We start from the raw sequence: 57,671 nt of genomic DNA on the forward strand, positions 1-57,671 counted from the left end.
CGTCGGGTGGTGCCCGGACGTCGGCTGGTCGGCGTTCATGCGCCCACCTTCTGCAGCCCCTTGGTCAGCACCTCGCCGTAGACCTCGTCGGGGTCGAGGCGGCGCAGCTCCTCGATGAGGGCCTCGCTCAGCGTCCGGATGGGCAGCGCGACGCGGCGGTCGGGCTTGCCCGGCTGGCTGATCGTGATCGTCCGCCCGTCCGGGCGGTCGAGGATGATGGGCCCGCTCTTGCGCTCGAGCGTGACGCGCGTGATCGCCTCGGCACCGCGGCGGCGCACGACCGTGGCCGGGCAGCGCAGGCGCGTACCGAGCCACGCCGCGAGGAGGTCGAGCGACGTGTGCTTCGCCTGTCCCTCGACGACGACGCTCGTCACCGGCTCGTAGGGCGGCTGGTCGAGCGCGGCGGCGATGAGGCCGCGCCACAGCGTGACGCGCGCCCACGCGAGGTCCGAGTCGCCCGGACCGTACGTCGTCGCGAGCTGCGCGAGCGTCGCCTCAGGGTCCTTGGACGTGATCGAGTCGGTGATGCGGCGCTGGGCCATCGCGCCGACCGGGTCGTCGTCCGGGGACGCGGGCGGCTGCCCGGGCCACCACACGACGATCGGCGCGTCGGGCAGCAGGAGCGGCATGACGAGCGTGTCGGCGTGCTCGAGCAGCGGGCCCGCGGTCCGCAGCACGACGACCTCGGACGCGCCGGCGTCGCCGCCCACGCGGATCTGCGCGTCGAGGTGCGGCGTCGTGCGGCGCCCGGACGGCGCGACGACGATGACGCGGCACGGGTGCTCGCGGCTCGCGTCGTTCGCCGCCTCGATGGACGTCTCGACGTCGGACTCGCGCGCGATGACGACGAGCGTGAGCACGCGACCGAGCGCGATGGCGCCGCCCTCGTCGCGCAGGCGCACGAGGCGCTTGTTCACCGCGTTCGTCGTCGTGTCGGGCAGGTCGATGATCATCGCGGGGTCCTCGCCGGTCGGAGGGTCGTGCCGCCCTGCGGCGCACGACGGGGTCGGGGGGTCACTCTCAGGGGCGCCGCGCTCCGCTGGGCAGACGCCGGGACGGTGGCCGTCACGGGCGCCGCCACGAGCGGCCGTCGCGCGCGAGCATCGCGTCGGCCGACTCCGGGCCCCACGTGCCGGACCGGTACTGGTCGGGCGTGCCCTTGGCGGCCCAGTGGGCGGTGATCGGGTCGAGGATCTTCCACGAGAGCTCGACCTCCTCGCGGGTCGGGAACAGCGGCGGGTCGCCGAGCAGCACGTCGAGGATGAGCCGCTCGTAGGCCTCGGGGGAGGACTCGGTGAACGCGTGCCCGTAGCCGAAGTCCATCGTGACGTCGCGGACCTCCATGGCGGTGCCCGGGACCTTCGCGCCGAACCGCATGGTCACGCCCTCGTCGGGCTGGACGCGGATGACGAGCGCGTTGTTGCCGAGGTCGGAGGCCTGGGACGTCTCGAACGGCAGGTGCGGGGCCTTCTTGAAGACGACCGCGACCTCGGTCACGCGGCGCCCGAGCCGCTTGCCGGTGCGCAGGTAGAACGGGACGCCCGCCCAGCGCCGGTTGTCGATGTCCACGCGGATCGCGGCGTACGTCTCGGTCGTCGAGTCGGCGGGGATCCCGTCCTCGTCGAGGAAGCCGATGACCTCCTCGCCGCCCTGCCACCCTGCCGCGTACTGGCCGCGTGCCGTGTGCTTGGACAGCTCGCGCGGCAGGCGCACGGCCGACAGCGCCTTGATCTTCTCGGCGCGCAGCGACGGGGCGTCGAACGACACCGGCTCCTCCATCGCGACGAGCGCGAGGAGCTGGAGCAGGTGGTTCTGGATGACGTCGCGCGCGGCGCCGATGCCGTCGTAGTAGCCCGCGCGGCCGCCGATGCCGATGTCCTCGGCCATCGTGATCTGCACGTGGTCGACGTAGTTCGCGTTCCAGATCGGCTCGAACATCTGGTTGGCGAACCGCAGGGCGAGGAGGTTCTGGACCGTCTCCTTGCCGAGGTAGTGGTCGATGCGGAACACCGAGTCGGGCGGGAAGACCTCCGACACGACGGCGTCGAGCTCGCGAGCGCTCTCGAGGTCGTGCCCGAACGGCTTCTCGATGACGACGCGCCGCCACGCGTCCTCCTGCGAGCGCGAGAGCCCCGACTCGGCGAGCTGGCGGCACACGACCGGGAACGCGCTCGGCGGCACCGAGAGGTAGAAGGCGTGGTTGCCGCCCGTGCCGCGCTCGGCGTCGAGCGTCTCGACCGTCTCGCGCAGGCGCTCGAACGCCTGGTCGTCGTCGAACGAGCCCTGGACGAACCGGATGCCCTCGGAGAGCTGGCGCCAGGTCGCCTCGCGGAACGGGGTGCGCGCGTGCTCCTTCACCGCGTCGTGCACGACCTGCGCGAAGTCCTGGTCCTCCCAGTCACGGCGTGCGAAGCCCGTGAGCGCGAAGCCCGGGGGGAGCAGGCCGCGGTTGGCCAGGTCGTACACCGCGGGCATGAGCTTCTTGCGGGCGAGGTCGCCCGTGACGCCGAAGATGACGAGCCCGCAGGGGCCCGCGATCCGCGGCAGGCGCAGGTCGAGCGGGTCGCGCAGCGGGTTGTGCTCTGGCGTGATCTTGGCCGGTCTCACCTGGTGGCACCGTTCCGTTTCGAGGAGGGGTCGGGAGGACTGCAGAGGGACTGAGGCGTCTGCGGATGATACGGGCGGCGCGCGTCGTCGCGTCGTCGTTCCCGCAGGTCGGACGCGCGCCCGCGCACGCGGGCGCGCGCCGGTGGGTCAGGAGCCGGCGGCGTCGCGCAGGCCGTCGCGCGTGGTGGCGAGGAGGTCGGTCCAGCTGTCCGCGAACTTGCGCACGCCCTCGGACTCGAGGCGGTCGGTGACCTCGACGAGCGAGATTCCGAAGGACTCGACGGTCTCGAGCGTGCGGCGGGACGCGGCGGCCGTGCCGGTGATCGCGTCGCCCGTCACGACACCGTGGTCGGCGAACGCCTGGAGCGTCGCCTCGGGCATGGTGTTGACGATCCCGTCGGTGACGAGCTCGTCGACGTACATCGTGTCGCGGTACTCGGGGTTCTTCACGCCGGTCGAGGCCCAGAGCGGGCGCTGGGCCTGCGCCCCGGACGCGACGAGCGAGCGCCACCGGTCGGTCTGGCGGAACTCCTCGTACGCCTCGAACGCGAGGCGCGCGTTCGCGATCGCGGCCTGGCCGCGCAGGTCGAGCGCCTCCGGGGTGCCGACCTTCTCGAGGGCGGCGTCCACGGCGGTGTCGACGCGCGAGACGAAGAACGACGCGACCGAGCCGACCGGCGCGAGGTCGATGCCGTCCGCGCGCGCCTGCTCGAGGCCGATCGCGAACGCCTCCATGACCGCGCGGTAGCGCGCGATCGAGAAGATGAGAGTCACGTTGACGCTGATGCCCTGCGCGAGCGTGCGGGAGATGGCGTCGAGGCCCGCGACGGTCGCGGGGATCTTGATGTAGACGTTGGGCCGGTCGATCGTGGTCCACAGGCGTTCGGCCGTGACGACGGTCTTGTCGGCGTCGTGCGCGAGGCGCGGGTCCACCTCGATCGACACGCGCCCGTCGACGCCGTCCGTCGCGTCGTACACGGGGCGCAGCAGGTCGGCGGCGGCGCGCACGTCGTCCGTCGTGATGCGCTCGACGGCGGCCTCGACCGCCGCGTCGTCGACGCCCGCGGGCGCGAGCTCGGCGAGCTGAGCGTCGTAGGCGTCGCCCTTCGAGAGTGCCGCGGCGAAGATCGTGGGGTTCGTCGTGACCCCGACGACGCCGCGCGTCGCCACGAGCTCGGCGAGGTTGCCCGTGCGCAGCCGTTCTCGCGAGAGGTCGTCGAGCCAGATCGACACGCCCGCTCCCGTGAGCTGCTCGATGGGGCCGGGGACGGTGGGGGACTGCGTCATCGGACTTCCTCTCGGTGGTGCTCTCGCTGCGGGCGTGCGGCCCGGGTCGTGCGCGACGCCCGGGGCAGTTCCGAGGTGGGGCCGCGCACGGCCCCACCTCGGAATCTACGAAGGGTCAGCGCTGGTCGCCAGTGCCACCCTCCGAGGGCGTCGGCGCGGCGCCCGGGGCGTCGCCACCGCGCGCTGCCGCGATCGACTCGCGCGCCGCCGAGGCGACGGCCTCCGACGTGATGCCGAACTCGCGGTACAGCACCTGGTAGTCGGCCGAGGCGCCGTAGTGCTCGAGGCTCACGGTGCGGCCGGCGTCGCCGACGAGCTCGCGCCAGCCCTGCGCCACGCCCGCCTCGACGGACACACGCGCCTTCACCGCGGCCGGGAGGACCGACTCGCGGTACGCGGCGTCCTGGCCGTCGAACCACTCGCGGCTCGGGAGCGAGACGACGCGCGCCTGCACGCCGTCGGCCGCGAGGATCTCGCGCGCCTCGACGGCGAGCTGCACCTCGGAGCCGGTGCCGATGAGGATGACGTCGGGCGTGCCGTCGGTGTCGAGCAGCACGTAGCCGCCGCGCGCGGTGCCCGCGGCGTCGGCGTAGCCCTCGGTGCCGCGCGGGAACGTCGGGACGTTCTGGCGCGTGAGGACGATGCCCGCGGGGCGCTCGGTGTTCTCGAGGATCGTGCGCCACGCCCACGCCGTCTCGTTGGCGTCCGCCGGACGCACGACGTCGAGGCCGGGGATGGCGCGCAGCGCAGCGAGGTGCTCGACGGGCTGGTGCGTCGGGCCGTCCTCGCCGAGGCCGATCGAGTCGTGCGTCCAGACGAACGTCGTTGGGATCTCCATGAGTGCGGCGAGGCGCACCGCGGGGCGCATGTAGTCGCTGAACTGGAGGAACGTGCCGCCGTAGGCGCGCGTGCCGCCGTGCAGGACGATGCCGTTGAGGATCGCGCCCATGGCGTGCTCGCGGATGCCGAAGTGCAGCGTGCGCCCGTACTCGTGGCCGGGGAACTTCTTGGTCGCGTGCTCGACCGGCACGAACGACGGCTCGCCGTCCATGGTCGTGTTGTTCGAGCCGGCGAGGTCGGCGGACCCGCCCCACAGCTCGGGCAGCACGTCCTTGAGCGCGGTGAGGACCTTGCCCGACGCGGAGCGCGTCGCGACGGCCTTGCCCGCCTCGAACGTCGGCAGCGCGTCCTCCCAGCCGCCCGGGAGCTCGCGGTTCTCGAGGCGGCCGAGGAGCTCGGCACCCGAGGGGTTCGCGGTCTTCCACGCCGAGAAGGCCGTCTCCCACGCGCCACGCCGGTCGCTCTGGCGCTCGCCGACGGCGCGCGTGTACGCGAGCACCTCGTCGTCGATCGCGAAGCTCGCCTCGGGGTCGAGGCCGAGCTCGATCTTCAGTCCCTTGATCTCGTCCGCGCCCATGGCCGACCCGTGGATGCCGCCGGTGTTCTGCTTGGTCGGCGACGGGTAGCCGATGATCGTGCGCAGCGCGATGATCGACGGCTTGCCGGTCTCGGCCTTGGCGGCCTCGATCGCGGCGTGCAGCGCGTCGACGTCCTCGCCGTAACCCGTGCCGCCGTTGGTCCAGTCGACGCGCTGGGTGTGCCAGCCGTACGCCGCGTAGCGCGCGAGGACGTCCTCGGTGAACGCGATGTCCGTGTCGTCCTCGATGGAGATCTTGTTGTCGTCCCAGATGACGACGAGGTTGCCGAGCTGCTGGTGGCCGGCGAGCGAGGACGCCTCGCTCGTCACGCCCTCCTGCAGGTCGCCGTCGGAGGCGATGACGTAGACGTGGTGGTCGAACGGCGACTCGCCCGGTGCGGTCGACGGGTCGAGCAGGCCGCGCTCGCGGCGCGCCGCGAAGGCCATGCCGACGGAGGACGCGAGGCCCTGGCCGAGCGGGCCGGTCGTGATCTCGACGCCCTTGGTGTGCTTGTACTCGGGGTGGCCGGGGGTCTTCGAGCCCCACGTGCGCAGGGCCTCGATGTCCGCCATCTCCAGGCCGTACCCGGCGAGGAAGAGCTGGAGGTAGATCGTGAGCGACGAGTGGCCCGCCGAGAGCACGAACCGGTCGCGACCGACCCAGTGGTCGTCCGACGGGTCGTGGCGCATGACCTTCTGGAACAGGAGGTAGGCGGCCGGGGCCAGCGAGATCGCGGTGCCGGGGTGGCCGTTGCCCACCTTCTCCACCGCGTCGGCGGCGAGCGCCTTGATCGTCTTGACGGCCCGGTCGTCCAGGTCCGTCCAGTCCAGGGGCGTGTGAGCAGGGGACAACGCGTTCACCGAACCTCATTCCCGTCCGGAGCGCGCGCCCCGGATCCTCGCGACAACTCGAAGCAACCGTTGAACATTTCCGCGCCGCGCGCCTCAGGCGGGGCGGCCCGGTGCCGGTCGCGTCGCCCGGACGCCACGGACGTGACGGGCGGTCCGACGCGGGACGGTCGCAGACCCAGCCTATACGCGCACGCCGCTCGCGCCCGGGCGGTGCCCACGGGCTGGATTTCGGTCGGATGTCACACAATCGCCCGCGCCGTCCGGTCGGCCCCGGCGAAGGCGGGGACGTACGATGGCCCGAGGACGACCGGCGGTCCGTCCCAGCTCGCCCCCCACCTCAGAACGGAACACCGAAGCGCGTGCACACCACGAGCCAGGCACCGATCGACGGGACCGGAAGCCCGTCTGGTGCCGCGTCGACCCAGCAGCCGTCCTCGCCGACGAGCCCCGCGACCTCCGCCGCGCCGACGGCCGAGGCAGTCCGTGCGACCCGCGCCCTGCGCGAGCGCGTCGGCGCCTACGTCGCGCTGACCAAGCCGCGCATCATCGAGCTCCTCCTCGTGACCACGGTGCCGACGATGATCCTCGCCCAGGGTGGGCTGCCGGGCATCGGGCTGATCCTCGCGACGCTCGTGGGCGGCACGCTCGCCGCCGCGTCGGCCAACGTCTACAACTGCTACCTCGACCGCGACATCGACGAGGTCATGAACCGCACCAAGCGGCGCCCGCTCGTCACGGGCGAGGTGACCCCGCGGGCCGCGCTCGTGTTCGCGACCGTCCTCGGCGTCGTGTCGCTCGTGTGGTTCGCGCTGCTGGTCAACGTCGTCTCCGCGTGGCTCACGTTCGCCGCGATCGCGATCTACGTCGTCGGCTACACGATGATCCTCAAGCGCCGCACGCCGCAGAACATCGTGTGGGGCGGCATCGCGGGCTGCATGCCGGTGCTCATCGGCTGGTCCGCGGTCACGGGCTCGCTGAGCTGGGCCGCGCTCGCGCTGTTCCTCGTCATCTTCTTCTGGACGCCGCCGCACTACTGGCCGCTGTCGATGAAGTTCAAGCGCGACTACGCCAACGCCGGCGTGCCGATGCTCCCGGTCGTCGCGGACGACCGAAAGGTCGCGCGCGAGATGATCGTCTACAGCGTCGCGATGATCGCGTCGTCGCTCGCGCTGTGGCCCCTCGCCGGCATGACGTGGGTCTACGGCGTCGTCGCCACCGTGCTCGGGATCTGGTTCCTGTCCTCGTGCGTGACCATGCTCCGCCGTGCCCGCGACAAGGCCGACGGCAAGGGCGGCAAGGTCGGGGAGATGAAGGTCTTCCACGCGTCCATCACCTACCTCACCCTGCTGTTCGTCGCGGTGGCGGTCGACGTCTTCCTCCCGCTGTGAGTCCGACCGTGCCGGGGGGACGGTAGGACCATGGGCTCCGGCGAGGCGCACGTGCCCGAGGCGCTGGACCGCGCCGCTCGCGAGTACCTCGCGCACCTCGCCGTCGAGCGCGGCCTGTCCGCGAACACCGTCGCGGCCTACCGGCGCGACCTCGCGCGCTACGTCGCCTTCCTCGCCGCGCGCGGCAACCACGCCGTGCGCGAGGTCGAGGCCGACGACGTCGCGGCGTACGTCACCGCGCTGCGCACCGGGGCCGACGGCGGGGCGAGCCTCTCGCCGTCGTCCACCGCGCGGTCCGTGGCCGCCGTGCGCGGCTGGCACCGCTTCTGCGCCGCGGAGGGCCTCGCCGACGGCGACGCGTCCGCCGACGTGCGGCCCCCCGCCCAGGGCAAGCGGCTGCCCAAGGCGATCTCGACCGACGAGGTCGCGCGCATCCTCGACGCGGCGGGCGTCGGGGACGGCCCCGGGCCGCTGCGCGACCGTGCGCTCCTCGAGCTCGTCTACTCGACCGGCGCCCGCATCACGGAGGCGGTGAGCCTCGACGTCGACGACCTCGACCTGGGGTCCGGAGCCGTCCGCCTGCTCGGCAAGGGCGGCAAGGAGCGCGTGGTGCCGGTCGGCTCGTTCGCGCGGCGTGCGCTCGACGCCTACCTCGTCCGCGGGCGCGCGGGTCTCGCCGCGCACGGGCGGGGGACCCCCGCCGTCTTCCTCAACACGCGCGGGGCACGCCTGTCGCGGCAGAGCGCGTGGGCCGTGCTGCGCACCGCCGCGGAGCGCGCGGGGATCGACCGCCCGGAGCGGATCTCGCCGCACACGCTGCGGCACTCGTTCGCGACCCACCTGCTCGCGGGCGGCGCGGACGTGCGCGTCGTGCAGGAGCTGCTGGGGCACGCGTCCGTCACGACGACGCAGATCTACACGCTCGTCACCCCGGACACGCTGCGCGAGGTGTACGCCGCCGCCCATCCCCGCGCGCTGGGCTGACGGGGCCGCTCCCGGTCGCCGGGCGGTCGGGCGGCGGGAACGCGGCGCGCGGGCGCGTGCGCACGAGCGGCGGCGGGGTCCTGCGATACCGTGGCGAGCGTGAGCAGCCAGGCCGAGACCCAGCCCGAGACGCGCGGCGCGCAGAGCTCGCACGGTGACGCCGTCCGTCCGGCCGCCCCCGCGCAGCCCCACGGGGCCGCCGTCGCGTCGGGTGGCGTCCCCTCGTCGAACGGGGAGAGCCACGAGACCCCGGAGGTGCGCGTCGACGTCGTCGGCCGCCCCCTGCCGGAGTTCCCGGTCCCTGCGCCGCTCGCGTCGCACGGGCCCGGGCGCATCATCGCGATGTGCAACCAGAAGGGCGGCGTCGGCAAGACCACGACCACGATCAACCTGGGCGCGACGCTCGCCGAGTACGGCCGCAAGGTCCTGCTCGTCGACTTCGACCCGCAGGGCGCCGCGTCGGTCGGGCTCGGGGTCAACCCGCACGAGCTCGACCGCACCGTCTACAACCTCCTCATGGAGCGGGGCGCGGACATCCACGACGTGCTCGTCCCGACGGACGTCGAGAACCTCGACCTCCTGCCCGCCAACATCGACCTGTCGGCGGCCGAGGTCCAGCTCGTCGGCGAGGTGGCGCGCGAGTCCGTGCTGTCGCGCGTGCTGCGCCCCGTCGTCGACGACTACGACGTGATCCTCGTGGACTGCCAGCCGTCGCTCGGCCTGCTCACCGTCAACGCGCTCACCGCCGCGCACGGCGTGCTCATCCCGCTGGAGTGCGAGTTCTTCGCGCTGCGCGGCGTGGCGCTGCTCGTCGAGACCATCGAGAAGGTGCGCGACCGGCTCAACCCGCGCCTCGACGTCGACGGGATCCTCGCGACGATGTTCGACTCGCGCACGCTGCACTCGCGCGAGGTCGTGGCGCGCGTGCACGAGGCGTTCGGGGACAAGCTGCTGCAGACCGTCATCGGGCGCACCGTGAAGTTCCCCGACGCGTCCGTCGCCGCCGAGCCCATCACCGTCTACGCGCCGACGCACCCCGGCGCCGTCGCCTACCGGCAGCTCGCCCGGGAGCTGGTCGCCCGTGGCGACGCCGCCTGAGCCGACGCCCGAGCCGTCGCCCGCCGCCGCGCCCGAGCCGGCGGCGCGGACCGGCTTCGAGGTCCGCCTCGACAACTTCAGCGGCCCGTTCGACCTGCTGCTCTCCCTCATCACCAAGCACAAGCTCGACATCACCGAGGTCGCGCTCGCGCGCGTGACCGACGACTTCATCGCGTACATCCGCGCCGCCGAGCGCGCGGCGACCGCGGCACACGCCGCGGGGGAGGACCACCCCGGCTGGGACCTCGGGACCGCGAGCGAGTTCCTCGTGGTCGCCGCGACCCTCCTCGACCTCAAGGCCGCGCGCCTGCTGCCTACGGGCAGCGTCGAGGACGACGAGGACCTCGCCCTGCTCGAGGCCCGTGACCTGCTGTTCGCCCGGCTGCTCCAGTACCGCGCGTACAAGGACGTCTCGGGCGTGCTCGCCGAGCGGTTCGAGAGCGCCGGGCGGCGTTTCCCGCGCGTCGTGCAGCTCGAGCCGCACCTCGCCGCGCTCCTGCCCGAGCTCGTGTGGACCATGGGTCCGGACCAGCTCGCCGCGTTCGCCGCCCGCGCGCTCGCCCCCAAGGCGCCGCCGCCCGGCGTCTCGCTCGACCACCTGCACGCGCCCGCGGTGAGCGTGCGCGAGCAGGCGGGGATCGTCGTGGACCGCGTGCGCGACCACGGCACGACGACGTTCCGCGCGCTCGTCGCGGACGCGGGGGAGACCGCGGTGGTCGTCGCCCGTTTCCTCGCCCTGCTCGAGCTCTTCCGCCAGGCGCTCGTCGCGTTCGACCAGGTGACCCCGCTCGGCGAGCTCACCGTCCGCTGGTCGGGCGACGACGCGCCGGCGCCTGCGCTCGCCGACGTCGGCAGCGAGTTCGACGAGGGCGACGGCGAGCCGGTCGACGCTCTCGAACCCACCGCCCAGGAGGTCCCCGCGTGACGCAGCCCGACGGCGCCCCCGCCCTCGACGAGGCGGTCGCGCCCGCCGTGCACGACCTCCCCGGGGGGTTGCCGGCGGCGCTCGAGGCCGTGCTCATGGTCGCGGACGAACCGATCCCGGTCGTCGAGCTCGCGACGGCGCTCGAGGTCCCCGTCGACGACGTGCTCAGCGCGCTGCACGACCTGGCTGCCGAGTACCGCGGCGACGACGGGGGACGGCCCCGCGGTTTCGAGCTGCGCGAGGCGGGCGGCGGGTGGCGCGTCTACTCGGCGCCCGCTCACGCCGAGGTCGTCGGGAGGTTCGTGCAGGGTGGCCAGACGGCCCGGCTCACGCAGGCGGCGTTGGAGACTCTGGCCGTGATCGCGTACCGTCAACCGGTCAGCCGCGGCCAGGTGTCGGCGGTGCGAGGGGTCAACGTGGACGGCGTGGTGCGCACTCTCGTGGCGCGCGGGCTCGTGGCCGAGGTCGGCCAGGACCCGCACACCGGCGCCGGTCTGTTCGGCACCACGGGCTACTTCCTCGAGCGCATGGGCTTCACGTCGCTCGACGAGCTGCCCCCGCTCGCGCCGCACCTGCCGGACATGGACGACCTCGAGGGCTTGGACGGTCTCGCCGACCTGCGCGGACCCGCACGGTCGGCCACCGTCGCGCCGTCGACGGACTCCGGTGGGGCTGACGAGGAGGGCGACGCACCGGCGGCGCCCGCAGCGACGGACGAAGGACACGCATGAGCTCGAAGGACGGCCGCCAGCCCGGCGGCGCTGGACGCGGACGCACGCCGAGGGGCGGGGCGGGCGGCGACCACCGGCGCGGGGCCTCCGGCGGGCAGGGTGCCGGGCAGCGTGGCGCCGGGCAGCAGCGTGGTGCCGGGCAGCGCGGGGCCGCGCCGCGCCCGCCACGGCCGCGCCGGGACGCCAGCCCCGCGCAGCCGCAGCGTGACGTGCACGTCGAGGACGGCGTGCGCCTGCAGAAGGTGCTCGCCTCGGCGGGCCTCGGCTCGCGCCGCGCGTGCGAGGACCTCATCAGCCAGGGGCGGGTCGAGGTCGACGGCGTCCGGGTCACCGAGCTGGGCGTGCGGGTCGACCCGGAGCGCGCTGTCGTGCACGTGGACGGGATGCGGCTCCAGCTCGACTCGTCGCGCGTGACGCTCGCGCTGAACAAGCCGCGCGGCGTCGTGTCCACGATGCACGACCCCGACGGCCGTCCGTCGATCGCGGAGCTCGTCGCGGACCGCCCCGAGCGGCTCTTCCACGTGGGACGCCTGGACGCGGACAGCGAAGGTCTGCTCCTGCTGACCAACGACGGCGAGCTCGCGAACCACCTCGCGCACCCGTCGCACGAGGTCCCCAAGACGTACCTCGTCACGGTGCGCGGCAAGGTGCCGGGCAACGTCGCCAACAAGTTCCTGCACGGCATCGAGCTGGAGGACGGCGTCGTGCGTGCGGACGCGTACCGCGTGGTCGACCAGGTCGCGGACCAGACGATGATCGAGGTCGTGCTGCACTCGGGGCGCAACCGGGTCGTGCGGCGCATGTTCGAGGAGGTCGGCTTCCCCGTGACGCGCCTCGTGCGCACGCGCATCGGCCCTATCGCGCTCGGCAACCTGCGACCCGGGACGACGCGCGTGCTCGGTCGCACGGAGCTCGGCACGCTCATGGCGGGCGTCGGCCTCTAGGGTCTCGTGTCCGCACCACCACCCCGACGGACCGCCGTGAGGCGGGCCGTCCCGCACGAAGGAGCACCATCCATGCCGGTCCGGGCGATCCGGGGCGCGACCCAGCTCGACGTCGACGAGCGCGAGCACCTGTTCGAGCGCACGCGCGAGCTGGTCCGGGAGGTGCTCGACGCGAACGCCGTCGACACCGACGCGCTCATCTCGATCCTCTTCACGTGCACGTCCGACCTCGTCGCCGACTTCCCGGCGGCCGCGGCGCGCGAGATGGGGCTCGGCGACGTCCCGCTCATGTGCGCGACGGAGATCGCGGTGCCGCACGCGCTGCCGCGCGTCGTACGCCTCATGGCGCACGCCGACCTCGACGTCGAGCGCTCCGCGGTCCAGCACGTGTACCTGCACGGGGCCACGTCGCTGCGCAAGGACCTGGCCCAGTGAGCGCGGGGGCGGCCGGCGCCGCGGGTCCGCTGGTGGTCGCCGTCGACGGTCCGTCGGGGTCGGGCAAGTCGAGCGTGTCCAAGGGCGTCGCGCGCCGGCTCGGGCTCGCCTACCTCGACACCGGTGCGATGTACCGTGCGGCCACGTGGTGGTGCCTGCACCGCGGCGAGGACCTCGCCGACCAGGCCGCGGTCGCGCACGCCGTACGCGTCATGCCGCTGGTCATGGGTCTGGACCCGACCGGGCCGACGGTCCACGTCGACGGGACGGACGTCGGCGAGGCGATCCGTTCCACGGAGATCTCGACGGCCGTGAGCGCGGTCGCGACCAACCTCGACGTCCGTGCCGAGCTGCGCCGCCTGCAGCGCGCGGTGATCGAGGCAGAGCGCACGCCGGAGGGCTTCGCGGGCGGGCGAGGAGTCGTGGCGGAAGGCCGGGACATCACGACCGTCGTCGCGCCGGACGCCGACGCGCGCGTGCTGCTCACGGCGAGCGAGGAGGCGCGCCTGGCGCGACGCTCGCTCGACGTGCACGGGACGGCCGACGCGGCCGCGGTCGAGGCGACCAAGGACCAGGTGCTGCGCCGGGACCGCGACGACGCGACGGTCTCGCAGTTCCTGGTCGCGGCCGACGGCGTCGTGACGGTCGACTCGTCCGAGCTCGACCTCGAGCAGACGATCGACGCCGTGCTCGCCGTCGTCGAGCAGGTCACCGGGCGGGTGGTCGGCCCGCGCCAGGGCCCGTGAGCCCGACGACGGGGCCGGTGCGCGACCGGGTGCCGTCGTCCACGGGACCGGCCTGGTCCCGCTGGGTCGGCCGCTTCCTCGCGCGCGTCGTCTGGTCGACCCAGGTCCTCGGTGCGCAGCACGTGCCGGCCGACGGCCCGGTCGTCCTGGCGGCGAACCACACGGGCTTCGTCGACGGGCCGATCGTGCTCGGCGTCGCGCCCCGCCCGCTGCACGTCCTCGTCAAGGAGGAGATGTTCGTCGGACCGGTCGGGTGGGTCCTGCGCGCGGCGGGCCAGATCCCGGTGGACCGCAGCGGCGGTCGTCGTGCGCTCGCGACCGGGCTGGGCGTGCTGCGCCGGGGCGGCGCGGTCGGCGTGTTCCCGGAGGGCAACCGCGGGCGCGGCGACGCGACCTCCGCCCGAGCCGGGGTCGCGTGGCTCGCCCTCAACGGCGGGGCCCGTGTCGTGCCGGTGGCCGTGCTCGGCACGCGCCGCACGGGCGAGGGCGTCAACCGTCTCCCGGGCCTGCGGCGCCGGCTCGTCGTCCGGTTCGGTGAGCCGTTCGCGGTCGAGCGGGCGCCCGGCGTGAGCGGCAAGCAGGCGCTCGAGGACGCGAACGAGCGCATCCGCACCGCCCTCGCGGAGCTCGTCGCGGACACCGTGGCCACCACGGGTCTGGCGCTGCCCACGGACGACCCGAACCGGGAGCGGCGGACGGCGCCGTGACGACGTCGCCGCAGGGGAGCCTCGACGGGCCGACGGGACCGACGACGGCCCACGTCGTGGGCGACCGCCCGGGCACGGGCATCCTCGTCGGCCTCGCGTCCGCGCTCGCGTTCGGCGCGAGCGGACCGTTCGTCAAGCCTCTGCTCGAGGCCGGGTGGAGCCCCGGCGCCGCCGTCTTCGCCCGGGCGCTGTGCTCGGCGCTCGTCCTCGCCCCGGTCGCGGCGGTCGCGCTGCGGGGCAGCCACCGGCTGCTGCGCGAGGAGTGGCGGCTCGTCCTCGGGTTCGGGCTCGTCGCGGTCGCCGGGACGCAGCTCTGCTACTTCGCGGCCGTCGCGCGCATGCCGGTGGGCATCGCGCTGCTCGTGGAGTACCTCGCCCCGGTCCTGCTCGTGGGCCTGGCGTGGCTGCGCACGCGGCACGTCCCGCCGCGGCTCACGCTCGCGGGGTGCGTCGTCGCGGTCGCCGGGCTCGTGCTCGTCGTGGACCCCGCAGGTGCGCGGCCCGACCTCGTCGGGGTCCTGTTCGCCCTCGGCGCGGCCGTCGGTCTCGGCGCCTACTTCGTCCTCTCGGCGCGGCCGACCCGCCTGCCGGCCGTCGCGCTCGCCGCGTCGGGGCTGGGCGTCGGGGCGCTCGCGCTCGGCGCGGCCGGCCTCGTGGGCGTGCTGCCGTTCGCCGCACCGTTCGTGGACGTCACCCTGCTCGGGTCGCCCGCGCCCTGGTGGGTTCCGCTGGCGGTCGTCGTGCTCGTCGCGACAGCGTTCGCCTACGTCTCCGGCGTGGCCGCGACCGTGCGCATGGGGGAGCGCCTCGCGTCGTTCGTCGGGCTGTCCGAGGTGCTGTTCGCCGTCGTCATCGCGTGGCTGCTCCTCGGGGAGGTGCCGAGCCTCGTGCAGGCCGCGGGCGGCGTCCTCGTCGTCGCCGGCGTGGTGCTCGTGCGCCTCGCGGGGTCGCCCGCCGCGCGGTAGGTTCGCGCGTAGCCGACCGCGCCGTCGCGAGGTCGTGGACGCGAGCCGGCACGCGGAGGGGGAGGACGGATGACCGACGCTCCGGGCAGGCCCACGACCGTGGACGAGTACCTGGCGACCCTGGCGCCCCCGGCGCGGGACGTCGTCGCGCACCTGCGCGCCGTCGTGCACGACACCGTGCCCGGCCTGGGCGAGCGCATCAGCTACGGCATCCCGACGTTCACGCTCGACGACCGCTACGTCGTGTACCTCGCGGGCTGGGCCCACCACGTCTCGCTGTACCCCGTCCCGGAGACGGACGACGCGCTGGCGCGCCGGATCGCGCGCTACCAGGACGGCAAGGGCACGCTGCGGTTCTCCCTGGCCGAGCCCGTGCCCGACGACGTCGTGCGCGCCGTGGTCCGCCGGCTCGCCGCGCGTGCCGGGGAGGTTCGCGACGGCAGGACGGGCTGACTTCCCCCGGGCGACCACCCGCGGGGACCCGCCAGGACGCGCCGACGGGGCCGGTTCGGAGCCTGGCCCGCGGCCTGGGAGAATGGATGCCATGACCACACCCGACCCCGCCCAGCCCGGCACGCCCGGACAGATCGACGCCGCCGGGCAGGCCGAGGAGCCCCAGGCGCTCGCGGACCCCGCGGACCCCGCGGACTCGGCGGACGACGCCGCGCGTGAGCGCGCGCTGCGCGTCGGCCTCGAGGACTACGAGCTGGAGGACACCGACCTCGTCCTCCTCGACGCCGACGGCGAGGTGATCGAGGGCTACGAGCCCGAGGCGCCGCTGCCCGTGCTCGCCGTGGTCGGTCGCCCGAACGTCGGCAAGTCGACGCTCGTCAACCGCATCATCGGTCGTCGCGAGGCGGTCGTCGAGGACAAGCCGGGCGTCACGCGCGACCGCGTGAGCTACCCCGCCGAGTGGGCCGGGCGCCGGTTCACGCTCGTGGACACGGGCGGCTGGGAGGTCGACGTCGCGGGCATCGAGTCGAAGGTCGCCGAGCAGGCGGAGGTCGCGATCTCGCTCGCGGACGCCGTGCTGTTCGTCGTCGACGCGACCGTCGGCGCCACCGCGACGGACGAGCGCGTCGTGCGGCTGCTGCGCGAGTCCGGCAAGCCGGTCGTGCTGTGCGCCAACAAGGTCGACGGGCAGTCGGGCGAGGCCGACGCGGCGTACCTGTGGAGCCTCGGCCTCGGCGAGCCGTACCCGGTGTCCGCGCTGCACGGGCGCGGCACGGGCGACCTGCTCGACGCGGCGATGGCCGCGCTGCCGACCGAGTCCGCCCACGGCGAGGTGCGCCCGACGGGCCCCCGCCGCGTCGCGCTCATCGGTCGCCCGAACGTCGGCAAGTCCTCGCTGCTCAACAAGATCGCCGGCGCGGACCGCGTCGTCGTCGACGAGACCGCGGGCACGACCCGCGACCCGGTCGACGAGCTCGTGACGATCAAGGACGTCCCCTACGTCCTCGTCGACACGGCCGGCATCCGCCGCCGCGTCCACCAGACCAAGGGCGCCGACTTCTACGCCTCGCTGCGCACGCAGGCCGCGATCGAGAAGGCCGAGCTCGCGGTCGTGCTCGTCGACGCGTCCGTCCCGCTCACCGAGCAGGACACGCGCGTCATCTCCCAGGTCGTCGACGCCGGTCGCGCGCTCGTCATCGCGTACAACAAGTGGGACCTCATGGACGAGGACCGCCGTCCGTTCCTCGAGCGCGAGATCGAGAAGGACCTGGTCCAGGTGCAGTGGGCGCCGCGCGTCAACGTCTCCGCGCGCACCGGCTGGCACACCGACCGCCTCGTGCCCGCGATCCAGCGCTCGCTCGAGTCGTGGGACACGCGCATCCCGACCGGTCGCCTCAACGCGTTCCTCGGCGAGCTCGTCGCCGCCCACCCGCACCCGCTGCGCGGCGGCAAGCAGCCCCGCATCCTCTTCGCGACCCAGGCGTCCACGCGGCCGCCGCGGTTCGTCATCTTCGCGACCGGCTTCCTCGAGGCCGGATACCGCCGGTTCATCGAACGCCGCCTGCGCGAGACGTTCGGGTTCGAGGGCACGCCCATCGAGATCAGCGTGCGCGTGCGGGAGAAGCGCAAGCGGTGAGCGACGGCGCGGCACGCGTCCCCGCGGGGGTGACCCGGCGGGGACGCGCGCTGCGCCTCGGCGTCGCGCGCGACACCGCCGCGACACGCCACCTCGTGACGTTCCTCGTCGTGACCGTCGCGACCGTGCTCGTCACGCGCTTCCTGCTCGCCGCGTCGGGGTACCCGCAGGTCGGCGGGGGAGACCTGCACGTGGCGCACGTGCTCTGGGGCGGGCTCGGGATGGCGCTCGCGGTCGTCGTGCTGCTGTCGTTCGTCGGTCCCGCGCTGCGCTCGCTCGGGGCGGTGCTCGGCGGCGTGGGGTTCGGGCTGTTCGTCGACGAGATCGGCAAGTTCGTCACGGCGGACAACGACTACTTCTACCAGCCGACCGCGGCGCTCATCTACGCGACCGTCGTGGTCCTCGTGCTCGTGGTCGAGGCGCTGCACGGGCGGCGCCGCCACCACCCGGCCGAGTACCTGGCGGTCGCGACGGACCGGGCCGTCGCGGGCGTCGCGGGCGGGTTCACCGACGACGCGCGCGGGGAGGCCAGGGCGCTCGTCGCGCTCGGCCGGGGCGAGCCCGGGGCGGACGAGGTCGCGGCGCTCGTCGAGGCCGTGCCGCGGGACGACGTCGACCTCCCCGACCCGGTCCGCGGTCTGGTGCGCCGCGCGTCGTCCTGGTTCGCCGCGGCGCTGGAGCGGCGCTGGGCGGCCGTCGTGGCCGTGGTCCTCGTGCTCGGGACCGCGCTGGGGTCGTTGCTGGCGGGGATACGCGTGCTGTCGGGCGGGATCGACGTGCCCGCGTGGGTCGGTGCGGGGATCGTCGTCGGCGTCGCAGGGACGGTCGTGTGCGTCGTCGTCGGTGTGCTGACCGCGCGGGGTGGTCGCCCCGCGGACCGGCGCGCGGCCGCCGTCTGGGTCCGGCGCGGCGTGCTCGTGTCCCTGCTCCTCACGCAGCTCCTCGTGTTCCGTGCGCTCCAGTGGGTCGGCGTCGCCGGGCTGGCGGTCGACCTGCTCGTGCTGGCCGCGCTCGGCGCCGCCCTCGGCGGGGACGACGAGCGTCGCCGGGTGTCGTCACGCGCCTCCGACGCGAGCATCCCGCCGCGAGATGGCGACGTACGGCCCAGATAGCGACGTACGGACGCTCAGGAGTGGCTTGGCGTGCGGTACGTCGCCATCTGGGGATCCTCGGACTCGGGATGCTCAGACGCCGACGGTCGCCGGCCTCAGCGCAGCGGCGAGACGGCGCACCTCCGCGAGCATGCGTGTGGCGGCCTGGGCGAGGCTGCCGTCGTCCTGGATCCGGCCGTCGTCGTCGAGCCAGCGACGCAGGTGCACGGTGACGGCGCTCGCGATGGGAACCATGCCGAGGGCGACGACGACGGGCGTGATCGCCTCGACCGCGCGCATCCCGCCCGAGGACATCCCGTAGGACACGAAGCCGACAGGCTTGTCGCGCCACTCGTCAGCCAGGTAGTCGAGCGCGTTCTTCAGCGGGGCGGTGTACCCACGGTTGTACTCCGGCATGACGAGGACGACGGCGTCCGCCGCGTCCACGCGCGCGCTCCACGCGAGCGTGTGGGCGTGCACGTACCCGCCGGAGTGCGCGTCGACGGGCTCGTCGAGGAACGGCAGGGCGATCTCGGCGAGGTCCGCGACGTCGACCTCGAGGTCCGGGTCGGCGGGCACCTGGGAGAGGAACCAGCCGGCGACGGCGGGGCCGACACGGGTGGGGCGGGTGCTGGCGACGACGACGAGCAGCTTCACGAGCGGTCTCCTGGGGTGGTGGGGAGGGACTCCGCGGACGCGTGGTCCGTGGAGCGCCGGGTCGGGACGGTGAACAGGGTGAGGAACGGCTGGACGAGAGGTCCGACGGCGAACGCGTAGACGACGGTGCCGACGCCGACCGTCCCCCCGAGCGCGAAGCCGGCCGCGAGGACGACGAGCTCGATCCCGAGGCGCGACCAGCGCAGTGACAAGCCGCGGGCGGCGAGCCCGGTCATGAGCCCGTCGCGCGGACCGGGCCCGTACCCCGCGCCGATGTAGAGACCGGTCGCCGCGGCGTTGACGACGACGCCCGCGACGAGCAGGGCGACGCGCCCGGGGAGCGCCTCGACGGTCGGGAGGACCGCGAGGGTCAGGTCGACGAACACACCGACGAGCACGACGTTCGCGACGGTGCCGAGTCCGGGGCGCTGGCGCAGCGGGATCCAGAGCACGAGCACGACGACGCTCGCCAGGATCACGACGACGCCCAGCGGTAGTCCGGTCGCGCGGGCGACGCCCTGGTGCAGGACGTCCCACGGGAAAAGCCCGAGATCGGCGCGCACGAGCAGCGCGATGCTCGCACCGAAGAGCGCGAGCCCGACCACGAGCTGGGCGAGGCGCCGTGTCGTTGACATGTCATCGATGCAACCACGGACTCGATGACATGTCAACGAGTGTGCGATGCTGGACCCATGACCGACGTTGCCGAGCCTCGATGGCTCTCGCCCGACGAGGAACGTGCGTGGCGCGCCTACCGCCGCATGCAGACCGTCCTGCCCGTCGCGCTCGCGCGCGACCTCGCGCGGGACTCCGGACTGTCCGACCCCGACTACGACGTGCTCTCGACCCTGTCCGAGCAGGCAGGGCACCGGTGGCAGCTCCGCGACCTCGCCGCCCGCATGCTCTGGTCCCGCAGCCGGCTCTCGCACCACCTCGCGCGCATGGAGACGCGCGGGCTCGTCCGGCGCGAGGCGGACGCGGACGACGGCCGCAACGCCGTCGTCGTCCTCACCGACCACGGGTTCGCGACGCTCGAGGCCGCCGCGCCCGCGCACGTCGCGTCCGTACGCCGCCACCTCGTCGACCTCGCCACGCCCGACGAGCTCGCGGCGCTCGCGGCCCTCGCCGAACGCGTCGTCGCCGAGGTGGGCGACCTCTCGTAGCGCGGCGAGCGACCACCCACGACGCGGTGCTCGCGCGCTCGCCCGCCGACGGCGCGACCCGAGGCGCGACGAGGTCGCGACGGGCGACGGGTGCCACGGCCCCGCGACAGGGCGGCCCTGACCGCACGGCGATGCGTGCGGCCAGGGCCGGGTGGGACGGTGACCGTCAGCGCATGGTGGTGACGGGGAACCCGTCCATGTCGTCGAACGACTGGTTCTCGCCCGCCATGGCCCACACGAACGAGTACGCGGCCGTCCCGACGCCCGAGTGCACGGACCAGCTCGGGGAGATGACGGCCTCGCGGTCGGCCACCACGAGGTGGCGGGTCTCGGTCGGCCGGCCGCACAGGTGCACGACCCGCGCGTCGGCGGGCACGTCGAAGTAGAGGTAGCACTCGGTGCGGCGGTCGTGGGTGTGAGCCGGCATGGTGTTCCACATGCTGCCGGGGTGCAGCGACGTCACGCCCATCACGATCTGGCATGACTTCACGCCGTTCTCGTGGATGTACTGGTTGAGCGAGCGGCGGTTCGACGTGACCTGGTCGCCGAGCTCGCGCACCGTGCCCTGGCCGGGCAGCGTGAGCACCGTCGGGTAGGCGGTGTGCGCGGGCGCGGAGAACAGGTAGAACGCGGCCGGGCCCTCGTCGCCCGAGCCGGCGTTCGCGAACACGACCTCGCGCACGCCGCGGCCCACGTACAGGCACGCGCCCTTGGGCAGCTCGTGCACCTCGCCGTCGGTCGTCACCGTGCCGGCGCCCCCGACGTTGACGATGCCGACCTCGCGGTGCTCGAGGAAGTACTCGCTGCGGATCTCGTCGTAGGTGGGGAGGGCGAGTGGCGCGTCGCCGGGCACGGCGCCGCCGAGGACGACGCGGTCGTGGTGGGTGTAGGTGACGTTCACCTCGCCCGGGACGAACAGGTCCTGGACGAGGAAGCGGTCGCGCAGCTCCTGCGTCGTCGCTCCGGTGATCTGCTCGGGGCTGGTGGCGTAGCGCTGTTCCACGGTTCTGCTCTCCTGGTAGTGCGGGTGGTGCTCAGGTCGGTCTGCGGTGCGGCGCCGTGCTCAGCGCACGAGCCAGCCGCCGTCCACGGGGACGACGGCACCGTTGACGTAGTCGGACGCCGAGGACGCGAGGAACACGAACGTCCCGGCGAGGTCGTCGGGCGTGCCCCAGCGTGCGGCGGGGATGCGGTCCGCGATGGAGCGCTCGCGCGCCTCGTCGGCACGGATCGGCGCCGTGTTGTCCGTCGCCATGTACCCGGGGGCGATCGCGTTGGCGTTGACGCCCTTCGCGGCGAGCTCGTTCGCGAACGCCTTGGTGATGCCCGCGACGGCGTGCTTCGAGGCGGTGTAGCCCGGCACGAGGATGCCGCCCTGGAACGACAGCATCGACGCGATGTTGATGATCTTCCCGGAGCCCTGCTCGGCGAAGCGGCGGCCCGCGGCCTGGGACAGGTGGAACACCGCGTCGAGGTTGATCGCCAGCACGTCGTCCCAGTCCTGCGCGGGGTGCTCGAGCAGCGGCGCGCGGCGGATGATGCCGGCGTTGTTGACGAGCACGTCGATCCGCCCGAGGACGTCCACGACCTCGGCGACCACGTCGTGCAGGTCCTGGGCGGACGTCTCCAGCAGGTCGCGCTCGAGCACGTGCACGCGGCGGCCGAGCGCCTCGACCGCCGCGACCGTCTCGCTCGGCGTGCTGCGGTCGAGCAGCGCGACGTCCGCGCCGGCCTCGGCGAGCGCGACGGCCGCGCCCTGCCCGAGACCACGGCTCGAGCCGGTCACGAGCGCGACCTTCCCGTCGAGGCGGAACCGGTCGAGGATCATGCGTTCTCTCCTTCGTTCTGTGCTGCGTCGGCAGCGGCGGCGAACCGCGTCGTCAGCGCGCCGAGCCCGGCGACGCGGATCGTCACGGCGTCGCCGTGCGCGAGCGGGCGGTGCGCGGCGAGCGCGTCGGGCAGCTTCTGGGGGGTCCCGGTCGAGATCACGTCGCCGGGCTCGAGGGTCATGACCTGGCTGACGTACGCGACCAGGTCCGGCAGACGGAACACCATCGTCGAGGTGCTCTGCGACACCGTGACGGCGCCCTCGCGCTCCACCTCGACCACGAGGTCGTGGAAGTCGGGCACCTCGTCGGCGGTCACCACGGCGGGGCCGAGCTGGCCGAACCCGTCGAAGCACTTGCCGAGCGTCCACTGGCTCGACCGGCGCTGCCACGCGCGGTCCGAGACGTCGTCGAACAGCGTGTACCCCGCGACGTGCGACATCGCGTCCTCGGGGCGCACGCGGTGCGCCCGCGCCCCGATCAAGACCGCGATCTCGCCCTCGTAGTCGACGTCGTCCGCGACCGGCGGCAGCGTCACGACGTCGTCGGGACCGCTCAGCGTGTTCGGCGTCTTGACGAACACGTCGGGGAACGCCGGGTCGGCCGCCGTCGGGTCCTCGCCGTCGGGCACGTGCCCGCGGTAGTTGTACCCGAGGCACAGGATCGTGCGCGGGCGCACGGGGGGTGCGAGCCGGGCGTCGTCGGCGAGCGGCAGCGCGGCGGCGACCGCGCCCTCGACGGCGGCGCGGGCGCGCGCGCCGAGCGCGGCGTCCGCGAGGACGTCGGTGACCGTGACGCCCGGGCCGAGGACCGGGGTCAGGTCGAGCAGGCGCTCACGGGCGCCGTCGGGCACGAGGGCGCCGGGGCGCTCCTCGCCGTCGGGGACGTGCGTGACGAGCCTCACCAGTACCGCACCCAGCCCGGGCGCGTGTGGCGCACGAGCGCCTCGAGGTAGAAGTAGTCGCCCCACAGGCAGCCCTCGTCGACGCCGATGCTCTTCGGCGCGTCGTAGACGGAGTGGAGCAGCAGGGCGTCGGAGTCCGCGCCCTCGGCGGCGGGCGTGTACCCGGTGACCAGTGCGCGCAGCATGTCGTAACCGGCACGCGCGTACCGGTCGCGCCGCTCGGGGTCGGTCTCGACCGACGCGAGCTCGTGCAGCCCGCAGGCCGCGATCGCGGCGGCCGAGCTGTCGCGCGGGGCGTCGCTGCCATCGGTGTAGACGAGGTCCCAGAAGGGCACGCCGTCCGAGGGCAGGTGCGCGAGGAAGTAGTCGGCGCAGCGCCGCGACGCCTCCAGCAGCGCGGGGTTCCCCGTGACCTGGTGGTTCATCGCGAAGCCGTAGATGCCCCACGCCTGGCCGCGGGCCCAGCACGAGTCGTCGCCCGCACCCTGCTCCGTGCCGCCGCGCAGCGCCTCGCCCGTCACGGCATCCCAGTAGAACGTGTGGAACGTCGTGTCGTCGTCGCGCAGGATGTGCGCCTCGAGCTGCTCGGTGTGGCGGCGGACCGCGTCGGGGAAGCGGGCCTCGCCCGTCTGCTCGCCCGCCCACGTCAGGAGCGGCATGTTCATGAGGCTGTCGATGATCGTGCGCCCGCGCTGGGCCGGGTCGGACAGGTCGCCCCAGGCCTGGAGGATGCCCGCGGGCTCGAGGAACCGGATCATGAGGTGGTCCGCGGCCGAGAGCGCGGCGGTGCGCGCCGTCTCGTCGCCTAGCAGTCGCCAGGGCGCGACGCACGACAGCGTGTAGAGGAACCCGAGGTCGTGGGTCTGCAGGTCCTCGCCCTGGGCGACGCGCCGGGCGAAGTCGGCGACGTGGCGCTCGCCCGCGACGCGGAACGCGTCGTCGCCCGTCACCTCGTACGCGAGCCACTGCATCCCCGGCCAGAAGCTCGTGGTCCAGCCCCGGTTCGCGCCCTCCGCGAACTCGGGGGTCGCCGGGCGCGGCGGGTAGAGGCCGTCGCGGGTGGTGTCGTCGGGGTAGGTGTCGCCGAACGCGGCGATGTTGCGACGGACCGTCGCGATCGCTGCGTCGACGGCGGGTGCGAGCTCGGTGGCGAGCTCGGTGGCGAGCGTCATCAGGACTTCCTTCTGGTCGGCGCACGACGGTGCGGCGACGGTCGGTGTGCGGGGTCTGAGGGCCAGGGAGGGCTACGGGTTCCGCTCCAGCACGGAGCGCAGCGCGTGCCGTGCCGCGCCCCACGCGACGAAGAGGAGCGGAGCGAGCGCGAGACCCAGGCCCACGGCGGGACGGGTGGCGACGAGCGAGACGAGCATGCCGAGCACGAGCAGCGAGGGCGCCGTGAGGTACCAGCGGCGCACGCCCGCGAACAGGCTGACGCGCAGCAGCTCGCGCAGCCGCAGCGTCGGGTGGTCGGGGAGGGCGACCGTCGCGACGAGCGCGGTCACGAGCCCCAGGGCGCCGAGCGTCACGAAGAACGGGATGGCGACGGCGCCGACGGGAAGCCCCCAGACCGCGCGCACGTCGACGGCGACCACGACGAGGAGACCGGTCGTCAGCGCGCCGAGCGCGACGGCCCGGCGCCAGTGGGTGCGGTAGCCGCGCCAGAACGTGCGCACGGGCTGGACCGAGCCGTCCGCGGAGAACGCGCGGAACACCGCGAACGCCGCGACGACCGCCGGCGCGCAGAACGGCGCGAGGAGCACGAGCGCCGGCCAGGACGCGGCCGGGTCGGTCGTCAGCAGGAGCACGACGAGGGGCAGGGCGGCGAGCACGACGAGCACGTTCGTGACGAGGCCCGTGTAGACGGTGCCGAACGCCAGCTCGTACATCTCGTGGTTGAAGATGCGCCGCCGGGGAGCCTGCGAGGACGCCCTCGAGGGTCGCGTGCCGGTCCTGGGCGGGACGGTCGTGGTGGCCATCGCGTCAGCCCTTCACGCCGGTGGTCGCGATGCCCTCGACGAAGTAGCGCTGGCCGAGGAGGAAGATCACCGCGATGGGCAGCACCGAGAGGACGGAGCCCGTCATGATGAGCGCGTACTCGGCGTTGTACTGGCTGATGAACGTCTTGAGACCCAGCTGGACGGTCCACAGCTCGGGGCTGCGCAGGTAGATCAGGGGCCCGAGGTAGTCGTTCCAGGTGTTGACGAACGTCAGGAGCGTGAGGCTCGCGATCGCCGGCACGGACAGCGGCAGCATGATCCGCCGCCAGATGCCCCACTCCGAGAGCCCGTCGATGCGCGCGGCCTCGTTGAGCGACTCGGGGATCGACTCGAAGTACTGCTTCATGAGGAAGACGCCGAACGCGCCGAACGCCTGGAGCAGCAGGATCGACCACAGCGTGTTCGCGAGCCCGAAGTCGGACAGCATGACGAACTGCGGGATCATGTACGACTGCCAGGGCACCGCGATGGTCCCGATGTAGACCAGGAAGAGCAGGTCGCGCCCGGGGAAGCGCATCCGGGCGAACCCGTAGGCGGCGAAGCTCCCGGTGAAGACCTGGAGGAACGTGACGCCGACGGACAGCAGCAGGGTGTTCCCGAGCCACGTCGTCATGTCCGAGCGTGTCCAGATGTCCAGGTAGTTCTGCCAGACCACGGGGTCCGGGATCCACTGGACGGGCACGGTGAAGACCTGGTTGTTGGTCTTCAGCGACGAGATGATCATCCAGACGAAGGGGAGCAGCAGCCCCAGGGCGGCGACCGTCATGACGACGTAGCCGACGGCCTTACCGACGACGGGGCCGACCCGGCGGTCCTCCGTCCGGAGCACCTGAACCGGCGTGGCGGGGGCGTCGGTGGGAGGGGTCTCGAGGGCGGTCATCACGCCTCCTTCTTCTTGTTCCAGAAGAACTGGAACAGCGTCACGGCGATGCAGATGAGGAAGAGGGAGACCGAGACCGCGGACGCGTAGCCGAACTGGTTCTCCACGAAGCCCTTCTGCCAGATGTACTGGCTCAGGACGAGGGTCGACTGCCCGGGCCCGCCGTTGGTCATGACGAGGATGAGGTCGAAGACCTTGAACGAACCGATGGTGAGCATCACGGTGACGAAGAACATCGTGGGGCGCAGGCAGGGCAGGGTCACGTTGAGGAACCGCTGCCAGGCGCTCGCACCGTCCATGCGCGCCGCCTCGTGCAGCTCGGCGGGCACGGTCTGCAGGCCCGCGAGGAGCAGCAGCATGTAGTAGCCCATCTCGCGCCACGTGCCGACGATGATGACGGCGGGCATCGCCCAGGTGGCGGACGTGGTCCAGCCCGGCGGGTCGTCGACGCCGAGGGCGGTCAGGAACTGGTTGATCGGCCCGAACTCGGGGCTGAAGAGCATGTTCCACACCACCGCGATCGCGACGATCGACGTGATGTAGGGGAAGAACGCGACCGTGCGGAAGAAGGCGACCCCCCGCATCTTGCGGTTGAGCAGCAGGGCGAGGCCGAGGGCCGCGGCCAGGGTGAGCGGGATGTGCACGACCGCGTAGTAGAGCGTGTTGAGCAACGCCTTGTGGTAGCTGCCGTCCTGGACGAGCCGCGCGTAGTTGTCGACCCCGGTCCACTGCGCCACGCCGAACACGTTCCAGTTCGTGAACGACATGTAGAAGAGGATCAGCACGGGGACGAGGGTGAGGATCGTGAACCCGACGAAGTTCGGCAGGATGAAGCTCCAGCCGATGAGGGTGTTGCGCCACTTCAGCCGGCTGCCCGGCCGACGGCGCGGGGTGGGTGCGCCGGCCGCGGCGACGAGCTCGCGCTCTTCGACGGCGTTGGTCGCCATGGGGGACTCCTGTGGTCGATTCCGAGTGGTCCGCGGTGGTGGCCCGGCCGGACGGCCGGGCCACCACGGGGTCGGGGTCAGCCGAGGCCGGCCTCGCTCTGGACGCGCTGCCCGGCCTCCTCGACCGCCGCGTCGACGGCCGTCGAGCCGGACATCACGGCCGAGTGGAGGTCGTTGAGGATGTTCTGGACGATGGCGGTCTGGGTCGCGACCGGGTTCTCAGGACGGGTGTCGTGCGTCGAGAACGCGAACTTCGACAGGTCGTCGCCGGGCACGCCGTCGAGCGCGAAGAAGGTCTCCGTGACCGCGTCGTTGGTGAGCGCGGGGGTGATCCCGATCTCGGCGAGCGCCTGCGCGCCCTCCTCGCCGGCCGCGAACGCGAGGAAGTCCTTCGCGGCGGCGACCTTCGCCTCGTCGACCTTGGGGTTGATGCCGAGGCCGGTCGGGTCGCCGAAGGTCACCGGCGTGGCGTCGGTGCCCGTGGTCGAGGCGTCGGCCTGCGGGATCGGCGCGATGCCCCACTCGAACTCGTTGGCCTCGCCCGACGCCTGCTGCGCGATGAGGGTCGCGGTGTACCACGTGCCCATGGGCAGCATCGCGGCCTTCTGCAGCCCGAACTCACCCTGGTAGGTCAGGGTGTTCGTCGTGATCGTGCCGAAGTCCACCTGCGCGCCGGCGTCCTGCAGGGCCAGGGCGCGCTCGTAGTACGGCGCGAGGTAGGAGTAGTCGCCCGAGAGCAGGTCGGCGTCCTCGCCCTGGGCGAGCGCGAAGCCCTGGACCGTCGACTGCCAGTTGTGGAGGTAGGTGCCCTTCACCCCGTCGCCGGAGAGCGCCGCGGAGATGTCCTGCGCGGCCTGGTCGTAGTCGTCCCACGTCCACGACCCGTCGGGCTCGGCGACGCCCGCCTGCGCGAAGAGGTCCTTGTCGTAGTACAGGACCCACGAGTCCTGGCGATACGGCACCGCGTACGACTTGCCGTCCTCGGCCTCGTACTGGTCCAGGCCGCCCGTCGCCGGGTCCAGCTCGCCCACGACGTCGGACACGTCGAGGAGCTGCGCGCCGTTCGAGTAGGTCACGAAGTCCTTGAGGTTCTTCAGGACGTACACGTCGGGCGCGGTGCCCGCGGCGAGGTCGGCGGTCATTGCCGTGGCGTAGTCGTTGCCCGCGGGGTACTCGACGACGTCGACCGTCACGTCGGGGTTCGCCTCGTGGTAGGCGTCGGCGAGGGTCTGGAACTCCGGCGTGGAGTCGAGGCTCCAGCCCGCCAGGGTGAGGGTGACGGGGCCGTCGGCCGTCGTCTCCGCACCACCGTCGGCGCCACCGCCGCAGGCCGTCAGGGTCAGGGCGACGGCGGCGGTGGCACCGATCGCGATCGGGGTCGTGCGCTTCATTCCTTGCTCTCCTTCGAGTTCGGCGGCCCGACGTCGGGCCTGGTCCCGGCCCGGCTCCAGTCGCCGGTCGGGGTCGTCCGTGGGTGTGTCAGGGCAGGTCGGTGAGGGTCCGCTCGCCGTCCGGCCAGTGCACGACGGCAGCTCGGCCTGCCGCCGTGAGCTCGGGTGCCGGCACCGTGCGGCGCGGGACCGAGGGGAACGTGTCGCGGGGCGGGCCCGCGAGGGTGAGGAGCACGGCGCGCCAGCGTCCGGGCTCGACGGGCAGGTCGACCACGTCCACCGTGGACCGCGGGCCCAGCGGTGAGGCGTCGCCGCGGTGCTCGCGCCGTACGGCCGGGGCACCCGGCCCCAGCGCCACGACGTCGGTGACGAGCCCGTCGCCCGCGACGACGGGCCAGCCGCCCACGCGCAGACGCAGGTCGTGAGGGTCGAGGCCTGCGGCGAGCTCGTCGACGCGCACGAGGCGCACCTCCCACGGCCCGCGCACGAACGAGACCACCGTGAGCGTGGCCGCGTCGGTCGCGACGCCCGGCAGCCCGGAGCCGTGGTCGCGCCCGTCCGTGTCGGCGTCGAGCCAGTGCGCGCGCGCCACGGAGCCCGAGACGCCGACGGGCACCCGGCCCGCGCTGTCGTCGACGCGCGTGTCGAGCGAGCGCCAGCCCGTGCGGTGCGTCGCGCGGCCGGCCGCGTCGACGAGCGTGACGCTCTGGTCGACGGGCGAGACGCGGCTCGCGAGGTCGGACCACGGCGCGGTCGCGGTCGAGTAGCCGAGGCGGGCGTAGAGCGGGGAGTCGCCGACGCGGTCGCCCTCGCGGGCGTGGTCGGTGCCGTGGTTGACGACGCGCACGACGCCGTCGGCGCGCGTCCCGCTGACGACCCAGCCGGGGGCGGCGACGGCGCGCAGCACGTCGCCGCGCTCGACGGGCAGCGGTTCCTCGGGCGTCGTCCACGCCGGGTGGTCGGCGGGCAGGGCGAGCCCGAGCAGACCCTTGCTCGCCCAGTACGGCGAGCCCGGACCGCTGTACGACTGCGAGATCGGCAGCCACTCGTGGTGCCAGCCCTGCGTGAGCAGGCCCCGCGCGTCGGGCGCGCCGTGGCGTGCGAAGTGGTCGACGACGCCGGACGCCGCACGGCGCAGCAGCCCGGGCGAGTGCGACGGGACGTCGGCGATCGCGCCGACCCAGAACGGGGCGGCCGCGGCGAAGCGGTAGGTGAGCGAGCGCCCCTGCAGGAGCGGCGAGCCGTCGGCGCCGACGAGCGCGAGCGCGTCGTCGAGGAAGCGGTCGAGGAGCTGCACGTCGCGCTCGCGGCGCGGCGCGGCGAGGTCCTCGGCGCCCCGCATGCGGGCCCACAGCGTGGGGTACAGGTGCAGCGCCCAGCCGGCGTAGTGGTCGTAGGACCGCTCGTCGCCGTCGGCGAGCCAGCCGTCGGCGCGCACGAACGTGTCGTGCGTGGCGAGGTCCTCGGCCATCTCGTCGAGCGAGTGCGGGCCGCCGACGGAGCGCAGGAAGGTCTGCACGACGAGGCGGAACCAGACCCAGTTGATGCGCGGGTAGGTGTCGTCGCCGACGGCCTCCGCGAGGTAGTCGACGAGCTGCTCCTGCACGAGCGGCGACAGCCCGTCCCAGATCCACTCGCGCGTGAGGTCGAGCACGAGCGCGAGCGACGCGGCCTCGACCTTGGCCTGCGCGTGCTCCGAGAGGCGCAGCCACCGGTCGGGCGCGTGCGGGTCGGAGCCGGCGGCGAGGCCCTCGGCGTACCACTGGGCGTACCCGTGCGGGTCGGCGCCACGCTCGCCGGCGAGGCGGAACCCGGCGAGCAGGAACGTTCGCGCGAACCCCTCGAGGCCGTCGACCGCGCGGCCGTACCCGCCCTCGGGGCCGGGCAGCGTGATGCGGGCGTGCCCGGGGGAGGCGTAGGGGAGCGCGGACGCGAGCAGGTGGTCGCCGAACGCCGCCCACCGCGCACGGTCCCACCCGGTGAGGGGGTTCGTGGGGAGCGAGGCGGTCGGCTGCGACCGCGTGCTCTCGAACGTCATCGTGTCCTCCGTCGTGCGCCGTGCCTCCGTGCGCGGCGGTCTGTCGTGCTCGTGATGCGGGTCACGGTGTGTGACCGCTCACCGAACACGTTCGGAGTCAATCGCTCAGAAACGGACGCTGTCAAGTGCGTGCCTATTCTGTTATGATCGTTTCTGATCGTGCTACCGCCTCGACGGAGAGAGATGTTCACGCCCTTCACCGGCCCGCTCGCCGCGGCCTTCGACGGCCGGACCGGCGACGCCCCCGCGCGCCGCGACGCCCTCGCGTCCCTGCTCGTCGACCCCGCGCACGCCCTGCCCGTCCCGCCCGCGACCGACCGATCGGCCTGGTCGCGGGGCGAGGGGCGCGCCGACCGCGAGACCGTGGCGGCGGTGCTGGCCCGGGCGCGCGACGACCTCGGCACGCCGTGGCCGCTGCCGCTCGCGAGCACCGCCGCGCGGCTGCACCGCGACGGCAACCGGACGGCGCACGAGGAGCTGGTCTTCACCCGTCAGCAGCGTCTGTCGCGCGCGGTCGTTGCGGCCGCCGTCACGGGCGAGGACGTCTGGCTCGACGAGGTCGCCGACGGCGTGTTGGCACTGTGCGAGCAGTCGTCGTGGTGCTGGCCGGCGCACGACGACGCGTTCGCGACCCGCGGCTGGGTCGTCCCGGACACGGACCGCCCCTACCTCGACCTCGGCGCCGGGGAGGTGGTCGGCCAGCTCGCCTGGACCGACCACGTGCTCGGCGACCTCCTCCAGGTGCGCTACCCGGGCCTGCGCGAGCGCGTGCGGGCCGAGGCACGACGCCGCGTGGTCGATCCCTTCGTCGAGCGGCGCGACTGGCACTGGATCGGCCTCGACGGCGACGTGCACAACTGGAACCCCTGGATCCACGGCAACGTCCTCGTGGCTGCCCTGCGCCTGCTCGACGACCCCGCCGACGCCGCGCTGCGCGCGCACGTCGTGGAGCTCGCGGTCGAGGGCCTGGACCGGTACGTCGCCGTCCTGCCCGTCGACGGCGCGATCGACGAGGGCTACGAGTACTGGTGGAACGGTGCGTGCCGGGCGCTGGAGGCCCTCGACGTGCTCGCGCACGCCACCGGCGGCGCGCTCGACGCGCTCGACCCGGCGGCCCCCGTGCGCGCGCTGCGGGCGACCGTCGCGTTCCCGCACCGCATGCACCTGGGCGGCGACTGGTACCTCGACCTCGCCGACGGGCGCGCGCGCCCGCCGGTCGAGCAGCCCTGGCACGCGCTGCACCGTGCCGCGCGCCGGGCCGGCGACGAGGACGCGCGCCGCCACGCGGCGTCGTACCGGGTGCCGGGCGCACCCGTCGCGGACGAGACCGCGGGCCTGGCGCGGCTCCTGCGCGCCCTGACTGACGACGCGTGGCTCGCCGCGGCGCCGGCCGCGGCGCCCCTGCCGCGCGACGTGTGGCTCGGCTCCACGCAGGTGCTCCTCGCGCGCGAGCGCGCCGGCAGCCCACGCGGGCTGACGCTGGCGGTCAAGGGCGGGCACAACGGCGAGCACCACAACCACAACGACGTCGGCTCGTTCGTCGTCGCGACCGACGGGGTGCCCGTCCTCGTCGACGCGGGCCGCCCCACGTACACGGCGCAGACGTTCGGGCCCGACCGGTACGCGATCTGGACCATGCAGAGCTCGTGGCACAACGTGCCCGAGGTCGCGGGCACCCCGCAGGAGGCAGGTGAGCGGTTCGCCGCGCGCGACGTGGCCGTGGGGGACGGCGAGCTGTCGCTCGACCTCGCGGGCGCGTACCCGGTCCTCGGGCCGGCGTCGTGGCGCCGGGCCGCGCGGCTCGAGCGCGACGCCACGCCCGTCCGGGTCGTGGTCGACGACGAGTGGGACCTCGGCCCGGCCGCGTCGGCCGTCGTGCACCTCGTGCTCGCGGGCGACGTGAGGACCGCGCCCGGCGAGGCGCGCGTCGTCCCGCTCGACGGCGCGACCCCCGTCGTCGTGCGCTGGCCCGCGGACGTCCCGGTCGACGTGACCGTGCGCGAGCTCGACGACCCCATGCTCACCGGTGTCTGGGGCGAGCGCCTGACGCGCCTCGCGCTCGACGCGACCGGCCGCGGACGCCTGCGGGTCGTCGTCGAGCAGGACGACACGCCGGGGCCTGCGACGCCCAGGACGCCCGCCGGGGGGCTGACCACCGGCATCATCGACCCGACCGGTGGCACCGATGCCGCCGGGACCACCCAGGAGGGGGCACCGTGACCACGGAGGAGATGCAGCGGGCACCGCTCGCCGCGGAGCGCCGGGCGCACCTGCTCGCGTCGCTCGAGCGCGACGGCGTCGTGCGCGTCGCGGACCTGACGGAGGAGCTCGGCGTGACGGCCGTGACCGTCCGCCGCGACATCGCCCAGCTCGAGCGCGAGGGCCTCCTGGCCCGCGTGCACGGCGGCGCGGTGCCGGTGGACGGCAAGGAAGGGACGCCCGACCGCGCCCCGACCGCGACGATCGGCGTGCTCGTGCCGTCGCTCGACTACTACTGGCCGGGCGTCGTGCGCGGCATGGAGGAGGAGGCGCGCCGGCACGGGCTGCGGGTCGTGCTGCGGGGGTCGTCGTACGAGGCGGCGGACGAGCGTCCGGCGCTCGAACGCCTCGTCGCGGCGGAGAACCTGCGCGGCCTCGTGCTTGCGCCCCGCACCGACAGCCCGCACGCGCAGGAGCTCGTGCAGTGGCTCGCGCGCACCGAGGTGCCGTCCGTGCTCGTCGAGCGCGAGGCCGCGCTCGCGCCGCACCGCGAGGCGCTCGAGTCCGTGGTCTCCGACCACGCGCTCGGGGCGCTCATGGCCGTCCACCACCTCGCGGACCTCGGCCACCGGCGGGTCGGCCTCGTCATCTCCCGGCAGTCCCCGACGTCGCGCAAGATCGCGGCCGGCTGGCGCGCGGCGTGCGCCGACCTCGGCCTGTCGTCCGAGGAGCACTTCGAACGGCTCGCCCCGGACCGTCACCGGCCCGAGTTCGCGAAGGCGATCGAGGAGGTCGTCGACACGGCCGTCGCCTCCGGCACCACGGCGCTGCTGGCGCACTCCGACCCGGAGGCGTTCGCGATCGTGCAGAACGCGCAGGACCGCGGGCTCTCCGTCCCGGGCGACCTCTCGGTCGTCTCCTACGACGACGAGGTCGCCGGTCTCTTCAGCCCCGCGCTCACCGCGGTGCGCCCACCGCGGGCCGCCGTCGGGCACGCCGCCGTCGACCTGCTGGCGCGGCGGCTCGCCGACCCGTCGCGACCGGTGCACCGCGTCGCGATCAGCCCGAGGCTCGTGGTGCGGGAGTCGACCGGTCCCGTCGCACCCTCGGCACGCCGGACCTGACCCGACCCGTCCCGGGTACGGCTCACCCCTCGCACCCAGGTCGGGGCGAGGGGTGAGCCGCATCGGACGGTCTGTGCCGGTCCCGTGGCCGGGCCCGGCGCGGGACTCAGCAGGTGGGCGCCGGGTGGGCGACCTCCTCGACGCTCTCGCGGTCGTCGTCGCCCGTCGTGCGGGCGGTCACGGTCGCGGTGCCCTCGGTGGGCGTCGACCGCACGGCGAACGACTGGTACGCGCTCGTACCGGGCGCGACGGCCGTGAACGACCTGGACCCGTACGCGGTCTCGACGTCGACGTCGAGCGCGACGTCGTCGTCGTTGGTCACGCGCACCGCGAGGTACGGCTTGCCCGCGAGGCAGCGCGTCTCGACGACGGCGGTCGTGGCGACCCCGAGGTCGGCCACCTCGCCCGCGACGGCGACCCACGACAGGACCGGTGCCTCGGTGCCGCCGTCGTTCGCCACGGAGTACGTGACGACCGTCTGCTCGGTGAGCGTGAACTCGCCCGAGAGCACCTGCGAGCGCCCGAGGCTGCCGTTGGGGAACGCGACCTTGCCGACGGGCATCGTGACGGCCTGGCCGTCGGCCCCGGTCCACGAGACCGAGGTCTGCATGTTCCGTGCCTTGCCGCTGCCCACGTTCCACCACTCGGTGTGGCCCGAGGACACGGTGTACGTGCCCGCGGGGAGCGTGAACCGGTACTGCAGCGGCGTGGCCGCGCCGGAGGTGTACCAGCCCGTCTCGCGCGTCTTGTCGTACGGGGACTGGTTCAGCAGGCCCTTCGCGGAGTAGCTCGCGACCCGGCCCCAGCCGCGGTCGGCCGACCACGCGGCGTCGGCCTCGGCGTTGCGCAGCGCGCCGCCCGCGGCCTCGACGTGGCTCTTCACGGCGCCGAACGCCGAGGACGCCGGGACGGCGGGGGCGTTCGCGTCGACGAAGTACCGGACGCCGTCCGGCACGACCTCGACCTGGGCGGAGACGGCGAGCGACTCGTTGTCGACGAATGTCCCCGTGACGGTCGCCATCGCGTACGGGGTGTCGAACGCGCCCGCGGGCACGAACCACTCGACGGGGGCGTCGATCGTCGTGCCGGCCTGCGACGTCGCGCGGACCGTGGCGGGCAGCTCGGGCGCCTCGCCGACCGTGGTCGCGAGGCGCGCGACGGGCGTCGCGACCGTGACCGGCGTCGTCTCCGGGTCGGTGACGACCGGGTCCGCGCCGCCGACGAGCACGTCGACGCCGTCGAGCGTGAACGTGCCGCTGCGCACCGTGACGGTCACGGTGTGCGGCGTCGACCCGTCGAGGCCGCGCTGCCAGTACGACGTCTGGCGGTCGCCGGTCGCGCCGACGTCCACCGTGCGCACCGGCTGGTCGTCGACCGCGACGTCGATCGTCGCGGCGGCCGTCGCGCCGAACAGGTTGAACCCGGTGCCCTCGACCTCGAAGACGGCCGAGCGCCCCGCGGACAGCACGTGCTGCGTGCGGTTGAGGTGCGCGTAGCCGGCCTGCGTGTACGAGAAGCCGCCGGGGTAGGCGATGCGCGAGTCGGCGTCGTCGATCTTCGTCGACTCCCACGCCTGGCCCTCGATCGGGGTGATCGCCAGGTCGTCGTACTCGGTGTTGTAGTAGCCGCTCACGAGCGAGACGCGGCCCGTGAGGACCGGGTTCGCGCTCGCGTCGACGTAGCGGGCGAGCGGCTCGCCGTCGAGCGTGACGGTGATGACGGTGTCGCGCGCCTCGACGGACAGCGCGTGCCACGCGTCGGCGTCGAACCCCGCGACCGTGCCCGACGCGACCGCGGTGCCGAGCTTGCGCAGCTGCCACGACCCGTCGGCGTGGACGCGCACCGCGTACGTCGCGAGGTCCTCGCCCGTGGGCAGGAGCTGGCGCACGCCGAGGCCCGCGAAGTTCGCGAGCGACGCGTCGCGCACCTGCGTGTCGAGCCGGAAGTCGACGGACGCCGTGTAGTTCGCCCACGAGTGGTCGCCCAGCTGGGTGGCCGGGGGAGCGGTGGACGGGCGGTCCTGCGCGTGGCTGCCCCACACGTCCCACGTGAAGCCGCGGTTCTCGGCGTGGATCTTCTGCACGAGCACGTTGCCGCGCTCGCCGTCGCGCTCCTCGACCTCGAACGCACCGTTCTGGTCGGCCGTGTACCGCGGCGAGCCGCCGCGGCGCTCGACGTAGCCCATCGACGTGCCGTGGACGTCGGTCTCCGGGTAGCCGGCGTACTCGAAGTCGTCGGTGTACGGCAGCTCGAGCACGGTGTCCTGCACCGGGGAGGCGTAGTCGGCGCGGTCGTAGGCCTGCGTGGTGCCCTCGACGCCGAGGGGCAGGGTCGAGAGCGTCTGGATCGAGTAGGGCGCGATCTCGACCTGGTAGACCGCGTACTCCGTGCCGTCGACGGTCTCCGTGCGCACCGGCTCGACGTGGCCCGTGGGCCGCAGCCAGTTCGCGTCGTACTTCTCGTCGGCGTCCGGGCCGCGCGTCTCCCACACCGTCAGGGGCCGCGGCTCGCCGAGGTTGGCGACCTTGACCTCGAAGTGGCGCGCGGTCTTCGTGTTGTTCGCGTGCACCTGCGTGAAGTCCGGCTCGCCGCCGTCCGCGGCGGGCGTGCGCAGCGTCATGTACGTGCGGGTCGAGGTGTCGACGTTCGTGCCGCCGTCGCCCTTGGTCCCGTCGCCGTACGTGGCGCCCTCGACGTACTCCCAGCCGGTCTCGGCGAACTGGTGGAAGTGCCGCACGAGCGCGACGCCGACGCCGCCCTCGTAGTAGCCCGACCACGGGTCGGACGCGCGGACGAGGTGCTTGGGCGAGTACTGCGTGCCCTCGTACATCGCGCTCACCGCGGGCTGGAACAGGAACGACGTCATGTGCGCCGGGTGCTCGCCCGCGCCGCTCCAGCGGTAGGCGTTGATGAACCGGTCCGCGATGTCGACGGCGCCCACGGTGCCGCCGAGGCCGCCGCGCGCGGGGTCGGCGTTGACGCGGTACTCGGGGTCGATCATCGGGGCGACGCCCTCGGAGTACAGCACCTCCATGCCGTACTCCTTGTTGAGGCGCGTGAGGTTCGGCCCGCCGGCGATGTCGTAGTGGTAGCCGATCGCGTCGACCTGCTCGAGCGCGGCCGGGCTCGCGAGGATCGCCGCGGCGACGGGCTCGACGTTGCGGTACGTGTCGAGCGCGACGATCTTGATGTCGCCGTAGTCGTAGCGCGCGTCCTCGGCCTCGGCGTCCTCCTCGAGGCGCTCGGCGAAGTCGACCACCCACGCGAGCTCGGGCGCGATCGAGGCCTGGCGGAAGCTGCCGCCGACCTCGTTCTGCGACGGGGACATGTAGTCGAACTCGACGCCGTACGTGTCGTACGCGGCGTCGATCGTCTCCTTGTACCACTGGTAGCGCAGGTCGGGGTCGGTCTTCGTCCACGACGGCTCGCCCCAGCGCAGGGCCTCGGTCTCGATGTCGGGGTTGATCGACAGCGCGTCCGCGATGAAGTGGAACCCGGAGCCGCGCAGGACGTTGGCGGGCTCGTCGGCGCTGCGCTTCGTCGCGGGCTCGGTGCCCGAGGACGTGTTGTTGTCCGCGCCGAGCTCGACCTTGATGTGCTTGAGGCCTGCGCCCGTCTCGGGGTCGAAGATGAGGCGCATGATGCGCCAGTACGCCTCGGGGTTCTCCTCCTTGTAGTCGAGCAGGAGGTTGCCCGTGTTGTTGCACGACACGGAGCCGAAGCCGCCGAACACGTTGTACGGCGTGCCGTCCGTGCGGCGCTCGACGTCCTCGCCGTCGACGAGGATCTGCGCCCAGTCGATCGAGGGGTCGTCGAAGCGCAGCTCGGGCAGGTCCGCGGGGACGGCGGAGGCGGCGGGCGCCGGGGCGTCCGGCGTCGACGCCGCGGGGGCGGCCGCGGCGAGCCCGGTGACGGCCAGCGCGAGCGCGGTCGTCACGGCCGTCGCCGCGCGCGCGGATCGGCGCCCGGGCGGTGCGTGGAGTCTCATGGTCTTGCCTTCCTGCCGCCGTCGTCGGCGGCGCGTGGGGACGGGTGCGGACCCGGGCCGGCGCGGTGCGCGCCGGCCCGGGCCTGCGGTCGGGCTCAGCCGCAGTGCGCGGCGGAGGTCGTGAGGTCGTGCCGGACGTCCACGCGCTCGCCGTCGACGACGGCGCTCGCGGTGACGGTCACGGCGTGCGCGCCGGTGCCGACGGCGCGCGTCGCGAACGACTGGTACGCGTTCTTCCCGGGGGCGACGGCCGCGACCGTGCGGGAGCCGAACGGCGTCGTGAGGGTCACGTCGACCGGCACCGTGTCGTCGTTCGTCGCGCGCACCGCGACGTACGCCGAGCCGGCGAGGCACCGCACCTCGGCGTGGGCGACGACGGCGAGCCCCGGCTCGGGGGCGGGGACCGTGCCCGGGATCGTCAGCTCGCCGATCTTCAGGTACGACCCGGGCGTGTCGAACGTCAGGCGCAGCGAGTCGGTCGTGACCGCGTCGAACGCGACCGAGGTGCGCGAGCCGTTCGGCCCGGGCGTGACGGCGCTCGCGGTCGTGGGCAGCCAGCGGCCGTCCGCGTCGCGGTGCTCGACGGTGACGCCCGTGATCGTGCCCTCGGTGTTGGTGAGGTGCACGGCGTCGACGCTCCAGGCCTGGGCGGCGGTCGCGGTGAAGGTCACGCGGTCCTTCTTGCCCGTGCCGCCGGCCCACGTGGACCACGCGGTCGCGGGGTCCCCGTCGCACGCGAGCGCGGCGGGCATCGTGCCCCACTCGGTCTGGTGGAACGACGCGCTCACGGTGGTCCCGGGCTCGCGGCACACGTCCACAGGGCCGTCGACCTGGACGGTCGCCGTGACGTACCGGCCCGCGAGGGGGCCGTCGCCGGCGACGTGCCCGACGAGCGCGTGGGTGCCCCTCGCGGCGAACGCGGCGTCGAGGCTCGTGGTGCTCCAGTCGGCGGCGAGGCCGTCGTACCGGTTGCCGTCGACCGTGACGTCGAACGTCGGGTCGAACGTGTCGCGCTCGTCGACGTGGGCGGTGAAACTCAGCGGCTCGACGGGCTCGAGCGGGTGGAACAGGGTCGTGTTCGCGGGGTCCCAGTCCCCGACGTTCTCGACCGTGACCCGGCCGTCGTCGCTCACCTGGATCGGCGCCCACACGTACCGTGAGCCCTCGCCCGCCGAGCCGGTCCCCGCGTCGACCGCCCAGCGGTCGCCCATGTACGCGAAGCGGCCCTCCTCCTGGTCGATCGTCAGGACGAACGTCGGCTGGGAGTCGAAGCAGCGCGTCGGGTCGGCCGTGCCGACGCCGGTGCGCGCGGCGTCGCCGACGCACGGGTTGCGCGGCTCGAGCCGCTCCCACTGCCCGGTGGACGGGTGCCGGTCGTTGTTCCCGACGACGGCCTCGGTCGGCGTGATCATCGAGCGCGACCGGTAGCCGACGACGGGCGTCGAGGCCCAGCCGTCGGTGCCCGACGTGAGCATGTAGTACCAGCCGTCGTGCTTGAACACGCTGGAGGCCTCACGCGAGAAGTCCGGCAGCACGCGGTGAGAGAAGTCCTCGCCGAGCACGGCGTGGTCGCCCTCGGCGAGCGGGCCCGTGTACTCGGCGTTGAGCCGGGACACGTACATCCACTTGTTCATCTCGGAGGAGTAGACGGCGTACGCGTCGTCGGCGACCGGGTCGACGGCGTGCTCGCCCGCGTCCTGGAACACCGTCATGTCACGCGAGTCGCCCTCGCGGCCGGTGTTCGGGACGCCCTGCGCCCAGTTCATCTTCGTCGTGCTGACGAGCTTGAACGGGCCCCACGGCGTGTCGGACGTCGCGAACCCGATCTCGGCGCGCGAGTAGCGCGAGCCGATGTTGCGGTCCGCCGGGTCGCCGCCCGCGCGCACCCAGCGCACGAGGTCCGCGTTGTCGGGCAGCGGTCCGTCGGCGTGGTAGATGATGACGAACTTGCGGGTCTTGGCGTTCCAGAGCATCTTCGGACGCTCCATGATGTTGATGTTGCCGTTGAGGCGGTAGGTCGCGTTCGACAGCGCCGTCTCGTCGTACGTGGCGGCGACGCCCGCGGCCTCGTCGGCCCACGTCGCGACGTACGGCGCGACGACGTCCTTCGCGGCGTCGATCTGCGCCTGCGTGGACGTCGCGTCGGGCGCGGTCTTGTTCGCGACCGCCTTGAGCGCCTCGACCTTCGCCGGGTCGACCTCGACCGCCGTGCCAGCGGCGTTCACGCGCAGCGTGAGCTGCTGGTGGCTCGGCAGCACGAGGCCCATGTCGTGCCACGTCGTGAGGTCCGTGGACCAGTAGCCGCGCACGCCGTCGACGGGCCGTGTCGCGTGCGTCTTGTCCTCGCCGTACCAGAGGTGGACCTCCTGGTCGGTGTTCCCGTCACCGGTGATGTCGAGGCCGACCTCGGCCTCGCGCACCGTGACGACGGAGCCGCCGTGGGCCCTGATCGCGTCACCGTCGGTGTCGGTCCAGACCGTGCCGTCGGGGGCGGGGACGGTCCCCGCCGCCGCGCCTGGGCTCGCGGTGGTCGCGACCGGAGTGGTCGTCGGTGCCGTGGCTGCCGTGGCGGGAGCGACGGCGAGCGTCGCGCCGACCGCGAGGGCGGTCGCGGCGGCATGGATCGGGCCGGGGCGTCGGCGGTGACGTGGTGGTCGACGGTCGGGTGCGGCAGCGGGCACGAGGATCTCCTTCGATCATCCGTTGCGGCACGTCGCGATCATCGATGATCGAATGTGTTTGATTACGTGCTGCAACGTTCGTTCGTGTCCGAAAGTAGAGGGAGGGAGAGAGGGGGTCAACCGGGTTCGACAACGTGAAGCGAAACGAACACGCCGACTCCGCGGGTGCCCCCAGGTCAGCCGCGGGCAGCTCTCCCGTACGGTCGGTGCGTGATCACCCACGACGAGGTCCGGGCGCGTTCCGCCGCGGCCGACGACACGTACCCGCTGCTCACGCTCGACGAGTTCTTCGACGGCAACGCGCAGGAGGACTCGATCGCGCCGAACCAGTGGGGCTTCGGCCGCCCGCCGCTGGCCGAGATCGCGCGCAGGCTGCGTGAGCTGGAGCGGGACGACGCCGTGGCCTGGGTGCGGGTGCAGCTCCACGAGGAGACGTTCGAGGACTCCGTCGAGGACGTGCTCGCGGAGGGCGTCGCGGTGTGCACCACGCTGGACGAGAGGGTCGTGGACGAGCGGCTCGACGCCGAGGAGCTGCAGTACGACGGAGCGTTCGAGGGGTTCGTGTACGACGAGCAGGCCTTCACGCAGGTCCCGGCCGTGCCCGAGGGGTACCGGGTGCTGTCGCTCGTCTGGGACTGACGGGCTGCTGGCACGGCCGCGCGTCCTCGCGGTCGGCCCGCCGGCGTCGCCGTAGGGTCGGTGGCCATGACCGACCTCCCGCTCGCCCCCAGCCAGGACGCCTTCCCGACCCACGTCTTCGACGCCTTCGGTGTCCCTCCGGCCGTGCTGGACGAACGCATCGGCGGCTCGGTCATGGTCGTGGCCAAGCAGCCGGTCGACGGTCCTCTCACCCTCCTCACGGCGGGTGTCTCCCGGCTGCCGGTCGACGCCGGTCCGCCGGTCGAGCTGGCGGTCGAGGTCGTCGAGGGCCAGGAGGGCGCCGCGCTCGTCGCCCTGCGGATCGTGTGCGACGACATCGCCGTCAACCGTCGCACCCCACCTTTCGAGACACCGTGGCGCAACCGGGAGCCGTTCCTGTCCGGGACGCGGATCTCGGCGATCATGGCGACGGGCTCGCGGTGGGGCGCCGCGCTGGACGACGTGCTCGACCCGGCGGGGGACGTGGTCGGCCACGTCCGTACCTTGCGGCTGCTCACCGACGCGGAGGCGCAGACCGCCTCGAGCGTCGGGTGGTCGGGTCTCGTCGAGCAGGTCGGGTCGGTCGACGCCCTCCTCGACGTCACCCGCGCGTGAGGACGCCCGGCCCGACGGCGGCCGGACCCGGGAGGGGGCCGGCCGCCGTCGGGCAGCACGTCACCTGACCGTCGCGGCCTGGCTCAGCCGAGCGGGCCGTAGAGCGCCGGGGAGGTCCGGGCGTGCGTCGCCTGCTCGAGCGCGAACGCGAGGCCGAGGAGCGGGCCCTCGTCGAAGTCACGCCCGAGCAGCTCGAGGTTGACGCCGCCGCCCGTGACGGTGGCGTCGGCCGCCGTCGCCTGGCCGATCGGCACCGTCACGGCGGGGAGGCCAGTGTTGGGGCTGAGCCGCAGGTTGGTGCCGATGGTCCCGTACGGGTTCGCGCTGGGGTAGACGAGCGCGTCGAGGTCGGCGTCGTCGAGCATCGCGGTGACGAGCTGCTTGCCCTCGGCGAGCACCTTCGTGTGCGAGCCCTCGGGCCCGGCCCACGCCTGGTACGTCTCCTCGGTGATCGCGGCGCGCGACACGTAGGTGCTGCGCCGCGACGGGACGAAGCGACCCGACTCGACGATGCCCTCCAGCGACCGTGCCTCGACCTCGGGGGCGAGGTGGCCCGCGACGTACGCGTCGAGGTCGTGCCGGAACTCGTTGGTCGAGCCCGAGCCCTCGCTCAGCACGCTCGCGAACCCGTTCGGGAGCACGGGCGACCAGGTCGTGGGGGGCGTGACCTCGACCACGGTGGCGCCCAGCGACTCGAGCGTGGCCCGGGTCTGCGTCCACAGGCGCAGGGTCGTGGCGTTGCTCCCCAGCATGGACGGCACGTAGCCGATGCGGGCGCCGTCGAGCGCGTCCGCGTCCAGGTACTGCGTGTACGAGGCGGGGACCGCGCCCTCCTGGCGCGACGTCACAGGGTCCGCCGGGTCGACGCCCACGACCGCGTCGAGCGCGACGGCCGCGTCGAGGATGCTACGGGCCATCGGCCCGCCCGTGTCCTGGCTCAGCGCGAGCGGGATGATCCCGTCCCGGCTCGCGAGGCCCACGGTCGGGCGCACGCCCACGAGCTGGTTGTACGACGACGGCACGCGGATCGAGCCGCCCGTGTCCGTGCCGAACCCGAGCCCTGCGAGGTTCGCGGCGATCGCCGCGCCCGTGCCGCCGCTCGACCCGCCGGCCGTGCGGCTCGTGACGTACGGGCTCGCGACGAGCGTGCTCGTCCCCGCGTCCTGGTACGACGAGAACTCGGACACGAAGCCGAACGCGAACTCGTCGAGGCTCGCCTTGGCCAGGACCACAGCCCCGTCGGCGCGCAGCCCCTCGACCATCGTCGCGTCCGTGGCGGTCTGGTTGCCGTCCCAGCACCCGCAGCCGCCGGTCGTGGGCATGTCCTTCGTGTCGTAGTTGTCCTTGACGGCGACGGGCACGCCGAGGAGCAGGCTCGTCATGCCGTCCGCGGCCCGTGCCGCGTCCGCGCGCGCAGCGGCCTCGAGCGCGACGTCGCTCGTCGTGATGATCGAGTGCAGGGGTCGCCCGCCCGCGCCCGTGTCGACGAGCGTCGTGTCGTAGGCAGCGATGCGGTCCAGGTACTCCTGGGTGATCGCGACCGACGAGGTGACCCCGGCGTTCATCGCCTCCTGCATGTCGAGCACCGAGGCCTCGACGAGCTCGAATGGCCCGTCGTCGTAGATCATCCGCTGGGAGACGGCCGCGAGGTCCGCGACGGTGATCGTGCCGTCGCGGTCCGTGTCGGCCGCCGCGGCGTCGTCCCACGCGGCGTCGTCGGCCGTCGCGCCGAGCGCCGCCGCGACGACGTCGAGGTCGTCGGCGGTCACCTGCTCGTCGCCCGTGAGGTCGAGCTCGGTCCAGTACGGCGCGAGGAACGGCGCGGCGGCGGGTGCCGCCGTCGCGGCGGGAGCCGCGGCGACGGTCAGCACGAGGGCGGTGACGGTGAGCGCGGCGAGACCGCCCGCCGCGGCTCGTCGGTGGGTGGTGGGCACGGGCTGCTCCTTCGTGGTGAGGGGCCGTCGGTGAGCGCGGACGGCGGGTGCGCCGGTCGTCGGGTCAGGGCTCATCGGGAGGCCACCGCCCGGCGACGTGCCCAGAGGATCCCGGCGCCCACCACGACGGCGAGGAGCGCGGCGCCCGCGAACCAGGCGACGCTCGCGCCCGTCGAGGCGAGCGAGCCCGAGCCGGCCGAGGTCGACGGCGAGTCGGACGCGTCGTCGGTCCCGGGGGCGGTCGTGCCGTCACCGGTCGGGGGCGCGGAGGTCGCGCCGTCCGTCGGGTCGTCGGTGGGTGGCGCCGTCGTGACGGCCGTGACGGTCGTCGTGGCGGACGCGGCATCGGTGAGCGACGCGGTCGCGGCGTCGGCGCCGACGAGGGTGGCAGCCGGGACGGCGAACGGGGCGTCGCCGTCGGCCACGGCGGTGAACGTGAGCGTCGCGAGCGTGACGTCGCCCTCGAGACCGGGGGACGTGCCGAGCCGCGTGTGCGCGACGGCGACGGTCCCGGCCCCGTCGTCGGCGACGTCGGAGAACCCGCCGTCGGGCATGACCGCGGAGTCCGCGACGAGCTCGACGAGGTCGGGGTCGTAGGAGACCGCCAGGTCGTAGGCGTAGAGGTCGACGGCGCCGGTCGCAGCGACGGTCACCGTGACCGGGGCGCCCACTTCGACGCTCGACGGCCCGTCGAGGGTCACGTCGGAGACGGACGGTGCGGCGTGCGCGGGGGCGGTGAGGGCGGTCGCGGCGACCGCCAGGCCGCCGACGAGCGCGGCGCGCCGGCCGAGCCGTCGGCGCGAGGAGGAGTGGGTCATGGAGGAGCTGGTCCTTCCTCGGGCGCGCGCCGACTGCGCGCACGACCGTGGTGGTGGTGGAGCCCCCTGCCGGGACCGATGCTCACAAGAGCCTGTTTCCCGGGCGTTTCACGACGGTTAGCGCGAGCAACGAAGCGCGTCTCGGTCCGGTCACGGCCGCCGCGCGGGCCCCGGGGAGGTCGTCGTCGCGCGTCGTCCCGGCCGGCTCAGCCGAGGACCGGTGGCGCGTCCGCGCGCACCTCGGGATCGGGGATCCGTCGCATGCGCAGCGCGGCGACCACGCCGAGCAGTCCCGCGACGAGCGGGACGAGGAGCGCGACCTGGAGCGCGCGGGCCCGGACGTCGTCGTTGATGCGGAGGATCTCGGCCTGCACCTCGGGCGGCTCGTCGGCGAGGAGCTCGACGAGCTGGGCGTCGCTCATGATCTCGGCGTCGTCCTCGAGCACGGCCGCGACCTGCGCCTTGTCGTCCGGGGGCAGGACGGTGCTCGACCCGGCCTGCGCGCTGAAGCCCGTGGCGAGCGACGCGAGCATCACGGCGCCCGCGACGGCGAGGCCGAGCGAGAGCCCGAACGACCCCGCGGCGGAGCTGACACCGGCTGCCTCGCTCGCTCGTTCCTCCGGGACGGGGGAGAGCGTGTACGCGTTGAGCTGCGAGACGAGCAGACCGAGCCCCGCGCCCGCGACGACGAGCGGTAGCGCGAGCCACCAGCCCGACGTCGCGCGCGGCACCACCAGGACGGCTGCCGCGATCCCGAGGACGAGCAGCGCGAACCCGGCGAGCACGCGCGTGGCCGGGCGGCGTCGACCGGGGCGCTTGCCCGCGACGAGCGCGGCGGCGAACATCGTCAGCGACAACGGCGCGAGCGAGAGGCCCGCCAGGAGGGCGTCGTAGCCGAGCGCCATCTGGAGGAAGATCGGCAGGGCGATCATGGCGCCGCCGAGCGCGACCTGCTGCAGGAGCTGCTGCGAGACGCCGATGCGGAACGCGGGGGAGCGGAACAGACCGGGGTCCACGAGCGTCGTCCGACCGGCCCGCTCGCGGCGCACGAGCCAGACGGCGAGGCCGACCAGTCCCGCCGCCCCGACGAGGACGAGCGCGCCGACCGCCTCCCCGCCCTCCTGCCACACGAGGACGCCGAGCACGATCCCGCCCATCCCCACGACCGACAGGATCGTCCCCACCACGTCCACGGTGCGGTCGCCGGTGTACGGGACGTCGCGCACGAGCCGCACGCCCAGGAGCACCACGACGATCACCACGGCCTCGAGCCCGAAGGCCACGCGCCACGACAGCGTCGTCGTGATGACGCCGCCGAGCAGCGGCCCGACGGCCGCCGCGATCGACGCCGCAGCGCCCACGAGCGCGTAGGCGGACTTGCGCGCGGCGCCGTCGAAGTTGCCGTGCACGAGCGACTGCATGGCCGGGAGCAGCAGCGCGGCCCCCAGGCCGCCGATGACCGACCAGAAGACCACGACCACGACGAGGTTCTGCGCGAGCATCATCGCGACCGCACCCGCCCCGTACGCGAGGAGCCCGACGACGTACGCCCGGCGGCGCCCGACGAGGTCGCCCACCTTGCTGCCCACGAGGATGAACGACGCGGACACGAGCGCCTCGAGCGCGATCGCGGTCTGCACCCCGCTCACGGTCGTGCCCAGGTCGCGCACGACGGCCGAGATCGACACGTTCATGAACGACGTGTCGACGACGAGGACGAACATCGCGGCCGCGAGGAGCAGCGCGAGACGCCGGGCGGCCGCGGTCGGCCGACCGGCGGTGTTCTCGGTGCTCTGCTCCACGTCGACCCCCGTCCGCCGTCCATGCTCACGGGCCGCGCGGCACCCGCGCCTCACCCGTCGAGGGTGCTCCCGCTGCCCGGGCGCCGCGACGCGCGCGGTGCCACCATCGGCCTATGGCTGCTGACGGGTGGCGTTCTCGCCACGTCGACGTGGACGGGCACGACGTCTTCGTGCGGATCGGGCCGGACGTGCCGGGCGCCGTCCCGATCGTCCACGTGCACGGCTTCGCCGTCTCCGGCACGTACCTCCTCCCGACCGCGGAACGCCTCGCGCACCGCGCGACCGCCGTCGTGCCGGACCTGCCCGGCTACGGGCGCAGCGAGCGGTGGGGGCACACCCTCGGGATCCCCTCGCTCGCCTGGGCGCTGCTCTCGCTGCTCGACGCGCTCGAGCTCGACCGGGTGATCCTCGTCGGCAACTCGATGGGCGGCCCGATCGGCCTCGAGGTCGCGCACGCCGCACCCGAGCGCGTCGCGGGCATCGTGCTCGCGTCCCCGGCCGGAGGCGTGCACAACCAGCCGTTCGCGCGCGCGCTCACCCAGCTCGCGCGCGACGCCGGCCGGGAGAGCCCGCGCATGGCGCGCATCGCCGTGCCCGACTACGCCCGCTTCGGTGCCGTCAACGCGCTGCACCTGTTCGCCGAGCTCGTCCGGTTCCCGTCGCTCGAGCGCATCGTCCGCGTGCCCGTCCCGACGCTCGGGGTCGTCGGCACACGGGACCCGCTCATGCCACCGCCCCGGCGCGTGCGTGAGGTCGGCACGCTCGCGCCCCCGCACGTGACGATCGTCGCGATCGACGGCGCCGCCCACGCCATGAACTTCAGCCACCCCGGCGAGCTGGCCCACGTCATCGAGTGCTGGCTCGACGGGCGCGAGATCACCGACGACCCCGACCAGCCGGGCGTCTCCCGCGTGCTCCAGATCGCCCAGGGCTCCGGCCCGGTCGTCTGACAGTCACGTCTGTTGGCGCCCCGGGCTAGCCTGCGGACGTGGCGATCACGTGGGCGCAGGCCCTCGCTTGGCGCGCGCGGCGGCACCTGCTCGACCCGGTCGGCGACGAACCGGCCGAGGGGGTCGTCGGGCGGCTGGGCGCCGTCCCGGCGGCCTCCGACGACGTGGCCGAGCTCGCGGTCCGCGTCCGGCAGCGCGCGTCCGAGGCGGGCGAGGTCGGGCGGGCGCTCGCGGACGGGAGCCTCGTGCGCACCTACGCGTTCCGCGGGGCGACGCACCTCGTCACGCCCGAGGACGGCGGCGCGTACCTGGCGCTGCGCTGGGCGGGCCGCATGTGGGAGCGCGCGAGCTGGCGGGAGTACTACCGGCTCGAGCCCGAGGACTGGCCCGGCCTGCGCGCCGTCGTGCGCGACGCCCTGGCGGACGGCCCGCTCACGCGGTCCGCGCTGGGCGACGCCGTTGCGGCGCACGCGCGGTTCGCCCACCTGCGACCGTCGTTCGGCGACGGGACGGACACGCTGCTCAAGCCGCTCACGTGGTTCGGCGACATGAGCTTCGCGCCCGCGCGCGACGGGCGCACGACGTTCCAGCGCCTCGACACCAACCCGCGCTGGGTCGACTGGCCCGACCTCGACGCCGCGGGCCGGCACGCGATCCTCGCGTACCTTGGCACGTACGGACCCGCGACGCCCGAGCACGTGCACTACTGGCTCGGGCAGGGACTAGGCGCCGGCCGTGCCCGCCTGAACCGGTGGCTGGCGGAGCTGCGCGACGACGCGCTCGTCGAGGTCGACGTCGAGGGCGACCGCGCCCTCGTGCTTCGCGAGCACGTCGACGAGCTCGCGGGCACGCGCGCGTCGGAGGCGGTGCTGTTCCTTCCCGCGCTCGACCAGTGGGTGCTCGGCCCCGGCACCGCGGACCCGAACGTCGTGCCACCGGCGCACCGCGGCGTGGTGAGCCGCGGGGCGGCCGTCGTCACCGTTGGCGGGGTCGTCGCGGGGACGTGGGCGCTCGCGGGCGAGGAGGTGCGCGTCACGTGGTTCGACGGCGTTCGCGCGCCCGACGACGCCCTCGCCGGGGCGGTCGCACGGCTGGGTAGTGTGCTCGGGCGGGACCTGCGCGCCGCGTGACGGAGCGTGCAGGGCGGCGGAGGGAGTGGCAGGTGGCGACGACTGGCGGGATCGAGCTGAGCACGGACGACCTGCGGGAGGTCACCGGGTACGCGGCCCGGTGCGCGGAGCAGGTGCTGGAGATCGTCGAGGCGGTGCGGCCGGACGACGTCCGTCCCCGCGAGGCGGTCGACGCGGCGTGGGCCTTCGCCCGTGGCGGCCCGCGGGGCAAGGCTTTGCGGGACACCGCGTGGGCGGCGCTCCGGGCCGCCAAGGAGGCGGAGCAGCCGGACGCCGCCGAGGCCGCGCGAGCCGCGATGGCGGCGGCGGGTGCCGCGTACCTGCACCCGATCGCCGACGCCCACCAGGTGAAGCACATCCTCGGTTCGGCAGCCCACGCGGCGCACGCCGCGCAGCTCGCCGCGGGCGGGGACGAGTCTGCTGCCGTCGCCCGACTCGTCGCGGCGCGGTCGTTCACGACGTCCGCGCTCGTGGACGTGCTGCGCCGCTACCCGCCGGCGCCCGGCGGCGGTGGCCGGGTGGGCGAGCTGGTCCGCCTGCTGGACGCGTCACTCCGGGACGGCGAGCGCCGATGAGTTCCTCCCACGCGGCGGGTCGTTGCGGATGACCCTCGTCGGGCGGCGTGCGCCGGTCGGCACCGACAACGCGGAGGACACCATGACGACCACGCCCAGCAGCCCGGCCGCCTCCCTGCCCGGACGACCGCCCGTCGTCGACCTCGCGACCTGGCAGGCCGCCCGGGACGAGCTCCTCGTGCGAGAGAAGGCGCACACCCACGAGGGCGACGCCATCGCGGCGGCGCGCCGCCGGCTGCCCATGGTGGAGATCGACGGGTCGGTCGAGGTCGTCGGCCCGGACGGCCCGGTGCCGTTCCTCGACCTGTTCGAGGGCCGGGACGAGCTCGTGGTCTACCAGCACATGTGGCACGACGGCGCGCCGCACCAGGGGCAGTGCGAGGGCTGCACCTGGACGGCGTGGCACCTGCGGGACGCCGTCTACCTCAACGCGCGCGGCGTCTCCTTCGCGATCCTCACGATCGGCCGGTGGGAGGAGGTCGAGCCCTACGTCGAGTTCATGAGCTACACCCAGCCCTGGTACTCGGTCCACGGGCTGGAGGAGCCGGTCGGGGGAGAGATGGGCTACGTGAGCTGCTTCCTGCGCGACGGCGACCGCGTCTTCCTCACGTACCGGTCGACGGGACGCGGCAACGAGCCGACGAGCCCCCACTTCGCCCTGCTCGACATGACGCCCTACGGACGCGGCGAGGCGTGGGAGGACAACCCCGATGGCTGGCCCGAGGGTCGGGACGTCTGCTGGTACTGGCGCTCCGACGCCGACGGCGTCGCCTCCTGGGGCGAGACCACGCGCCCGGTGCCGCAGTGGACGCGTCCGGGCGCGACCCCGGTGGAGAGTCTCGGCCGGACGGGGCACCACCACTGAGGCGGGCCTTGGGGCGCGCTCAGCGACGGCGGATCCCCTGCGCGAAGACGTCGAGGACGGCGAGGATCCCGTCGTGCTGCCACACGCGGTTCCGTCGGAGGCCGCTGCGCTCTCGGAGGACGCCCGCGTCGGTGAGCTGGCTCAGCGCGCGCTGCGCGGTCACGTCCTGGAAGCCCAGGTGGTCGCGGAGGAAGGTGGCGTTGACCACCGGGTGGGCGACGAGGTGCGGGACGACCTTCCAGGCGGAAGCCTGCGGGCGCAGACCGGAGAGACGGTCCCTTGCGTCGGTGACCTGTGCCGCGAGGTCGTCGACGAGCCGCGCGCCGGCGGTCGCGGCGAACCTGCTCGCACGCGTGAGCTGCTCCACGATCGGCCAGGCGTTCCCGGCGCGGTAGGCGGTCAGGGCGTCGAAGTAGGCCTCGGTGTCCACGAGCAGACCGGCGGAGACCGGAGCGATCGTGTTCCGGGTCAGTCCCTTCGAGCGGAGCATGGCGTGCACGAGGGCCCGCCCGGTGCGTCCGTTGCCGTCCGTGAACGGGTGGATCGTCTCGAGCTGGGCGTGCGCGACGGCTGCCTGGACCAGGACGGGGAGGTCTTCCCGGCGGATGAAGGCGACGAGGTCGGCCATGGCTGCGGGCACCAGCGCGGGCTGTGGCCCGACGTGCGTCGCTCCCCGCGGGCTGATGCTCGACGATCCGACCCAGACGAGGGTGCTCCGGTATCGGCCCGCGTGGAGCTCCCACCCGGGCTGCCCTTCGAGAAGCTCGCGGTGCATCGTGAGGATCGAGTCCTCGTCGAGCCTGTCGGCGAGGTCCAGCGCCGCCTGCACGGCGCGCACGTTCGCGACGACGGTGCGTGCGTTGGCGCTCGTCGTCTGGTCGATCTCGGCGAGCGCGAGCTGCTTGGCACCGACGGTCAGGTTCTCGATCTGCGACGAGGAGGCCGACTCGGTGCGCAGCAGGATCGATGCCATCGGTCCGAGCGCGGGGTTCTCCGGGCCGAGCGTCGCGCTCGCGTACGAGTCGAAGCGTGCGAGGGCGGCCGCTGCCTCCTCGGCGTCGGCGGACTGCTGCGGAGAGAGTGCGGGAGCGTAGTCCGCGATGGGGGCGGGGACGCTCGACTCGTACGGACCCGAGCCGGTGGCGACCTGGGCACGGAGTCGTTCTCGGCCACCCAGTAGTGGGTCTCGCGGGCGACGGGTGCGATGTCGAGTGCGTCACGTGCCTCCACGCGGTCTACCTTACTTACAGTTTCGGCGAAAATGTAAGTAAGGATGGTGCTGAAGCGTCGCTTGAGGGTTGCCGCGCGGATGTGGCGAGCGCCACGGGCGTGCGGTGCGACTCCGGTCGATGTTGCGCACCAGATAGATGCATCATGTATCTATGCCTCGAACGACCAGCGGTTCTGCCACGGAGCAGGCCTACCGGCACGTGAAGTCCCTCGTCCTGGACGGCAGCCTGCCCGGCGGGTCCATGACGAGCGAGGGCGAGATCGCCGAGCGGCTCGGCATGAGCCGTACGCCTGTGCGCGAGGCGTTCCTGCGGCTGGAGACCGAGGGGCTGTTGCGCCTGTACCCGAAGCGGGGCGCGCTCGTCGTGCCCGTCGCGCCGGGGGAGGCGGACGACGTGCTCGACGCGCGCCTGCTCGTCGAGACCCACGCGGCGCAGAGCGTGGTCCGACTGCCCGACACGGAGCTCGCCACCCTCGTCGCGCTCCTGCGTGACCTCGTCACCGCCCAGGAGGCGGCGGTCGCGGACGGCGACGTCGCGGAGTACGCGACGCTCGACGCGCGCTTCCACCAGGAGATCGTCGCGGCGGGCGGCAACGCGCTCCTCACGACGTTCTCCGTGGGCCTGCGCGAACGACAGCAGCGCATGATCGCGCACAGCGTCCGGTGGGACCCGGGCCGTGCGAAGACGTTCGTCGCCGGGCACCGCGCCCTCGTCGACGCGCTCGAGGTGCGCGACACCCGCACCTACAAGCGCCGCATCCAGCGCCACCTTGAGGACGCGAGGGCGGGCCTGTGAGCGCGGCGACGCCCGTGTCCACCTCGGCGTCGACGTCCGCGTCGTCCTCTGCGTCGTCCTCGGTGGCGACCGAGGGCGAGACGGCCGCGTCCGTGCACGGAGCGGGGGCCGCCGTCGGGCCACGTGCCTGGGTGGCCGTCGCGGCGGTCATGTTCGCCGTCGCGTGGGGCGGCAACGAGTTCACGCCGCTGCTCGTCATGTATCGGGAGGTTGGACACTTCTCGGCCGTGACGGTCGACGCGCTGCTCGCCGCGTACGTGCTCGGCATCGTCCCGGCGCTGCTGCTCGGCGGACCGCTGTCCGACCGTTACGGGCGCCGGCCGTTGTTGCTGCCTGCCGCGCCGATCGCCCTCGTCGGGTCGCTCGTGCTCGCGGCGGGGGAGTCGTCCGCGGCGCTGCTCGCGACGGGCCGCGTGCTCTGCGGCGTCGCGCTCGGGCTCGTGATGGCGGTCGGCACCACCTGGGTCAAGGAGCTCACCGACGCCGCGGCGGTCGCGTCCGGGGTGCCTGACGGCGGATCCGGCGCTCGCCGCGCGGGCCTCGCCCTCACGCTGGGGTTCCTCGTCGGGGCGGGCGTCGCGGCGGTGCTCGCGCAGTGGGCGCCCTGGCCCACGCACACGGCGTACGTGCTGCACGCGGCGCTCGCGGCCGTCGCGGGCGTGTGGGTGCTCGGGGTGCCGGAGACGCGTGTCGTCTCGGCCGGTGGCGAGCGCGGGCGCCTGCGGGACGACCTGCGCGTGCCGGCCGTCGCGCACCGGAGGTTCCTGCGCGTCGTGGTGCCGGTCGCGCCGTGGGTGTTCGGGTGCGCCGGCAGTGCGTACGCGGTGCTGCCGGGGCTGCTGTCGACGAGCGCGGGGAGCGCGCCGATCGCGTTCTCCGGGCTCATGACCGTGCTGGGGCTCGGCTGCGGCGTCGGGATCCAGGTGCTCGGGCGCCTCATCGACACCCGGCACAGCGCGCGGGCATCCGTCGTGGCGATGTCGATCGTCGTGGTCGGGATGGGGCTCGGTGCGCTCGCGTCCGCGCGGCTCGACCTCCCGACGGCGCTCGTCGCCGCTGCGGTGCTCGGGGCCGGGTACGGGCTCGCGCTCGTCGCCGGGCTGAGCGAGGTCCAGCGCATCGCGACGCCCGACGACCTCGCCGGGCTCACGGCCGTGTACTACTCGCTGACGTACGTCGGGTTCTGCGTGCCGGTCGTGCTCGCGGCGCTGTCGGTGCGGTGGACGTACACCCAGATGTTCCTCGGCGGGCTGGTCATCGCCGCCGTGTGCCTCGCGATCGTCGCGAGCGCATGGCGCGCCCATCTGCCGACGGGGGAGCAGGGCGCCGGCACCGGTGTGCCCGGCGAGACCGACCGCACAGCCCCGACCGGGGCAAACGGTGCGCTGGAGACGTCGCGGATGGGGTAGAGTATCCGAGGCTTCACGGGGTCCGATCCGCACTCCATATGGACTTCTAAGCTCCACATGGAGTGGACCCAGTGTTCCAGCCACGGGCTGTGGCGCAGCTTGGTAGCGCACCTGACTGGGGGTCAGGGGGTCGCAGGTTCAAATCCTGTCAGCCCGACAGTGTGATGTCGCAGGACATGCGAATGGCCGGACCTACGTTTTCGTAGGTCCGGCCATTCGTCGTTTGCGGTGTGATCAGCTCTCGGGAGGGTGTGGGCTGGCTTACGTCGACCTCAAGGGGATCGTGGTCGCGCGAGAAGCTTGCCGACGAACACTCGTGTACCGATAGCCCGAGTGGCGCGGTCCTGGTCAGAGGTAGTTGTGGACGGTCTTGCGGATGTGCTCGGCGTGCTCGTAGATCTCGTCGAGGGTCGTGATGGAGTGCCGCGTCTCCACCTTGTTCTCGTCGAAGAGTCCGAGGTACTTCTGCCCGGTATTGAAGTGGAGCCGGGCGATCGGCTTGCGGTTGTTGTCGTCGAGCAACACCCCCATGTAGCTCTTCGTGTCGCGGTGGACGATCCGCGTTGGCGAGACTTCGCTGCATGCGATGGCGCGCACGATCTGGTAGCCCTCGACCTCTTCGAGGGTGGTCTCGATCCCGCGTTCGTCGGCGTGCTTCGCTTCGGCAACGCTCTCCTCGGCGGCCTCGGCACCAGTCAGCGGCGAGGTACCCATGTCTGGGTAGGCCTGGCCACCGAGGGCGGCCTTGAGGCGGTCGTTGACCTGATCGGCCAGGAACTGCTTCATCGCCTTCGCCACCAGGACGCGGAACTGCTCCTTGACCTTCTGGGTAAACGCCCCGTCATAGACCCGGTTGGTCAGTGCCTTGATCCACTCGTCGTCTGGTTCGCGGAATTGGACGGCCAGGGCGCGTTTGAGTGCGCCGATGTACTTGAGCTCCTCCGCTGCGGACACGACCGAGTCGAGGTCGAACGCATCCTTGGTCAGCTTCTGGACCTCGGGGATCAGAGTCTCGTCGAGATCGAGGAGGTCGAGCTGCAGGAACGGCTTCTCGTCCATGCGGTTCGGTCTGTCGAGGTCGGTGAAGAAGTGGAAGTGCTGCCCGTTGGTGAGGATGGCGATGCGCGCGTTCGTCGTGGCGAAGTAGCGGAAGAGCTGCGAGGCGTGGTTCAGGTTCAAGGGCGAGCCCACCGTCTTGGCCTCGATCAGCATCTGTAGTTCGCGATCCTTGACGATGGCGTAGTCGATCTTCTCGCCCTTCTTCGTCCCGACGTCCGCAGTGAACTCGGGGATCACCTCGTTCGGGTTGAAGACGTCGTATCCCAGGACGAGTGAGATGAAGGGCATGACGAACGCGTTCTTCGTCGCCTCTTCGGTCTGGATCGCCGCCTTCTGCTGTCGGACCTTCGTCGCCAGTGACGCCAGTCGTTCACTGATTTCCACCGTGCACCCCTTGCATTCCGCCGTGGTTTTGCGCGGAGCCTAGCCCGTGACCACCACGCGGGCTAGAGCTCACGGTCCCGGAATGCGGGTGAAGATGCATCGGGCTAGCGTCCGCGGTCCCGTCCATGGTCTCCAGGGCAGCGGTCCGAGCGCGCACGAGTGGGCTGCCTGTCGGTGGATCTCACTAGGTTTGTTGCGTGACCCGGGGGCGAACGTACACAGACACTCAGCTCGTCGGCGCCATTCGTGCCTCCACCTCGTGGCGTGGGGTCCTGCGTGAGTTAGGCATGGCCGCGACATCGTCGGCGGCGATGAGGTCCGTTCGGGCACATGCGGATCGCCTCGGTGCAGACCACAGTCATTTCGTCGGACAGCGGCGCTGGAGCGACGACGTGCTTCGTGCCGCGGTGCTCTCGGCGGAATCCTGGTCGGACGTCATCGAGACCCTGGGGCTGAGGGGCGCTACGGACGTCGCGCTGGTCAAGGGGCATGCCGTCCGACTGGGTCTGGACATCGCGCACCTGATGGACTCGGCGCCCGCTCCACTGGCGAACGGGTTCCGCCCCGACAGCTCCCAACTCGGTCGCGCGGGATCGTTGTTGGCCGCTGCGTGGTTCACGTTGTGTGGATGTGCCGTCTCGTGGCCCCTCGAACCATGCCGCTACGACCTGCTGGTCGGTACTGACGGGGGACTTAGGCGAGTGCAGGTGAAGACGACGACGGTACGAGTCGGCGCGACATGGAAGGCCTATCTCTCGAAGGGGGACCGTGGTCGGAAGACCTACGACCCGGACGAGATCGATGACTTCTTCGTCATCGCCGCGGACGGTTCGTCCTACCTCATCCCCGCTGTCGCCGTCGGGGGTCTGCACGCGATCCACCTCAGCGCTTACGAGAGGTATCGGGTCGAGCCGATGTATGCCGAGTCCGACAGCGAGAAATGATAAAGCGCATCAGTAGTCGCGGACGTACGGCGCCGAGCGCAGGAGCTCACACGGAGAGGCGTCGAGCACCTGGTGCTCGAGGTGCTGGCGTATGCCGCGGTTGAGTCCGAGGACCGTGGCAGGGCTCCGCCGTCGTGACGCCGCACGCGCGTCGGGCGCGGCCGTCACCGACGACGGTCGCGGGACCGCGACGGCTCCCCGACGACACATGCCGGTTCGTCACGAAGCGGCATGTCGAAGCGAGACCCGCGGTGCTCTGACGCGCCGCAGCCGTCGATGCTTCCGGACGGACGCGCCCGACGGGGAGTGTCAGTAGTCGGCGCGCTCAGCGTCGAGCTGGCGCACACCAGCCGTGGGTTGAACGGCTGCGCGCTCGACGCCGTCCTGGGCGTGGCCGTCATCGTGCTGGCGATCGTCGCCTGAGGCCGGGCCGCGCTCGCGCGTCGCCCACCTCAGCCGGCGGACCCGCCTACGCTCGGGGCATGCCGACCGTCCTCCTCGTCCGTCATGGCCGCACCACCGCGAACGTCGGGGGGATCCTCGCCGGGAGGTCTGCCGGGGTCCGGCTGGACACGGTCGGTCACGACCAGGCGGCCCGCACCGCCGAGCGCGTCGCGGGAGTGCCGCTCGCTCGCGTCGTGACGAGCCCGCTGGAGCGGTGCCGACAGACCGCGCAGGCCCTGCTCGACTGCCAGACGGCCGCGCCGAAGTCCGTCACCGAACCGGGTATCACCGAGTGCGACTACGGGCAGTGGCAGGGCCGCGCGCTGAAGGACCTCGCCCGGGAGCCGTTGTGGTCCGTCGTGCAGGCGCAGCCGTCGGCAGCCGTCTTTCCGGGCGGGGAGTCACTGACCGCGATGCAGGCCCGGAGCGTCGAGGCCGTCCGGCGGCACGACGCCGAGGTCGCGGAGCGCTACGGCGTCGACGCGGTGTGGGCGGCCGTCTCGCACGGAGACGTGATCAAGTCTGTGCTGGCGGACGCGCTGGGGATGCACCTGGACCTGTTCCAGCGCATCGTCGTCGGGCCTGCGTCGATCTCGATCGTCCGGTACGGCCCGCACCGCCCGGAGGTGGTGGCCGTCAACACCGACGCCGGCGACCTCTCCTGGTTGCGCGCGGCCGCACCGGTCGGTGACGCGCCGGTCGGGGGTGGTGCTGGGCACGGACAGCCCGACGACCAGAGCCAGCCCGACGACCCGAGCGAACCGCGGGCGTCTTGAGAGTCCGACCCGCGGCCGCTCGACACGAGGGGCGCGACCGCTCGTAGAGTGGGCGCATGCCCACTCTCGTCCACGAGTACGACTGGCCCGACCGCGTCGTCGTGGGGACGGTCGGTATGCCCGGCTCCCGCACGTTCTACCTCCAGGCCCGCGCGGGCACCCGCACGACGAGCGTCGCGCTCGAGAAGGAGCAGTCCGCCGTCCTCGCCGACACCATCCAGCGTCTGCTCGACGAGCTGATGGAGCAGCCCGACAACCGGTACAGCGTCCCCGCCGACGTGCCGGACGAGCTCATCGACGACGACCCGCTGGACCTCCCCGTCGAGGAGGAGTTCCGCACCGGGTCGATGCGGCTGGCCTGGGACCCGCGCACGGCGCAGGTCGTCGTCGAGGCGTTCCCCCTCGTGGACGACGACGAGGAGCTGGACCCCGAGGCGGACGAGCCCGAGCCCGCCGAGTCGCTCCTGGTCCGGATGCCCGTCGGGACGGCGCGCGCCTTCGCGCAGCGCACGCGCGCCGTCGTGCGCGCGGGCCGCCCCACCTGCCCCCGCTGCGGTGGACCGGTCGACCCCGACGGGCACGAGTGCGTGCTGCCCGACGAGGCGTGACGACCCCGCACGACGACGTCGACCCGACGCCGCTCGACGTGATGCCGCCCGACACGACGCCGCCCGACACGACGCCGCCTGACGCGACGCCGCTCGACGTCGTCGGTCGCATCCGCGCCGCGTCCAACGCGACGTTTCTCGCCCGGATCGGCGAGGTCGAGGTCGTGTACAAGCCGGTGGCGGGCGAGAAGCCGCTGTGGGACTTTCCGGACGGCACGCTGGCGTCGCGGGAGGTCGCCGCGTACCTCGTGTCGGAGGCGCTCGGCTGGGGGATCGTGCCGCGCACGTGGCTGCGCGACGGACCGCTGGGTCCGGGCATGGTGCAGCTCTGGCAGGAGGTCGACGGCGCGCAGTCGCCGGTCGACGTCGTCCCGACGGACGAGGTGCCGGAGGTCGGCGTGCGGACGGTGCTGGAGGGTGTCGACGACGAGGACCGTCCGGTGAGCGTGATCCACGAGGACACCCCGGCGCTGCGGCGCATGGCGGTGTTCGACGCGGTGGTGAACAATGCCGACCGCAAGGGCGGGCACGTGCTGCCGCTGCCCGACGGGCGGCGCCTCGGCGTCGACCACGGCGTCACCTTCCACGTCGAGCCCAAGCTGCGGACGGTGCTGTGGGGCTGGCTCGGTGA

51 protein-coding genes and 1 tRNA gene (2 of these 52 running past the window's edge) are annotated in these 57,671 nt (G+C 73.4%); 29 read left to right on the top strand and 23 right to left on the bottom strand.

Going from position 1 to position 57,671, the window contains the following annotated elements; all coding sequences use genetic code 11:
* The 5 genes from pgl to tkt form a co-directional block, all read right to left on the bottom strand.
* On the bottom strand, positions 1–39 hold the 5' end (the start) of the coding sequence (pgl, locus tag FIC82_RS11385; protein ID WP_168731772.1) for a 6-phosphogluconolactonase. 753 nt of this gene lie to the left of the window's left edge; the window shows 39 of its 792 coding nt (coding positions 1–39); its start codon is at positions 37–39; its stop codon lies beyond the left edge, outside the window.
* A complete protein-coding gene (gene opcA, locus FIC82_RS11390; RefSeq protein WP_154798622.1) occupies positions 36–953 on the bottom strand; it encodes a glucose-6-phosphate dehydrogenase assembly protein OpcA in 918 nt (305 codons plus the stop codon). Before opcA ends, pgl begins: the two co-directional genes overlap by 4 nt.
* Positions 954–1,065: 112 nt before the next feature.
* Positions 1,066–2,607, bottom strand: coding sequence for a glucose-6-phosphate dehydrogenase (zwf, locus tag FIC82_RS11395; RefSeq protein ID WP_171445706.1), 1,542 nt, complete (start codon positions 2,605–2,607; stop codon positions 1,066–1,068).
* A 147-nt stretch (positions 2,608–2,754) separates the two neighbouring features.
* Positions 2,755–3,894, bottom strand: coding sequence for a transaldolase (tal, locus tag FIC82_RS11400; protein WP_154798624.1), 1,140 nt, complete (start codon positions 3,892–3,894; stop codon positions 2,755–2,757).
* A gap of 115 nt (positions 3,895–4,009) precedes the next feature.
* A complete protein-coding gene (gene tkt, locus FIC82_RS11405) occupies positions 4,010–6,172 on the bottom strand; it encodes a transketolase (protein WP_168731773.1) in 2,163 nt (720 codons plus the stop codon).
* A gap of 374 nt (positions 6,173–6,546) precedes the next feature.
* Between tkt and FIC82_RS11410 the strand changes: the two genes are divergently transcribed.
* The 13 genes from FIC82_RS11410 (at position 6,547) to FIC82_RS11470 (ending at position 18,287) form a co-directional block, all read left to right on the top strand.
* The gene (locus FIC82_RS11410; RefSeq protein ID WP_418884357.1) at positions 6,547–7,551 is read left to right on the top strand and encodes a heme o synthase; all 1,005 of its coding nucleotides are present in this window, start codon (positions 6,547–6,549) and stop codon (positions 7,549–7,551) included.
* A gap of 30 nt (positions 7,552–7,581) precedes the next feature.
* Positions 7,582–8,535, top strand: coding sequence for a site-specific tyrosine recombinase XerD (gene xerD / locus FIC82_RS11415; RefSeq protein WP_154798626.1), 954 nt, complete (start codon positions 7,582–7,584; stop codon positions 8,533–8,535).
* Positions 8,536–8,790: 255 nt separating this feature from the next.
* Entirely contained in the window at positions 8,791–9,633 is an 843-nt protein-coding gene (locus FIC82_RS11420; RefSeq protein ID WP_168732266.1) for a ParA family protein, read from the top strand.
* Complete coding sequence (locus FIC82_RS11425; RefSeq protein ID WP_168731774.1) at positions 9,617–10,558, top strand: segregation and condensation protein A; 942 nt, start codon at positions 9,617–9,619, stop codon at positions 10,556–10,558. The genes FIC82_RS11420 and FIC82_RS11425 overlap by 17 nt, the downstream gene beginning before the upstream one ends.
* Positions 10,555–11,289: an SMC-Scp complex subunit ScpB gene (gene scpB, locus FIC82_RS11430; RefSeq protein WP_253691067.1), complete on the top strand. Its 735-nt coding sequence runs from the start codon at positions 10,555–10,557 to the stop codon at positions 11,287–11,289. The genes FIC82_RS11425 and scpB overlap by 4 nt, the downstream gene beginning before the upstream one ends.
* Entirely contained in the window at positions 11,286–12,233 is a 948-nt protein-coding gene (locus tag FIC82_RS11435; RefSeq protein ID WP_154798627.1) for a pseudouridine synthase, read from the top strand. The genes scpB and FIC82_RS11435 overlap by 4 nt, the downstream gene beginning before the upstream one ends.
* 72 nt (positions 12,234–12,305) lie before the next feature.
* Positions 12,306–12,668 (top strand): chorismate mutase, encoded by a 363-nt coding sequence (aroH, locus tag FIC82_RS11440; RefSeq protein WP_154798628.1) that lies wholly within the window; start codon positions 12,306–12,308, stop codon positions 12,666–12,668.
* Positions 12,665–13,414 carry a (d)CMP kinase gene (cmk, locus tag FIC82_RS11445; protein WP_253691069.1) on the top strand — a complete coding sequence of 250 codons (750 nt, stop codon included), beginning with the start codon at positions 12,665–12,667 and terminating at the stop codon, positions 13,412–13,414. The genes aroH and cmk overlap by 4 nt, the downstream gene beginning before the upstream one ends.
* Positions 13,411–14,121, top strand: coding sequence for a lysophospholipid acyltransferase family protein (locus FIC82_RS11450; RefSeq protein WP_168731775.1), 711 nt, complete (start codon positions 13,411–13,413; stop codon positions 14,119–14,121). The genes cmk and FIC82_RS11450 overlap by 4 nt, the downstream gene beginning before the upstream one ends.
* Positions 14,118–15,086: an EamA family transporter gene (locus tag FIC82_RS11455; protein ID WP_253691071.1), complete on the top strand. Its 969-nt coding sequence runs from the start codon at positions 14,118–14,120 to the stop codon at positions 15,084–15,086. The genes FIC82_RS11450 and FIC82_RS11455 overlap by 4 nt, the downstream gene beginning before the upstream one ends.
* Before the next feature lie 69 nt (positions 15,087–15,155).
* Positions 15,156–15,539 (top strand): iron chaperone, encoded by a 384-nt coding sequence (locus FIC82_RS11460; protein ID WP_154798629.1) that lies wholly within the window; start codon positions 15,156–15,158, stop codon positions 15,537–15,539.
* A 91-nt stretch (positions 15,540–15,630) separates the two neighbouring features.
* A complete protein-coding gene (gene der, locus FIC82_RS11465) occupies positions 15,631–17,175 on the top strand; it encodes a ribosome biogenesis GTPase Der (protein WP_154798630.1) in 1,545 nt (514 codons plus the stop codon).
* Entirely contained in the window at positions 17,172–18,287 is a 1,116-nt protein-coding gene (locus tag FIC82_RS11470) for a hypothetical protein (protein ID WP_216609901.1), read from the top strand. Before der ends, FIC82_RS11470 begins: the two co-directional genes overlap by 4 nt.
* Before the next feature lie 72 nt (positions 18,288–18,359).
* On the opposite strand, the gene FIC82_RS11475 is transcribed toward FIC82_RS11470, so the two are convergent.
* Together FIC82_RS11475 and yczE are read right to left on the bottom strand one after the other, a co-directional pair.
* Positions 18,360–18,923 (bottom strand): NADPH-dependent FMN reductase, encoded by a 564-nt coding sequence (locus tag FIC82_RS11475; RefSeq protein WP_168731776.1) that lies wholly within the window; start codon positions 18,921–18,923, stop codon positions 18,360–18,362.
* Positions 18,920–19,558, bottom strand: coding sequence for a membrane protein YczE (gene yczE, locus FIC82_RS11480; protein WP_154798631.1), 639 nt, complete (start codon positions 19,556–19,558; stop codon positions 18,920–18,922). Before yczE ends, FIC82_RS11475 begins: the two co-directional genes overlap by 4 nt.
* Before the next feature lie 57 nt (positions 19,559–19,615).
* Here yczE and FIC82_RS11485 point away from each other — a divergent pair, with 57 nt between their 5' ends.
* Positions 19,616–20,086 (top strand): MarR family winged helix-turn-helix transcriptional regulator, encoded by a 471-nt coding sequence (locus FIC82_RS11485; protein ID WP_154798632.1) that lies wholly within the window; start codon positions 19,616–19,618, stop codon positions 20,084–20,086.
* A gap of 166 nt (positions 20,087–20,252) precedes the next feature.
* Here FIC82_RS11485 and kduI read toward each other — a convergent pair whose 3' ends face one another.
* The 9 genes from kduI to FIC82_RS11530 all read right to left on the bottom strand — a co-directional run bounded on the left by kduI (position 20,253) and on the right by FIC82_RS11530 (position 30,069).
* Complete coding sequence (gene kduI, locus FIC82_RS11490; RefSeq protein WP_168731777.1) at positions 20,253–21,089, bottom strand: 5-dehydro-4-deoxy-D-glucuronate isomerase; 837 nt, start codon at positions 21,087–21,089, stop codon at positions 20,253–20,255.
* Between the two features lie 60 nt (positions 21,090–21,149).
* Positions 21,150–21,914: a 2-dehydro-3-deoxy-D-gluconate 5-dehydrogenase KduD gene (gene kduD, locus FIC82_RS11495; RefSeq protein WP_154798633.1), complete on the bottom strand. Its 765-nt coding sequence runs from the start codon at positions 21,912–21,914 to the stop codon at positions 21,150–21,152.
* Entirely contained in the window at positions 21,911–22,816 is a 906-nt protein-coding gene (locus FIC82_RS11500) for a fumarylacetoacetate hydrolase family protein (protein WP_168731778.1), read from the bottom strand. The genes kduD and FIC82_RS11500 overlap by 4 nt, the downstream gene beginning before the upstream one ends.
* Positions 22,813–23,988 (bottom strand): glycoside hydrolase family 88 protein, encoded by a 1,176-nt coding sequence (locus tag FIC82_RS11505; RefSeq protein WP_154798634.1) that lies wholly within the window; start codon positions 23,986–23,988, stop codon positions 22,813–22,815. Before FIC82_RS11505 ends, FIC82_RS11500 begins: the two co-directional genes overlap by 4 nt.
* 72 nt (positions 23,989–24,060) lie before the next feature.
* Entirely contained in the window at positions 24,061–24,792 is a 732-nt protein-coding gene (locus tag FIC82_RS11510) for a DUF624 domain-containing protein (RefSeq protein ID WP_154798635.1), read from the bottom strand.
* 4 nt (positions 24,793–24,796) lie between these two features.
* Positions 24,797–25,693: a carbohydrate ABC transporter permease gene (locus FIC82_RS11515; RefSeq protein WP_154798636.1), complete on the bottom strand. Its 897-nt coding sequence runs from the start codon at positions 25,691–25,693 to the stop codon at positions 24,797–24,799.
* Complete coding sequence (locus FIC82_RS11520; protein WP_154798637.1) at positions 25,693–26,640, bottom strand: carbohydrate ABC transporter permease; 948 nt, start codon at positions 26,638–26,640, stop codon at positions 25,693–25,695. The genes FIC82_RS11515 and FIC82_RS11520 overlap by 1 nt, the downstream gene beginning before the upstream one ends.
* A 77-nt stretch (positions 26,641–26,717) precedes the next feature.
* Entirely contained in the window at positions 26,718–28,031 is a 1,314-nt protein-coding gene (locus FIC82_RS11525; protein WP_154798638.1) for an ABC transporter substrate-binding protein, read from the bottom strand.
* Between the two features lie 88 nt (positions 28,032–28,119).
* A complete protein-coding gene (locus tag FIC82_RS11530) occupies positions 28,120–30,069 on the bottom strand; it encodes a DUF2264 domain-containing protein (protein WP_154798639.1) in 1,950 nt (649 codons plus the stop codon).
* Between the two features lie 183 nt (positions 30,070–30,252).
* On the opposite strand from FIC82_RS11530, the gene FIC82_RS11535 reads away from it, so the two are divergent.
* Together FIC82_RS11535 and FIC82_RS11540 are read left to right on the top strand one after the other, a co-directional pair.
* Positions 30,253–32,289, top strand: a complete 2,037-nt coding sequence (locus tag FIC82_RS11535) for a heparinase II/III domain-containing protein (protein WP_154798640.1) — start codon at positions 30,253–30,255, stop codon at positions 32,287–32,289.
* The gene (locus FIC82_RS11540; RefSeq protein ID WP_253691073.1) at positions 32,286–33,392 is read left to right on the top strand and encodes a substrate-binding domain-containing protein; all 1,107 of its coding nucleotides are present in this window, start codon (positions 32,286–32,288) and stop codon (positions 33,390–33,392) included. Before FIC82_RS11535 ends, FIC82_RS11540 begins: the two co-directional genes overlap by 4 nt.
* A 106-nt stretch (positions 33,393–33,498) precedes the next feature.
* Here the strand turns inward: FIC82_RS11540 and FIC82_RS11545 are convergent, their stop codons facing one another.
* Together FIC82_RS11545 and FIC82_RS11550 are read right to left on the bottom strand one after the other, a co-directional pair.
* On the bottom strand, positions 33,499–37,380 hold the full coding sequence (locus FIC82_RS11545) for a glycoside hydrolase family 30 protein (protein ID WP_154798641.1): 3,882 nt from the start codon (positions 37,378–37,380) through the stop codon (positions 33,499–33,501).
* A gap of 95 nt (positions 37,381–37,475) precedes the next feature.
* The gene (locus tag FIC82_RS11550) at positions 37,476–40,061 is read right to left on the bottom strand and encodes a glycoside hydrolase family 43 protein (protein WP_154798642.1); all 2,586 of its coding nucleotides are present in this window, start codon (positions 40,059–40,061) and stop codon (positions 37,476–37,478) included.
* Positions 40,062–40,271: 210 nt separating this feature from the next.
* Here FIC82_RS11550 and FIC82_RS11555 point away from each other — a divergent pair, with 210 nt between their 5' ends.
* On the top strand, positions 40,272–40,700 hold the full coding sequence (locus FIC82_RS11555; RefSeq protein ID WP_154798643.1) for a hypothetical protein: 429 nt from the start codon (positions 40,272–40,274) through the stop codon (positions 40,698–40,700).
* Between the two features lie 66 nt (positions 40,701–40,766).
* The gene (locus FIC82_RS11560; RefSeq protein ID WP_154798644.1) at positions 40,767–41,315 is read left to right on the top strand and encodes a suppressor of fused domain protein; all 549 of its coding nucleotides are present in this window, start codon (positions 40,767–40,769) and stop codon (positions 41,313–41,315) included.
* 83 nt (positions 41,316–41,398) lie between these two features.
* Here the strand turns inward: FIC82_RS11560 and FIC82_RS11565 are convergent, their stop codons facing one another.
* The 3 genes from FIC82_RS11565 to FIC82_RS11575 form a co-directional block, all read right to left on the bottom strand.
* Positions 41,399–43,249, bottom strand: a complete 1,851-nt coding sequence (locus tag FIC82_RS11565) for an amidase family protein (RefSeq protein ID WP_253691074.1) — start codon at positions 43,247–43,249, stop codon at positions 41,399–41,401.
* Between the two features lie 71 nt (positions 43,250–43,320).
* Positions 43,321–44,067 carry a cohesin domain-containing protein gene (locus FIC82_RS11570; RefSeq protein ID WP_154798646.1) on the bottom strand — a complete coding sequence of 249 codons (747 nt, stop codon included), beginning with the start codon at positions 44,065–44,067 and terminating at the stop codon, positions 43,321–43,323.
* A 206-nt stretch (positions 44,068–44,273) separates the two neighbouring features.
* Positions 44,274–45,791, bottom strand: a complete 1,518-nt coding sequence (locus tag FIC82_RS11575; protein ID WP_154800160.1) for an MFS transporter — start codon at positions 45,789–45,791, stop codon at positions 44,274–44,276.
* 191 nt (positions 45,792–45,982) lie between these two features.
* Between FIC82_RS11575 and FIC82_RS11580 the strand changes: the two genes are divergently transcribed.
* The 4 genes from FIC82_RS11580 to FIC82_RS11595 all read left to right on the top strand — a co-directional run bounded on the left by FIC82_RS11580 (position 45,983) and on the right by FIC82_RS11595 (position 49,389).
* Entirely contained in the window at positions 45,983–46,819 is an 837-nt protein-coding gene (locus tag FIC82_RS11580) for an alpha/beta fold hydrolase (RefSeq protein ID WP_154798647.1), read from the top strand.
* Between the two features lie 38 nt (positions 46,820–46,857).
* The gene (locus FIC82_RS11585; RefSeq protein WP_168731779.1) at positions 46,858–47,949 is read left to right on the top strand and encodes a DNA glycosylase AlkZ-like family protein; all 1,092 of its coding nucleotides are present in this window, start codon (positions 46,858–46,860) and stop codon (positions 47,947–47,949) included.
* A gap of 32 nt (positions 47,950–47,981) precedes the next feature.
* Complete coding sequence (locus tag FIC82_RS11590; RefSeq protein ID WP_168731780.1) at positions 47,982–48,524, top strand: putative immunity protein; 543 nt, start codon at positions 47,982–47,984, stop codon at positions 48,522–48,524.
* An 82-nt stretch (positions 48,525–48,606) separates the two neighbouring features.
* Positions 48,607–49,389, top strand: a complete 783-nt coding sequence (locus FIC82_RS11595; RefSeq protein ID WP_154798648.1) for a DUF899 family protein — start codon at positions 48,607–48,609, stop codon at positions 49,387–49,389.
* A 19-nt stretch (positions 49,390–49,408) separates the two neighbouring features.
* Here the strand turns inward: FIC82_RS11595 and FIC82_RS11600 are convergent, their stop codons facing one another.
* Positions 49,409–50,566 (bottom strand): Fic family protein, encoded by a 1,158-nt coding sequence (locus tag FIC82_RS11600; protein ID WP_154798649.1) that lies wholly within the window; start codon positions 50,564–50,566, stop codon positions 49,409–49,411.
* Between the two features lie 205 nt (positions 50,567–50,771).
* Between FIC82_RS11600 and FIC82_RS11605 the strand changes: the two genes are divergently transcribed.
* The 3 genes from FIC82_RS11605 (at position 50,772) to FIC82_RS11615 (ending at position 52,982) form a co-directional block, all read left to right on the top strand.
* A complete protein-coding gene (locus tag FIC82_RS11605) occupies positions 50,772–51,416 on the top strand; it encodes a GntR family transcriptional regulator (protein ID WP_154798650.1) in 645 nt (214 codons plus the stop codon).
* A complete protein-coding gene (locus FIC82_RS11610) occupies positions 51,413–52,825 on the top strand; it encodes an MFS transporter (RefSeq protein ID WP_253691075.1) in 1,413 nt (470 codons plus the stop codon). The genes FIC82_RS11605 and FIC82_RS11610 overlap by 4 nt, the downstream gene beginning before the upstream one ends.
* 83 nt (positions 52,826–52,908) lie before the next feature.
* A tRNA-Pro gene (locus FIC82_RS11615) sits at positions 52,909–52,982 on the top strand.
* Between the two features lie 191 nt (positions 52,983–53,173).
* On the opposite strand, the gene FIC82_RS11620 is transcribed toward FIC82_RS11615, so the two are convergent.
* On the bottom strand, positions 53,174–54,268 hold the full coding sequence (locus FIC82_RS11620; RefSeq protein WP_168731781.1) for a type I restriction enzyme HsdR N-terminal domain-containing protein: 1,095 nt from the start codon (positions 54,266–54,268) through the stop codon (positions 53,174–53,176).
* A 197-nt stretch (positions 54,269–54,465) separates the two neighbouring features.
* Here FIC82_RS11620 and FIC82_RS11625 point away from each other — a divergent pair, with 197 nt between their 5' ends.
* The 4 genes from FIC82_RS11625 to FIC82_RS11640 all read left to right on the top strand — a co-directional run.
* A complete protein-coding gene (locus tag FIC82_RS11625) occupies positions 54,466–55,212 on the top strand; it encodes a group I intron-associated PD-(D/E)XK endonuclease (RefSeq protein ID WP_154798651.1) in 747 nt (248 codons plus the stop codon).
* Positions 55,213–55,694: 482 nt separating this feature from the next.
* Entirely contained in the window at positions 55,695–56,432 is a 738-nt protein-coding gene (locus FIC82_RS11630; RefSeq protein WP_154798652.1) for a histidine phosphatase family protein, read from the top strand.
* A gap of 56 nt (positions 56,433–56,488) precedes the next feature.
* A complete protein-coding gene (locus FIC82_RS11635) occupies positions 56,489–57,040 on the top strand; it encodes a DUF3090 domain-containing protein (RefSeq protein ID WP_154798653.1) in 552 nt (183 codons plus the stop codon).
* A gap of 41 nt (positions 57,041–57,081) precedes the next feature.
* On the top strand, positions 57,082–57,671 hold the 5' portion of the coding sequence (locus FIC82_RS11640; protein ID WP_154800164.1) for an SCO1664 family protein. It continues 241 nt past the right edge of the window; the window shows 590 of its 831 coding nt (coding positions 1–590); its start codon is at positions 57,082–57,084; its stop codon lies off the right edge, out of view.

Source organism: Cellulosimicrobium protaetiae, from assembly GCF_009708005.2.
GTDB classification, from domain to species: domain Bacteria; phylum Actinomycetota; class Actinomycetes; order Actinomycetales; family Cellulomonadaceae; genus Cellulosimicrobium; species Cellulosimicrobium protaetiae.

Bases quoted from the DNA above. Each gene is read 5' to 3' on its own strand.
- FIC82_RS11520 (WP_154798637.1), bottom strand. From the start codon at position 26,640: ATGGCGACCAACGCCGTCGAAGAGCGCGAGCTCGTCGCCGCGGCCGGC.
- FIC82_RS11630 (WP_154798652.1), top strand. From the start codon at position 55,695: ATGCCGACCGTCCTCCTCGTCCGTCATGGCCGCACCACCGCGAACGTC.
- FIC82_RS11595 (WP_154798648.1), top strand. From the start codon at position 48,607: ATGACGACCACGCCCAGCAGCCCGGCCGCCTCCCTGCCCGGACGACCG.
- aroH (WP_154798628.1), top strand. From the start codon at position 12,306: ATGCCGGTCCGGGCGATCCGGGGCGCGACCCAGCTCGACGTCGACGAG.
- yczE (WP_154798631.1), bottom strand. From the start codon at position 19,558: ATGTCAACGACACGGCGCCTCGCCCAGCTCGTGGTCGGGCTCGCGCTC.
- FIC82_RS11525 (WP_154798638.1), bottom strand. From the start codon at position 28,031: ATGAAGCGCACGACCCCGATCGCGATCGGTGCCACCGCCGCCGTCGCC.
- kduD (WP_154798633.1), bottom strand. From the start codon at position 21,914: ATGATCCTCGACCGGTTCCGCCTCGACGGGAAGGTCGCGCTCGTGACC.
- FIC82_RS11635 (WP_154798653.1), top strand. From the start codon at position 56,489: ATGCCCACTCTCGTCCACGAGTACGACTGGCCCGACCGCGTCGTCGTG.
- FIC82_RS11460 (WP_154798629.1), top strand. From the start codon at position 15,156: ATGACCGACGCTCCGGGCAGGCCCACGACCGTGGACGAGTACCTGGCG.
- FIC82_RS11515 (WP_154798636.1), bottom strand. From the start codon at position 25,693: ATGACCGCCCTCGAGACCCCTCCCACCGACGCCCCCGCCACGCCGGTT.
- FIC82_RS11545 (WP_154798641.1), bottom strand. From the start codon at position 37,380: ATGAGACTCCACGCACCGCCCGGGCGCCGATCCGCGCGCGCGGCGACG.
- FIC82_RS11575 (WP_154800160.1), bottom strand. From the start codon at position 45,791: ATGTTCGTCCTCGTCGTCGACACGTCGTTCATGAACGTGTCGATCTCG.
- FIC82_RS11505 (WP_154798634.1), bottom strand. From the start codon at position 23,988: ATGACGCTCGCCACCGAGCTCGCCACCGAGCTCGCACCCGCCGTCGAC.
- FIC82_RS11485 (WP_154798632.1), top strand. From the start codon at position 19,616: ATGACCGACGTTGCCGAGCCTCGATGGCTCTCGCCCGACGAGGAACGT.
- FIC82_RS11580 (WP_154798647.1), top strand. From the start codon at position 45,983: ATGGCTGCTGACGGGTGGCGTTCTCGCCACGTCGACGTGGACGGGCAC.
- xerD (WP_154798626.1), top strand. From the start codon at position 7,582: ATGGGCTCCGGCGAGGCGCACGTGCCCGAGGCGCTGGACCGCGCCGCT.
- FIC82_RS11605 (WP_154798650.1), top strand. From the start codon at position 50,772: ATGCCTCGAACGACCAGCGGTTCTGCCACGGAGCAGGCCTACCGGCAC.
- der (WP_154798630.1), top strand. From the start codon at position 15,631: ATGACCACACCCGACCCCGCCCAGCCCGGCACGCCCGGACAGATCGAC.
- FIC82_RS11530 (WP_154798639.1), bottom strand. From the start codon at position 30,069: ATGACGTTCGAGAGCACGCGGTCGCAGCCGACCGCCTCGCTCCCCACG.
- tal (WP_154798624.1), bottom strand. From the start codon at position 3,894: ATGACGCAGTCCCCCACCGTCCCCGGCCCCATCGAGCAGCTCACGGGA.
- FIC82_RS11510 (WP_154798635.1), bottom strand. From the start codon at position 24,792: ATGGCCACCACGACCGTCCCGCCCAGGACCGGCACGCGACCCTCGAGG.
- FIC82_RS11535 (WP_154798640.1), top strand. From the start codon at position 30,253: ATGTTCACGCCCTTCACCGGCCCGCTCGCCGCGGCCTTCGACGGCCGG.
- FIC82_RS11435 (WP_154798627.1), top strand. From the start codon at position 11,286: ATGAGCTCGAAGGACGGCCGCCAGCCCGGCGGCGCTGGACGCGGACGC.
- opcA (WP_154798622.1), bottom strand. From the start codon at position 953: ATGATCATCGACCTGCCCGACACGACGACGAACGCGGTGAACAAGCGC.
- FIC82_RS11560 (WP_154798644.1), top strand. From the start codon at position 40,767: ATGACCGACCTCCCGCTCGCCCCCAGCCAGGACGCCTTCCCGACCCAC.
- FIC82_RS11570 (WP_154798646.1), bottom strand. From the start codon at position 44,067: ATGACCCACTCCTCCTCGCGCCGACGGCTCGGCCGGCGCGCCGCGCTC.